33 protein-coding genes and 1 tRNA gene are annotated in these 40,431 nt (G+C 46.6%); 18 read left to right on the top strand and 16 right to left on the bottom strand.

What is annotated here, in order from left to right; all coding sequences use genetic code 11:
* Nucleotides 1-11 precede the first annotated feature (11 nt).
* Nucleotides 12-1,733 (top strand): single-stranded-DNA-specific exonuclease RecJ, encoded by a 1,722-nt coding sequence (recJ, locus tag Q0Z62_RS04830; RefSeq protein WP_298051507.1) that lies wholly within the window; start codon nucleotides 12-14, stop codon nucleotides 1,731-1,733.
* Here the strand turns inward: recJ and Q0Z62_RS04825 are convergent.
* Nucleotides 1,661-2,575 (bottom strand): DMT family transporter, encoded by a 915-nt coding sequence (locus Q0Z62_RS04825; RefSeq protein WP_298051498.1) that lies wholly within the window; start codon nucleotides 2,573-2,575, stop codon nucleotides 1,661-1,663. The genes recJ and Q0Z62_RS04825 overlap by 73 nt on opposite strands.
* A gap of 338 nt (nucleotides 2,576-2,913) precedes the next feature.
* Here Q0Z62_RS04825 and infA point away from each other — a divergent pair, with 338 nt between their 5' ends.
* The 5 genes from infA to lysS all read left to right on the top strand — a co-directional run bounded on the left by infA (nucleotide 2,914) and on the right by lysS (nucleotide 8,416).
* Nucleotides 2,914-3,186, top strand: coding sequence for a translation initiation factor IF-1 (gene infA, locus Q0Z62_RS04820; protein WP_269901831.1), 273 nt, complete (start codon nucleotides 2,914-2,916; stop codon nucleotides 3,184-3,186).
* 96 nt (nucleotides 3,187-3,282) lie between these two features.
* Nucleotides 3,283-4,911: a methyl-accepting chemotaxis protein gene (locus tag Q0Z62_RS04815; protein ID WP_298051495.1), complete on the top strand. Its 1,629-nt coding sequence runs from the start codon at nucleotides 3,283-3,285 to the stop codon at nucleotides 4,909-4,911.
* A gap of 118 nt (nucleotides 4,912-5,029) precedes the next feature.
* Nucleotides 5,030-6,134, top strand: a protein-coding gene (gene prfB / locus Q0Z62_RS04810; protein ID WP_269901829.1) for a peptide chain release factor 2 whose coding sequence is annotated in 2 segments (ribosomal slippage) — nucleotides 5,030-5,110 and nucleotides 5,112-6,134 — 1,104 coding nt in all. Because the reading frame shifts where the segments join, the coding sequence is not laid out codon by codon here.
* Nucleotides 6,135-6,137: 3 nt separating this feature from the next.
* A complete protein-coding gene (locus tag Q0Z62_RS04805) occupies nucleotides 6,138-6,887 on the top strand; it encodes an SDR family NAD(P)-dependent oxidoreductase (RefSeq protein WP_269901828.1) in 750 nt (249 codons plus the stop codon).
* A gap of 11 nt (nucleotides 6,888-6,898) precedes the next feature.
* Nucleotides 6,899-8,416: a lysine--tRNA ligase gene (lysS, locus tag Q0Z62_RS04800; RefSeq protein ID WP_269901827.1), complete on the top strand. Its 1,518-nt coding sequence runs from the start codon at nucleotides 6,899-6,901 to the stop codon at nucleotides 8,414-8,416.
* A gap of 74 nt (nucleotides 8,417-8,490) precedes the next feature.
* Here lysS and iscA read toward each other — a convergent pair whose 3' ends face one another.
* The 5 genes from iscA to uvrB all read right to left on the bottom strand — a co-directional run bounded on the left by iscA (nucleotide 8,491) and on the right by uvrB (nucleotide 13,167).
* A complete protein-coding gene (gene iscA / locus Q0Z62_RS04795) occupies nucleotides 8,491-8,814 on the bottom strand; it encodes an iron-sulfur cluster assembly protein IscA (RefSeq protein ID WP_269901826.1) in 324 nt (107 codons plus the stop codon).
* A gap of 9 nt (nucleotides 8,815-8,823) precedes the next feature.
* Nucleotides 8,824-9,216, bottom strand: a complete 393-nt coding sequence (locus tag Q0Z62_RS04790; RefSeq protein WP_269901825.1) for an iron-sulfur cluster assembly scaffold protein — start codon at nucleotides 9,214-9,216, stop codon at nucleotides 8,824-8,826.
* 10 nt (nucleotides 9,217-9,226) lie between these two features.
* Nucleotides 9,227-10,420, bottom strand: a complete 1,194-nt coding sequence (locus Q0Z62_RS04785; protein ID WP_298051487.1) for an IscS subfamily cysteine desulfurase — start codon at nucleotides 10,418-10,420, stop codon at nucleotides 9,227-9,229.
* Nucleotides 10,421-10,443: 23 nt separating this feature from the next.
* Nucleotides 10,444-10,947 carry a Fe-S cluster assembly transcription factor gene (locus Q0Z62_RS04780; RefSeq protein WP_269901823.1) on the bottom strand — a complete coding sequence of 168 codons (504 nt, stop codon included), beginning with the start codon at nucleotides 10,945-10,947 and terminating at the stop codon, nucleotides 10,444-10,446.
* 192 nt (nucleotides 10,948-11,139) lie between these two features.
* A complete protein-coding gene (gene uvrB, locus Q0Z62_RS04775; protein WP_298051484.1) occupies nucleotides 11,140-13,167 on the bottom strand; it encodes an excinuclease ABC subunit UvrB in 2,028 nt (675 codons plus the stop codon).
* Between the two features lie 73 nt (nucleotides 13,168-13,240).
* Here uvrB and Q0Z62_RS04770 point away from each other — a divergent pair, with 73 nt between their 5' ends.
* The gene (locus tag Q0Z62_RS04770; protein ID WP_269901821.1) at nucleotides 13,241-14,443 is read left to right on the top strand and encodes an amino acid aminotransferase; all 1,203 of its coding nucleotides are present in this window, start codon (nucleotides 13,241-13,243) and stop codon (nucleotides 14,441-14,443) included.
* Between the two features lie 120 nt (nucleotides 14,444-14,563).
* On the top strand, nucleotides 14,564-15,178 hold the full coding sequence (gene lexA / locus Q0Z62_RS04765; protein WP_298051479.1) for a transcriptional repressor LexA: 615 nt from the start codon (nucleotides 14,564-14,566) through the stop codon (nucleotides 15,176-15,178).
* 80 nt (nucleotides 15,179-15,258) lie between these two features.
* On the opposite strand, the gene lon is transcribed toward lexA, so the two are convergent.
* The 4 genes from lon to tig all read right to left on the bottom strand — a co-directional run bounded on the left by lon (nucleotide 15,259) and on the right by tig (nucleotide 21,196).
* On the bottom strand, nucleotides 15,259-17,694 hold the full coding sequence (gene lon, locus Q0Z62_RS04760) for an endopeptidase La (RefSeq protein ID WP_298051476.1): 2,436 nt from the start codon (nucleotides 17,692-17,694) through the stop codon (nucleotides 15,259-15,261).
* A gap of 152 nt (nucleotides 17,695-17,846) precedes the next feature.
* Entirely contained in the window at nucleotides 17,847-19,130 is a 1,284-nt protein-coding gene (clpX, locus tag Q0Z62_RS04755; RefSeq protein ID WP_298051473.1) for an ATP-dependent Clp protease ATP-binding subunit ClpX, read from the bottom strand.
* 99 nt (nucleotides 19,131-19,229) lie between these two features.
* Nucleotides 19,230-19,889 carry an ATP-dependent Clp endopeptidase proteolytic subunit ClpP gene (clpP, locus tag Q0Z62_RS04750; protein WP_269901816.1) on the bottom strand — a complete coding sequence of 220 codons (660 nt, stop codon included), beginning with the start codon at nucleotides 19,887-19,889 and terminating at the stop codon, nucleotides 19,230-19,232.
* The gene (tig, locus tag Q0Z62_RS04745; protein WP_298051468.1) at nucleotides 19,889-21,196 is read right to left on the bottom strand and encodes a trigger factor; all 1,308 of its coding nucleotides are present in this window, start codon (nucleotides 21,194-21,196) and stop codon (nucleotides 19,889-19,891) included. Before tig ends, clpP begins: the two co-directional genes overlap by 1 nt.
* 481 nt (nucleotides 21,197-21,677) lie before the next feature.
* On the opposite strand from tig, the gene Q0Z62_RS04740 reads away from it, so the two are divergent.
* The 3 genes from Q0Z62_RS04740 to Q0Z62_RS04730 all read left to right on the top strand — a co-directional run bounded on the left by Q0Z62_RS04740 (nucleotide 21,678) and on the right by Q0Z62_RS04730 (nucleotide 24,825).
* Nucleotides 21,678-21,762, top strand: a tRNA-Leu gene (locus Q0Z62_RS04740).
* 162 nt (nucleotides 21,763-21,924) lie between these two features.
* Nucleotides 21,925-22,842: a 50S ribosomal protein L3 N(5)-glutamine methyltransferase gene (prmB, locus tag Q0Z62_RS04735; RefSeq protein ID WP_298051465.1), complete on the top strand. Its 918-nt coding sequence runs from the start codon at nucleotides 21,925-21,927 to the stop codon at nucleotides 22,840-22,842.
* Nucleotides 22,843-22,884: 42 nt separating this feature from the next.
* Complete coding sequence (locus Q0Z62_RS04730; RefSeq protein WP_298051462.1) at nucleotides 22,885-24,825, top strand: ATP-binding cassette domain-containing protein; 1,941 nt, start codon at nucleotides 22,885-22,887, stop codon at nucleotides 24,823-24,825.
* 76 nt (nucleotides 24,826-24,901) lie between these two features.
* Here the strand turns inward: Q0Z62_RS04730 and Q0Z62_RS04725 are convergent, their stop codons facing one another.
* The 4 genes from Q0Z62_RS04725 to purN all read right to left on the bottom strand — a co-directional run bounded on the left by Q0Z62_RS04725 (nucleotide 24,902) and on the right by purN (nucleotide 30,513).
* The gene (locus Q0Z62_RS04725) at nucleotides 24,902-27,187 is read right to left on the bottom strand and encodes a UvrD-helicase domain-containing protein (protein WP_269901812.1); all 2,286 of its coding nucleotides are present in this window, start codon (nucleotides 27,185-27,187) and stop codon (nucleotides 24,902-24,904) included.
* Nucleotides 27,177-28,400: an acyl-CoA desaturase gene (locus Q0Z62_RS04720; RefSeq protein WP_298051457.1), complete on the bottom strand. Its 1,224-nt coding sequence runs from the start codon at nucleotides 28,398-28,400 to the stop codon at nucleotides 27,177-27,179. Before Q0Z62_RS04720 ends, Q0Z62_RS04725 begins: the two co-directional genes overlap by 11 nt.
* 99 nt (nucleotides 28,401-28,499) lie before the next feature.
* Nucleotides 28,500-29,840 carry an RsmB/NOP family class I SAM-dependent RNA methyltransferase gene (locus tag Q0Z62_RS04715; RefSeq protein ID WP_269901810.1) on the bottom strand — a complete coding sequence of 447 codons (1,341 nt, stop codon included), beginning with the start codon at nucleotides 29,838-29,840 and terminating at the stop codon, nucleotides 28,500-28,502.
* A 22-nt stretch (nucleotides 29,841-29,862) separates the two neighbouring features.
* Nucleotides 29,863-30,513, bottom strand: coding sequence for a phosphoribosylglycinamide formyltransferase (gene purN / locus Q0Z62_RS04710; protein WP_269901809.1), 651 nt, complete (start codon nucleotides 30,511-30,513; stop codon nucleotides 29,863-29,865).
* 44 nt (nucleotides 30,514-30,557) lie between these two features.
* On the opposite strand from purN, the gene Q0Z62_RS04705 reads away from it, so the two are divergent.
* From Q0Z62_RS04705 to dut, 5 genes are read left to right on the top strand one after another with little or no spacing between them, the layout of a single operon-like run.
* The gene (locus Q0Z62_RS04705) at nucleotides 30,558-31,523 is read left to right on the top strand and encodes a bifunctional riboflavin kinase/FAD synthetase (RefSeq protein WP_298051451.1); all 966 of its coding nucleotides are present in this window, start codon (nucleotides 30,558-30,560) and stop codon (nucleotides 31,521-31,523) included.
* Nucleotides 31,513-34,353, top strand: coding sequence for an isoleucine--tRNA ligase (gene ileS, locus Q0Z62_RS04700; protein WP_298051504.1), 2,841 nt, complete (start codon nucleotides 31,513-31,515; stop codon nucleotides 34,351-34,353). The genes Q0Z62_RS04705 and ileS overlap by 11 nt, the downstream gene beginning before the upstream one ends.
* Before the next feature lie 40 nt (nucleotides 34,354-34,393).
* Nucleotides 34,394-34,882: a signal peptidase II gene (gene lspA / locus Q0Z62_RS04695; protein ID WP_298051501.1), complete on the top strand. Its 489-nt coding sequence runs from the start codon at nucleotides 34,394-34,396 to the stop codon at nucleotides 34,880-34,882.
* A complete protein-coding gene (gene coaBC, locus Q0Z62_RS04690; RefSeq protein ID WP_298051448.1) occupies nucleotides 34,870-36,075 on the top strand; it encodes a bifunctional phosphopantothenoylcysteine decarboxylase/phosphopantothenate--cysteine ligase CoaBC in 1,206 nt (401 codons plus the stop codon). Before lspA ends, coaBC begins: the two co-directional genes overlap by 13 nt.
* Nucleotides 36,076-36,097: 22 nt before the next feature.
* Complete coding sequence (gene dut / locus Q0Z62_RS04685; protein ID WP_269901806.1) at nucleotides 36,098-36,547, top strand: dUTP diphosphatase; 450 nt, start codon at nucleotides 36,098-36,100, stop codon at nucleotides 36,545-36,547.
* A 66-nt stretch (nucleotides 36,548-36,613) separates the two neighbouring features.
* Here dut and clpA read toward each other — a convergent pair whose 3' ends face one another.
* Together clpA and clpS are read right to left on the bottom strand one after the other, a co-directional pair.
* Nucleotides 36,614-38,965: an ATP-dependent Clp protease ATP-binding subunit ClpA gene (clpA, locus tag Q0Z62_RS04680; RefSeq protein WP_298051445.1), complete on the bottom strand. Its 2,352-nt coding sequence runs from the start codon at nucleotides 38,963-38,965 to the stop codon at nucleotides 36,614-36,616.
* A 105-nt stretch (nucleotides 38,966-39,070) separates the two neighbouring features.
* The gene (gene clpS / locus Q0Z62_RS04675) at nucleotides 39,071-39,388 is read right to left on the bottom strand and encodes an ATP-dependent Clp protease adapter ClpS (RefSeq protein ID WP_269901804.1); all 318 of its coding nucleotides are present in this window, start codon (nucleotides 39,386-39,388) and stop codon (nucleotides 39,071-39,073) included.
* Between the two features lie 168 nt (nucleotides 39,389-39,556).
* Between clpS and Q0Z62_RS04670 the strand changes: the two genes are divergently transcribed.
* Nucleotides 39,557-39,796, top strand: coding sequence for a cold-shock protein (locus tag Q0Z62_RS04670; protein WP_269901803.1), 240 nt, complete (start codon nucleotides 39,557-39,559; stop codon nucleotides 39,794-39,796).
* A 31-nt stretch (nucleotides 39,797-39,827) separates the two neighbouring features.
* Nucleotides 39,828-40,292 carry a DUF192 domain-containing protein gene (locus tag Q0Z62_RS04665; RefSeq protein WP_269901802.1) on the top strand — a complete coding sequence of 155 codons (465 nt, stop codon included), beginning with the start codon at nucleotides 39,828-39,830 and terminating at the stop codon, nucleotides 40,290-40,292.
* Nucleotides 40,293-40,431: the final 139 nt, after the last annotated feature.

Here is a 40,431-nt window from a genome sequence, read left to right as displayed (position 1 = left end):
TGCAACCCACCATTGCCTCTGAGCTTGAACAAGCGGGCTTAAACCCGTTACTTGCTCAGCTTTATGCCGCTAGACACGTTAAAAGCATCCACGAGACGCACTCTCGCTGGGGCGCACTCTTAGCCCCTCATAGCTTGCATCACATTGAACAAGGTGCTCAGCTTCTGGCGGATGCCATAGAGGAGCAGTGGCGTATTTTAATTGTTGCGGACTACGACTGTGACGGGGCTACAGCCTGCACAATTGGCATGCGCGCATTAACAGAAATGGGAGCTGATGTTGATTTTCTAGTACCTAATCGATTTGAAACCGGTTATGGCCTCTCTGCTGAAGTCGTGCGCATTGCCCACCAACACCCAAATGGCAAACCCGATTTGATTGTGACGGTTGATAATGGAATTGCGAGTGTAGAAGGTGTTGCTCTTGCCAATGAGCTTGGTATTCAAGTGCTGGTTACAGATCACCACCTACCTGGAGATCAACTCCCAGACGCCGCTGCAATTATTAACCCTAGCCACCCAGACTGTGGATTTCCCTCAAAACACTTAGCAGGCGTAGGGGTCATTTTTTACTTGATGCTAGCGCTACGGGCCGAGCTACGAGAGCGTGGTGCATTTGATCTAGAGGACCAACCTCGATTAGATCAATTAGCTGACATACTGGCCTTAGGCACGGTCGCCGACGTTGTACAGCTAGATGCAAATAACCGTCTACTGGTCGCACAAGGTCTAAAACAAATACGATCTGGGCGAGCTCATGCTGGGATCAATGCCCTTTTTGCCATTGCTGGTCGTGATACCAACAATGCGAACGCCTTTGACCTTGGTTTTGCGGTGGGTCCACGTATTAATGCAGCGGGTCGCCTTACAGACATGAGTATTGGTATTCGCTGCCTATGCACCGATGACCCTTTTGAGGCTGCCGAGTTAGCTAAAGAGTTAGACCGCATCAATCAAGAGCGACGCCAAATCGAAAGCGGTATGCACCAAAGCGCGCTGAATTCCGTGGAGCAAATGATGCAACTCAGCCCCAGCGCCAGTGTATGCGTCTATGGCCCTGACTGGCATCAAGGCGTAGTTGGCTTGGTTGCCTCACGGTTAAAAGAAAAATACTGGCGTCCAACCATTGCTTTTGCTCCTGGCGATAATGGCGAGATCAAAGGGTCTGGTCGCTCTATTCCTGACGTACACATGAGAGATGTGCTCGATATTATTTCTAAAAAGCACCCATCAATGATTTTAAAGTTTGGTGGACACTCGATGGCAGCAGGGCTAAGTATCCATGAATCCAGCATAGACGCTTTTAAAATCGCCTTTGAGCAAGCGGTGATTCAGTTTTCAGGAAAAACACACTTTGAACCGATTATTGAACATGATGGTTCCCTAGCCATTTCCCATATTGATATTGAAACGGCCACCTTACTAAATCAACAGGTGTGGGGAGCCGGTTTTCCACCACCAGTCTTTGTGGATCAGTTCACCGTATTACATCAACGCATACTTAAAGACAAACATCTCAAGTTACGTGTGGAACGTGATGGTTTAGTCTTTGATGCCATTTGGTTTAATCATGCCGAATTAGTCAGTGACTCAATCGAAATGGCATATAGACTAGATGTGAATCACTGGAACGGTAAAAGTTCTGTGCAGTTTATGGTGGACTATGCCTTTGCCACTGAGCTACGTGATGAGTACACAATTCCACCCACAATCAGTGCAAACGCGACTCCATGATAAATTTCTGGGGCTTGATCTAAAAAGATAATAGATAAAATCGCAGCAAACAAAGGCATTAAATTAGCAAAAAAGCCCGCCATTGCTGGTCCCACACGCTGTACGCCTAAGCCCCAACATCTAAAGGCGATAATTGCGGGTCCAATGGAAACATAAAGCATTGCTGCGACCAAGCCCCAGCTCCACTCAATATGCCAATCTGTTAGCGCCCACTCACCCCCGGCAAAGACCCCTGACCACATCAAACCAAAGGTGACTTGGGCTAACAGCAGCGTAGACCAATTCTGTTTAATTTCGGGCTCATGCTTATCCTGACTTAAAAGCCAACTATAAAAAGCCCAAGCGATCGTTGCGATCACCATATAAATGTCACCGATCACAAAGCGAAAGTGAACCAGCTCAGTGATTTCGCCTCGAATCAAAATAATGGCGACCCCCATCAGAGAAAGCAATGCCCCCGCTAGCTGCTTGACACTCACCGCTGCCCCAAAAAATAGGCGCCCTACCAAGAGCATCCAAATAGGCATACTGGCATTAACCAAGGTCACGTTAATTGGGGTAGAACTATGTAGCGCCATATATTGCAAAGCGTTATACATGCCAATCCCCAACAAACCCAACATGGCATAGTGACGCCAATTACGCCATAAGGCGCTTCCTTTGCGCAAAATTTGCCCACCAAACGCCGCCAAAATAAAGAAAGCAATTGTCCAGCGAATAACGTTCAATGTAATAGGCGGCACCATTTCGCTAATTACGCGACCCACAATGGCATTACCTGCCCATAAAAACGTCGGTATAACCAACAACAATACCGCCGAGGGCGTTAATTTTTGACTCATACCGCATTCCTTTAGAGTGGCGTTAATGACAATTATTCATCTATATAAAAGTCAAAATTATATAGAAAAGGAAGTACTAAACCTAGCTATTAACTGATATAAATCACGTAAACCATTGACACAAAAAGATTTTTCCTGTAAGCTATAAAAATGCGATAAAAGTCAATCGCGCGCTCTACTAGGTTTACACCTACGCCTTTATCTTTTCCACGCACCTATGCGCTGGGATTTATATCCCTATTTCTCTATCGCGGCCTGTTTATCTGCGCGAACCCGCACTGTTTCATCGTTTGTGCACACAAACATCATGCGCTACTAATAACCAAAAGGACCTCTATATGTCAAAAGAAGAATTACTTGAAATGCAAGGCTCCGTTACCGAAGTTTTACCTGACTCCCGTTTTCGCGTTACGCTTGAAAATGGTCACCCTGTGATCGCTTACACAGGCGGCAAAATGCGCAAACACCATATTCGCATTCTAGCTGGCGATCAAGTAACCCTAGAAATGTCACCTTACGACCTAAGTAAAGGCCGTATCACATTCCGTCATTTACCTAAACGCAACAATCAGCCTACCGGCCAATCCTCTGCGCCACGTCGTCGTCGTTAATTTATTAATAAAGCCTGACACAAACCTGTCACAAAGAAGTGTCATTATGTAACTGTTCCGTCTATTTAGACCACGCTGCATACGCACAGGCACTTCATGAAAAAAAATCGCTTAACCTTAAAAACCGGCTTTATCGGTTATTTTGTACTGTTATTTGCTTTTGCCTTACTTATGTTTGGGGCCTTAAATAACCTAACACGTACAATCACCCAATTACAGCAAGCACAAGACTCACGATTTCAAGTCTCAAGCCTTGTGAACGAGTTTAATGCTATCACTCAAGCCATGGCGCGTAATGCCATGGCTTTTGTATCCAGTGAACAGCCCGAGTTCCAACAGCACTTTCAAAGCGAATACCAACAGCTAACCGCAGCGTCTGATTCAGACAGCAGCATCCGCTTACGCATAGAGCAAGCCCCACTCAATCCATTAGAAAAACAACACTTCACCGAGGCTCACTCTCTAGCTTTAGCCTTAGCGGATGTACAAAAAGAAGCCATGAGCACGGCTAGCGGCCAGTTTGATGACGGTCAAGGCGGCATTCGAGTCGCCCTACCCAACACCTTAATGGCTCAGGCCTTATTGTTTAACCAAGCTCACCAACAACAGAGCCAACAGCTCACGCAACTCATTCAAAGCATTGACCAGTCTCAATCTGAACGCATACTTATTGAGCTCAATGCAGCGACCCACGACAGTCAGCGCGCCTTTGCTTTTGCCTTACTCGCTTTAGCTACACTGATTTTAGGTAGTGGGATTGGGCTCTGGGGCTTATACAAATCCATCAAAACCCCTCTTAATCAAGGCGTAGCCCTTGCCACAGAGTTAGCGGCAGGCAATTTACAGGCGCGTATAGAAAACACGCGCGATGATGAGCTAGGTCTATTGCTACAAGCCCTAAATGGCATTGGATTTGGCCTACAACAAGCGATGGACGAAGTACAGCGTCGCAGCCATGACATTTACACCGCCTCTCAGCAGTTAGTCATTGGTAATCAAGAATTAAAAAACTTCAGCTCTGAACAAGCCACACACTTAGATCGCACTCGCCTAACGTGTGAGAGCTTAGCTCACACCATTCTCAATGAAACACAGAATGTAGAGTTAGCCACCGAGCTTAGCCAAGAGGCTGCTACACTCAGCTTAAACGGAGCCACTCTTAGTAATAATTTGATGCACACCATGCGCTCTATTCAAAATAGCGCCAAAGAAATGAGTGCCATCACAGAGCTCATCCAAAACATCGCCTTCCAAACCAACATTCTTGCCCTGAACGCCGCCGTAGAGGCTGCACGCGCAGGCACAGAGGGCCGAGGCTTTGCCGTCGTCGCAGCTGAGGTACGTCAATTAGCATTACGCTCTTCACAAGCCTCTCATGATATTGAAACCTTGATCAATAACAGTCTAAAACAAGTCCAACTTGGTAATGACTCGGTCAATCAAACCAGCGCCATGATTCAATCCATACAACAGTCAATCGACAAGGTAAGGCATATCATGCAAGACGTTTCTCACTCATTTAATGAGCAAAAAATCAAAGTGGAAGACGTGACGGTTGCCATGACCACCTTAGATCAAATCACAGCGCAAAACTTGCAAGTGGTGGACTCAGCCGTGCACAGTACACATAGCCAGCTAGAGCATGTTCACGGCCTCAATCAAGTCGTTGCGCTTTTCGAGGCAAAACACCATCGCCCCCTCAACTCCATCTCACATGCCGCATAAATAACGAATAATTGGGCGTTTTTTGTGAAAAAAGTAGGCATTTTCTGTACACAGGTTAAAATTGGCTAAAATCAGTCTAATAAGTCAATGAATCAAACCGCTAATACAGGAATTGCAGATGGAATCAGAACGCCTTAACCAGCTCGAAGCGCAGCTCGATGACTACCTTGAGCGCACAGTAGAACTACGGAGGTATCTTTGACTACGACGAAAAAGCGCATCGCTTATACGTTGTCAACGCCGAGTTTGAAAACCCAAATATTTGGGACGATCATGAACACGCCCAAGAATTAGGCCGTGAGAAAAAAAGCCTAGAAACCGTTGTTCATGGCTTAGATGAAATTGAGCAAAGTCTAAAAGACGCCAAAGAGCTGTTTGAACTTGCCGCAATGGACGATGACGACGACACCATCGCCGCCATTGAGGCCGACTGTGCCACTATTGGCAAACGCATCGAGGAATTTGAATTCCGCCGGATGTTCTCCAACCCAGCCGACAGCTTGAATTGCTTTATGGATATCCAAGCAGGTGCGGGTGGCACAGAGGCCCAAGACTGGGCATCCATGCTTTTGCGTCAATATATCCGCTATGCAGAACACAAAGACTTTAAAGTCGAAGTCCTAGAGCAGTCTGATGGCGAGGTGGCCGGCGTCAAATCCGCCACCATCAAAATCGAAGGCGAATATGCCTATGGTTTATTACGCACCGAAACAGGCGTACACCGCTTGGTTCGCAAAAGCCCCTTTGACTCATCCAATGGTCGTCACACCTCGTTTAGTAGTGTCTTTGTTTATCCAGAGATCGATGACTCTTTCGAGATTGAAGTCAACCCAGCGGATCTGCGTGTAGATACTTACCGAGCCAGCGGCGCAGGTGGACAGCACGTTAACAAAACAGACTCTGCTGTACGCTTAACTCACATGCCTACAGGGATTGTTGTACAGTGTCAGAATGACCGTTCACAACACCGTAACCGCGCTGAAGCCATGCAAATGCTAAAGTCTCGCCTCTATGAGCTCGAGATTCGCCAACGGATGGCAGAGCAACAAAAGCTTGAAGACTCAAAAAGTGATGTGGGCTGGGGCCATCAAATTCGCTCATATGTTTTAGATCAAAGCCGCATCAAGGATTTGCGCACGAACGTTGAGATTTCAAACACACAACGCGTATTAGACGGCGACTTAGATCCTTTCATCCAAGCTAGCCTTAAACAAGGGGTATAACGAATGGAACGACTCATTATTATTAGCGGCGCATCTCGCGGCTTGGGTTTTGCTTTAGCCAAACAGCTGATCAAACCAGATACGTTATTAGTTAGTATTGCACGCAGCAATAATTCTGAGCTAGCCGCCCTTTGCCACCAAGCTAATGCAACATACCACTACATTAACGCTGATTTAGCGCGCCCGCAGGGAACTGAGCTTGCCACCCAGCAACTTAGTGATCTATGCGCCCAACACCAAAACCTAGCGCACTATTATTTAATTAATAACGCTGGCACTGTGGCTCCTATGGCACAGGCCCATCAGCTAGACGACCCAAAAGCAATCGCTCAAGCGCTACAATTAAACATTGGTAGTTTAATGAGCCTAAGCGCTTGCTTTCTCGCTCACACCCCCCCTGAGGCGGATAGACGCATTTTAAACATTTCGTCTGGAGCAGGTCGCGGTGCAGTACCCGGCTGGGGGGTCTATGGTGCCACCAAGGCCGCCGTTGACTATTTCACCCAGACCCTAGCCCTTGAGCAGCCCAATGTACGTAGTGCTGCGCTAGCTCCTGGCGTGATAGATACAGACATGCAAGCCTCTATACGCCAAACAGATAGCGATTATTTTCCGAATCGCGAGCGCTTTATTAGCCTACACCAGAATCAACAACTTGCTTCAGCCACCTATACAGCTGAACAGATTGCCCGTTATCTTACGAACGACGCCTTTGGTCAAAAAACCATTGACGATATTCGCCATTATTTTTAATTGTTAGCCTCATGACTTCTATTACTGAGTCAACCCACGTTGACGAAAACCACCTCATCGCTGAACGCCGAGCAAAACTCACCGCTTTACGCGAACACGGTAACGCCTACCCTAATGACTTTCAGCCTGAGCATCAAGCCGACCAACTCCATACGCTGTACGATGCGATGGACAAAGAAAGCCTAGCCGCTGAGCCCAAACAAGCCCGTGTAGCAGGCCGCATGATGTTAAAACGCGTCATGGGGAAAGCCAGCTTCGCTACCCTACAAGACGGCAGTGGTCGCATTCAAATTTATTTGGATAAAAAAGCGCTTGGCGACGAACTCTACGAACAGTTTAAAACGTGGGATATCGGTGATATTTTAGCTGTTAGTGGCGAGGTATTTAAAACCAATAAGGGCGAGCTTTCCATTCGTGCTACGCAGCTACGTCTACTCACCAAATCACTGCGCCCGTTGCCGGATAAGTTTCATGGTTTATCTGACCAAGAGATTCGCTACCGTCAACGCTATGTTGATTTAATTATGAATGACGAAACTCGTGCTACTTTTTTGGCTCGCAGCAAAGCCATCAACAGCATCCGTCAGCACATGATTGAGGCAAACTTCCTAGAGGTTGAAACACCTATGCTGCACCCCATTCCAGGCGGCGCAGCAGCCAAGCCATTTATCACCCATCACAATGCGCTTGATATGGAAATGTACTTGCGCATCGCCCCAGAGCTGTATTTAAAACGCTTGATCGTAGGGGGTTTCGAGCGTGTGTTCGAGATTAACCGTAACTTCCGCAATGAAGGTGTGAGCCCACGTCACAACCCTGAATTCACCATGATGGAATTCTACGCGGCATACACGGACTACCATTGGTTAATGGACTTCACCGAAAACCTAATTCGCGCAGCCGCAATTGCCGCCAGTGGCTCAGCTCACGTTCAATACCAAGAGCAAGATTTACGTTTAGATCAACCTTTTGATCGCTTAACTATTGTTGAAGCAATCCAAAAATATTTCCCTAACTACACAACAGAACAGCTCAATGACATTGCGTTTCTACGTGAAGAACTAAAACGCAAAAAAGTGGACATTGATGCTCCCGCATTTATGCATGCTGGTGTAGGCGCATTACAATTAGCGTTGTTTGAGGAAACCGCAGAGTCCAAACTATGGCATCCTACATTTATTGTGGATTATCCTGTTGAGGTATCCCCGTTAGCTCGCGCTTCTGATCATGACACGGCTATTACGGAACGCTTTGAACTCTTCATCACAGGCAGAGAAATAGCAAACGGCTTTTCTGAGCTAAATGATCCCGAAGACCAAGCCGCTCGTTTCTTAGCCCAAGTTGAAGCCAAAGATGCAGGAGACGAAGAAGCCATGTACTACGATGCCGATTACATTCGCGCCTTAGAGTACGGCATGCCTCCTACGGGTGGTTGTGGTATAGGAATTGACCGCTTAGTTATGCTGCTTACGGATAGCGCTAGCATCCGTGATGTCATTCTATTCCCACACCTACGTCGCGCAGAATAGCAACAAAAACACACAAAGAAGCCCGCTCGTCACACGACAGCGGGCTTTTGCTTTATCAAACTAGCGGTTTTGTTTTACACAGTGAAGGATTCGCCACACCCACATGCCGCTTTCTCATTTGGATTTTTAAATTTAAATCCTGAGTTTAATCCTTCGCGCGTGTAATCTAGCTGCGTACCATCTACAAAAGGCAAACTGCGAGGATCTACAAAGACAGTAATCCCTTGGTCTTTGAAAACGTGATCCGTATCATTGCTTTCATCGACAAAATCCACCTGATACGCCATACCTGAACAACCTGTTAAACGCACACCCAAACGCAAACCAATACCAGATCCTCGTTTAGCCATGTGCTTAGTAATGTGTTCAGCCGCTTGAGCCGTCAATGTTATAGACATAAAAACCTCTCAATCAATAGGATTGGCGAGCTGCCAATCTGTAGTCATTTTTTCTAGGGCCTCTGCTGCCAACCAAGTGCAATGCATCTTTACCATTGGCAAATCCAGTTCAGCCCCTAAGTCCTGAGTATTAAATGATTGTACCTGCTTTAAGCTTAAACCAATTAACCGTTCGCACAGCAAGTCTGCCACAGCAATACATGCACCACAGCCGTAGACCTTAAACTGCGCCGCATCAATCTGCTGCGTAGCCAAATTCACAGCCACCAGCACGGATAACACCACCCCTTGTTGCTGAGCCCCTACCGTCGCCATATAACCTATATGGTCGGCATCAACCGAAATATCCCCCGCAAAGTGGGGCTGCATAAAACGTTGATTAATAGCAGTTGAATAAGCCATGATTCTTTTCCTACGCTATTAAGGTATTTGTTTGACTATCCCACACTGGGGAAAGTTCACGCAATCGTCGTACTTGGGTAATAATTTCGTCCAAAGCCACATCAATATCGGCTTCAGTTGTTTGTCGCCCCAAACTAATTCGCAAAGCACTATGTGCTAATTGAGGCTCTCTGCCTATTGCCGTCAACACATACGAAGGCTCCAGACTGGCCGATGAACACGCAGATCCACTAGATACTGCCAAGCGCTGCAAAGACATCATTAAAGCCTCACCCTCTATGCCGGCAAAACTGATATTTAAATTGTAGGGAACGCGGTGTTCTGCTGAACCATTTAAATAAAGAGCAGGCAACGCCTCTGTCAGCCCTGCCCAAAGGCGTTGCTGCAACTGCGTAACACGGGCTGTTTCTGTTAACTGTTCAGACTGAGCCAAAGCAAAAGCAGCACCCATTCCTACTATCTGATGTGTCGCTAATGTGCCTGACCGATATCCTCTTTCGTGTCCACCACCATGAATCTGCGCGGCCAAACGTACACGTGGCTTACGACGCACATAAAGCGCCCCTATCCCTTTAGGTGCGTATACCTTATGGCCGGAAAACGACATTAAGTCCACAGGAATGCGATCTATATGTAAATCGACTTTAGCCACCGCCTGTGCCGCATCCACATGAAACAACACATCATGTTCAACGCATAAGGCAGCAATCCCAGCCAAATCCTGCACCACACCGATTTCATTATTCACCGCCATAACTGAAACCAATGTGGTATCAGGGCGCAATGCCGCACGTAACTGCTCAATGGAGATCAAACCTTCGGCATTGACAGGCAAATAAGTCACCTCAAAACCTTGGGTTTGCAAATAAGCAAAGGTATCCAATACCGCCTTGTGTTCGGTATTGACCGTAATAAGATGCTTACCTTTGTCCGCATAGGCCAATGCAGCCCCTTTAATCGCTAAGTTATTGGACTCAGTCGCCCCCGACGTCCAAACGATTTCTTTGGGGTGAGCCCCAATAACGGCTGCAACCTGCGCTCTAGCCTTTTCTACGGCCTCTTCGGCATCCCAACCATACGCATGTGTATTTGATGCGGGATTCCCAAAATGAGTCGTCAGCCAGGGCATCATTTGTTCTAGCACACGCGGATCGATGGGGGTCGTCGCCGCGCAATCCAAATAAACTGGATAAGAAGTAGGCAAAATAAACTCCAAACCTATAAAATTTAGCAGGTAGCCTGCTGCGGTGTAATGCGATGCGTAGTACGTTTTGTACCTTGCTGTTGACGTACCGATTCCTCAAGCTGACGCATACGCTGCTGATCTACTAAATCCTGCAAAGACACAGAATCCAAATAGTCCACCATTTTACGACTTAATGTGGCCCAAAGTTCATGTGTCATGCATTGAATGCGATTACCGTCCCCATCGACCTCACAGTCCCCTTTACCACCACACTTGGTTGCATCTAAGGGCTCATCCACGGCAAAAATAATATCAGCGACAGTAATATGGCGTGCCAAGCGAGCTAGACTATAGCCCCCTCCCGGCCCCCGCGTACTATCAACCAGTTCATGACGACGCAAGCGACCAAACAACTGCTCTAAATATGACAAGGATATGCTTTGGCGTTCACTGATTTTAGCCAACGTTACTGGGCCACTATGCTGGCGCAGCGCCAAATCTATCATTGCCGTGACAGCAAAACGTCCTTTAGTGGTTAAACGCATAATTAAGTCCTTGAAATAATTGACTTGAAGCGGGAAATAAAAGCAATTCATACCCGACCAATTTGGTACAGTATAGCAAATACCCATTAAAAGAGTAAGGTATTCAACGATTTTTTGCGAGTTCTATTATATGTACCACGGTAAAAAGCCGGCATAAAGCCGGCTTACAAATCAATCATCCTCAGACGCGAATTAACTCAATAACGCTTGCTCTTTCAGGCGACGCAATTGATCTCTGGTGTGAGCAGCTGCCTCGAACTCAAGGTTTTTCGCTTGATCCAACATCTGTTTCTCTAAGCGCTTTAACTCTCGAGCTAATGTCTTCTCATCACGCAGCAGATCCAAAGGTAAGGTTTCTAGACTCGCTACAGGTGCCTGATGCGGCGCAATCACACCATCGATTAAGTCACGCACCGCCTTATTCACACCACGCGCTGTAATCCCATGATCCACATTAAATTGCAGTTGTTTTTCCCTACGGCGCTCTGTTTCATCCATCGCTTTACGCATCGAGTCCGTAATACGATCCGCATACAAAATAGCATGGCCATGCAGATTTCGAGCAGCCCGGCCTATGGTTTGAATCAAGCTACGTTCTGATCGCAGAAAACCCTCTTTATCGGCATCAAGAATTGCGACTAATGACACCTCAGGAATATCCAAGCCTTCGCGCAATAAGTTAATTCCCACCAGTACATCAAACACACCTAGCCGTAAGTCTCGAATTATTTCTACTCGTTCTACCGTATCAATATCTGAGTGCAAATAACGCACTTTCACCCCATGCTCGGCTAAAAACGCACTTAAATCCTCAGACATTTGCTTTGTTAATGTAGTGATGAGCACGCGCTCTTTCAATGCAACGCGTTTGGCGATTTCCCCGAGCACATCATCCACCTGCGTTGCAGCAGGACGAATTTCGACCTCGGGGTCCACCAACCCAGTGGGGCGTACCAACTGCTCTACAACCTGATCCGCATGCTCATTCTCATACGCAGCCGGGGTGGCTGATACAAAGACGGTTTGCGGCATACGTTGCTCAAACTCATCCATTTTTAACGGTCGATTATCTAAAGCTGAAGGTAGCCTAAAACCGAATTGCACTAGCGTCTCTTTACGCGACCGATCCCCTTTATACATCCCCCCTATCTGCCCTATCGTGACATGACTTTCATCAATGAACATAATGGCATTTTTAGGTAAATAATCAATTAATGTAGGAGGAGGATCCCCCTCTTGGGCCCCTGACAAGTGCCGAGAATAATTCTCAATCCCCTTGCAAAAACCTAATTCATACATCATTTCTAAGTCAAAACGCGTACGTTGCTCTAGACGCTGAGCCTCTACTAACATGCCCTGAGAGGTTAAATATGCCAAACGTTCTTTTAGCTCTGCTTTAATGCCATCAATCGCTCGTAACACCGTCTCTCTAGGCGTCACAAAATGAGAGCCCGGATACACCGTAAAACGAGGCAGCTCTTGCTGAACTTTGCCCGTCAAGGGATCAAATAACGCCAACCCCTCGATCTCATCATCAAACATCGTGATGCGTATAGCTAATTCCGCGTTTTCCGCAGGAAAGACATCTACAATCTCACCGCGGGCCCTAAACATACCCCGCTCAAAATCCGTATCATTACGCTCATACTGCATCGCCACCAATCGAGCTAATAGCTCTTGACGACCTATTTCATCTCCCACTCGCAACGTCAGCACCATCGCATGATAGTCCGCAGGGTTACCTATCCCATAGATACATGAAACTGAGCCCACTATGATCGTATCTGGACGCTCTAGGAGGCTTTTGGTTGCTGACAGCCTCATCTGCTCGATGTGCTCATTAATCGACGAGTCTTTTTCAATAAATAAATCACGCGATGGCACATAGGCTTCCGGCTGATAATAATCGTAATAAGAAACGAAATACTCCACCGCATTTTTTGGAAAGAATTCCCGCATTTCGGCATATAGCTGTGCCGCTAATGTTTTATTAGGTGCTAGTACTATCGCTGGGCGTCCGCTCTGTGCGATGAGGTTTGCCATCGTAAAGGTTTTACCGGAACCCGTTACGCCCAACAAGGTTTGGTACATTAATCCATCATCCAAACCCTCTTTCAGCTGCACAATCGCATTTGGCTGATCCCCTGCTGGCGGATAAGGCTGAAACAATTGAAAAGGACTATTCGGATATTGTACAAATTGCGGTGTAAAGGTTTGCATACTGGTCCCAAATTAGTAGATACTTCTATTATCACATTATTTTTTGGGCTTTTGCCCTACCAAGCTTCCCGTTATGACATCCCTCTTTCAAAGCGTGCCCCAAGCTCCACGCGATCCGATTCTTGGGCTCAATGAACAATTCAACACAGATAGCCGTGACCATAAGGTCAACTTAGGCGTAGGTGTCTACTACGATGAGCAAGGCCGCATGCCTTTGCTCAATAGCGTCAAACACGTAGAACAACGTCTAGCCGATCAAGCCAGCGCCCGTGGTTACTTACCCATAGATGGCATCGTCTCCTATAACAAAGGGGCCCAACAATTGCTCCTTGGCGCTGACTCTGCTGTCCTTGCCCAAGACCGCGCTGTGACCATTCAAAGTCTAGGCGGAACAGGTGCTCTTAAAATTGGGGCTGATTTTTTAAAAACTATTGTGCCCAATGCAACTGTTGCTATCAGCAACCCTAGCTGGGAAAACCATCGCGCTCTATTCGAAAAAGCAGGCTTTGAGGTCGTAGACTACCCTTACTACGACGCGCAAACCAAAGGCTTCGACCTACCGGGCATGCTGCAGTTTTTAGAACAATTACCCAATCAAAGTATTATTGTTTTACATGCTTGCTGCCATAACCCAACAGGGATTGATCCTACTTTCGAGCAATGGCTACAAATTGCGGATGTCATCACCGCCAAACAACACATTCCATTTATGGATATTGCCTATCAGGGCTTTGGCGCTGGCCTAGAGCCTGATGCGGCAGCAGTACGGATGTTTACCGAGCGTCAAATACCGATGCTAATCAGCTCGTCTTTTTCTAAGTCTTTTGCCTTATATGGTGAGCGCGTGGGTGCATTAACTGTCATCACCACTGACTCAGAGCAAAGCCCAAAAGTGCTTAGTCAACTAAAACGATTAGCTCGAACCAACTACTCAAACCCGCCAACCCACGGGGCAAAGATCATTAGCTGTATTTTTAATGATGCAGAGCTACTGCAGCAATGGAAAGACGAACTGGCCCAAATGCGCCAACGTATCAAAGCCATGCGAGAACAATTAGTCATAAAACTAAAAGAGCATGGCGTAGCACAAAACATGGATTTTGTTCTTACTCAAAATGGCATGTTTTCTTACTCGGGTCTCACTCAAGCCCAAGTTCAACAACTACGAGACGAAGACGCGATTTATATTTTAGACACGGGCCGGATCTGTGTAGCCGCCTTAAACCCACACAACATGGATACCGTAGCCGCAGCTATTGCACGCGTTTTGCGTTAAATTCTGCACTAACAGCACCCAAATCAAGGCAAATCACGCTTTAATGCTGGTTTGCCTTGATTTTTATAGTTTTTTAGTTGACAATAAAACTGTATATAACTCCAGTTAAATGGGTGCGCCGTGAAACTTACTACCCGTCAACAACAAATTTTTGACTTAATCCGTACGGAAATCCAACGTACCGGATTCCCTCCTACTCGCGCTGAGATCGCTACAACCTTTGGCTTCAAATCGGCCAATGCCGCAGAAGACCATCTCAAAGCCTTAGCCCGAAAAGGTGCCATTGAACTCATCGCTGGCACATCACGTGGCATACGTCTGTTAATTGACACGCCCACAACACCTCAGCCCACCTTACCTATCATTGGTCGGGTTGCGGCGGGTAGCCCCATTCTGGCCACTGAACACATTGAGCGAGAAATTGGTGTAGAGCCCACCTTATTTAGCCAATCACCCGATTACCTCTTACGAGTTCGGGGACTAAGTATGCGTGATATCGGTATCCTCGAAGGCGATCTATTAGCCGTCAAAAAAACAACAGAAGCCCATAACGGCCAAATTGTTGTAGCGCGTATTGGTGATGAAGTCACTGTAAAACGCCTCCAAAAAGACGGTAAAAAAATCTCTCTACTCCCTGAAAACCCAGACTTTGAGCCAATAGTGATTCAACCTGAAGATGACTTTAGCCTCGAAGGTATTGCCGTCGGTTTAATTCGCGATCAACGTTTTAACTAAAGACCTAACTCCCACGGTACAACCAAACAAAAAAGCCTCTTAGTTTGACTAGAACTAAGAGGCTTTTAAACAACTACGGATTAATGCTTAGTTAAACCACCTGTAGCATCTGCTACGGGTTTTGCTGCCACAGCCTCTGCAGTAATACGTGCTAATTCCTCATCGGACAAAGGGGTTGTAGGTCGCTCTAGCGCCACCTCTAATACACGATCAATCCAACGCACTGGAATAATCTCCAAAGTGTTTTTGACGTTATCAGGGATGTCAGCCAAATCCTTCACGTTTTGCTCGGGAATCATCACGGTTTTGATACCACCACGTTGAGCAGCTAATAGCTTTTCTTTGAGGCCACCAATTTCCAGCACCTCGCCACGTAGTGTGATCTCACCAGTCATTGCCACATCCGCACGAATAGGAATACCCGTCAAAGAAGACACAATGGCTGTAGTGATTGCAATACCCGCAGAAGGGCCATCTTTAGGCGTAGCACCATCAGGGAAATGAACGTGCAAATCACGTTTTTCAAAGATAGGCGTTGCAATACCCCATTGCTGAGCACGAGCCCGAACCACGGTACGAGCAGCTTCTACCGATTCCTTCATCACGTCACCGATAGACCCGGTGCGTTGAATCAGGCCTTTACCAGGCATGTCAGCAACCTCGATGGTCAATAAATCACCACCGACCTCTGTCCATGCCAAGCCAGTGACTTGACCCACTTTGTTTTCTGTCTCGGCAATACCGTAATCAAAACGTCGTACGCCTAAATAGTCATTTAGGTTTTCGCTGTTGACAACTAGCGTTTGCGCAGCTTGCCCTTTTTCTAGTGTCAAAAACTTATGCACAACCTTGCGGCAAATTTTGCTAATTTCACGCTCGAGAGAGCGTACACCGGCTTCCCGTGTGTAGTAACGCACAATATCACGAATCGCCTCTTCGGTAATATCTAGCTCTCCTGCTTTGACACCATTGTTTTTCATCAACTTAGGGACTAAGTGTTTAAAAGCAATATTGACCTTTTCGTCTTCGGTGTAACCGGATAAACGAATAACCTCCATTCGATCCAGCAAAGCAGGTGGGATGTTAAGCGTATTACTGGTCGCCACGAACATCACATCAGATAAGTCAAAATCAACCTCTAGGTAATGATCCTGAAAGGTGTGGTTTTGCTCTGGGTCCAATACCTCTAGTAAAGCAGAGGATGGATCGCCACGGAAATCCGCGCCCATCTTATCGATTTCATCTAACAAAAACAGGGGATTGCGAACCGCAACCTTGCCCATATTCTGTAAAATTTTACCAGGCATAGAGCCAATATAGGTCCGACGATGGCCTCGAATTTCAGCTTCATCGCGCACACCACCTAATGCCATCCGCACATACTTACGGTTTGTTGCCTTAGCAATAGACTGACCCAGAGAGGTCTTACCCACCCCGGGAGGCCCTACCAAACACAAAATCGGCGCCTTAAGTTTTGACACGCGTTGCTGCACTGCCAAATACTCAATAATGCGTTCTTTGACTTTCTCTAGGCCATGGTGATCTGCGTCCAGCACAGTCTGCGCATTCGTTAATGAGTTATTAATACGACTACGCTTACGCCAAGGCAAACCAATTAGCGTATCTAAATAGTTACGCACCACGGTTGCCTCTGCTGACATAGGAGACATCATTTTTAGCTTTTTCAGCTCGGCTTCGGCTTTTTTCTGCGCGTCCTTAGGCAATTTAGCCTCTTCGATGCGCTGTTCAAGCTCCTCGATCTCAGCACCATCTTCGCCCTCGCCTAATTCCTTTTGAATGGCCTTCACTTGCTCATTCAAGTAGTAATCACGCTGGCTTTTCTCCATCTGTTTTTTTACACGGCCACGAATACGTTTCTCGACCTGCAAAATATCAATTTCAGTCTCTAGCTGAGCTAATAACGATTCTAATCGCTCAATCACAGCGATAGACTCAAGCATTTGCTGTTTTTGCTCAAGCTTCAGTGGCAAATGAGCCGCCACCGTATCAGCCAAACGGCTGGCCTCATCAATGGCACTGAGAGATGTCAGAATTTCTTGAGGAATTTTTTTATTGAGTTTGACATACTGCTCGAATTGAGCGACCACAGCACGACGCAAGGCTTCGGCCTCAGAAGGGGTTTCTGTGGCTTCTTGTACAGCAATAGCCTGACCACTAAAATGCGTCTCGTTATCAATGACCCGATTAATTTTAGCTCTTTCAACGCCCTCTACCAGTACCTTAACCGTACCGTCAGGCAGTTTGAGCATTTGTAAAATCGTTGCCGCACAACCGATTTCATACATATCATCGACTGTGGGTTCATCTTTGCTAGCCGTTTTTTGCGCTACCAACAAAATGGTATTGCCCGACTCCATAGCCAATTCTAAGGCTTTGATGGAGCGTGGACGTCCAACAAATAAAGGAATCACCATATGCGGAAACACCACCACATCGCGTAAAGGCAATAACGGCAGTTCCGTGGGTTCCATGGATAAAATCTGGCTTGCAGACATAGTAATTTCCTTTTAATTACCTATAGACCACAAGGGGAAGCAAGATAGCTCCCCCTTGTGGTTCTAGCTTCTGATCTTACAGATTGAGGCGTTCTTGAGGATTTCAAGTATCTTCAATGCAAAACAGTGCTAATTGGTATGGCGATGATGAATTAAGCCACGGCATTATCAGGCGTCACAGGCGCTGACTGATCCGTCCCATAAACGAGTGTTGGATTTTCTGTCCCTAGCACCGCTTCTTTGGTCAAAACTACTTTAGAGACATTTTCCAACGAAGGAAGCTCATACATCGTTTCAAGCAGTGATTTTTCGACAATAGAACGTAAGCCACGCGCGCCTGTACGACGTTTAATTGCAGCCTGAGCTACCGCCTGAAGCGCTTCGTCTTCAACATCTAGCTCGACGCCTTCGATTTCAAACAGTTTTTGGAACTGTTTGATCAACGCATTGCGAGGTTCAGTCAAAATACGAATCAAAGCCGACTCATCTAGTTCTTGCAATGTCGTGACCACAGGCAAACGGCCCACGATCTCAGGAATCAAACCAAATTTAATCAAATCTTCGGGTTCTACATCAGCAAAAAGCTCACCAACCCCGCGCTCACTTTTTGAGCTAACTTTAGCACCAAAACCGATGCCTGATTTTTCAGTACGGTTTTGAATGACTTTTTCTAGACCATCAAAGGCCCCACCTACAATAAATAAAATATTGGTGGTGTCTACTTGAATAAAGTCTTGATTAGGGTGTTTACGTCCACCCTGCGGAGGCACGGAAGCAACCGTACCTTCGATGATTTTCAATAATGCCTGCTGAACACCCTCTCCGGATACATCACGCGTAATAGATGGGTTATCAGCTTTACGAGAGATCTTATCAATCTCATCAATATAAATAATGGCACGCTGTGCCTTTTCTACATCGTACTCACATGCTTGCAAGAGTTTTTGTACGATATTTTCCACGTCCTCGCCCACATAGCCCGCCTCGGTCAATGTGGTGGCATCTGCCATCACAAAAGGAACCTTCAGCATACGAGCCAATGTCTGAGCTAACAACGTCTTACCTGAGCCAGTAGGACCAATCAACAAAATATTACTTTTGGATAGCTCAACCTCATTATCCCCACCCGTATGTTGAATACGTTTGTAGTGGTTATAAACGGCAACGGCCAAGTTGCGTTTAGGCTGATCTTGCCCAATCACATACTCATCAAGAAACGCTTTGATTTCTTTAGGCGTAGGCAAGCTAGCACCCAGCAGATCTGCTGTAATGTCTTCCTGTCTATCCTCAAGGATCATTTCATTGCAAAGACTAATACACTCATTGCAAATATAAACCGCGCCAGGACCTGAAATGAGCTTGCCTACCTCGGCTTGTGTTTTGTTACAAAAGGAGCAGTGCAAGGCTTTATCATCAGCCGAATGTTTGTCGGACATAAATATATACAGTCAAGTAAAGGTGCGGCACGCCGCAAATGGCAAACGAGGTATGCAACAGAAAGGGAGTAATCCCCCCCTTTTTCTGTTGCAACACCTTTAAATATCGTCTGAGCGATGCATCAGGACTTTGTCAATGAGGCCATACACCACGGCCTCATCGGCGTCCATAAAGCGGTCACGCTCGGTATCCAAACCGATTTGATCAAACGTCTGGCCTGTGTTTTTAGCCAAAATACGATTGAGTCGTTCACGTAGGCTTAAGATTTCTTGAGCCTGAATCTGAATATCCGACGCCTGACCTTGGGCCCCACCCGAAGGCTGGTGGATCATAATACGCGAGTTAGGCAAAGCAAAGCGCTTATCTTTTTGGCCTGCGGCCAATAAAAACGCACCCATGCTAGCAGCCATACCGGTACATAACGTAGAGACTTCGGGCTTAACAAACTGCATCGTGTCATAGATAGCCATACCCGCATACACCGACCCGCCAGGCGAGTTGATGTAGAGCGAGATATCTTTATCTAGATTTTCCGACTCTAGGAATAATAACTGCGCCACAATTAAGTTAGCAGAGTGATCATTTACCGGCCCAACCAAAAAGATAATGCGCTCACGCAATAAGCGTGAATAAATATCATACGAGCGCTCTCCGCGGCCAGACTGCTCAACCACGATAGGAACATAGCCTAAACCCGTAGGGGTTACTGACTGGCCACCGTGCATAGAGGCATAGAAGTCGATAAAACGAGACGACATTAGTTATTTCCCATTAATTGCTCAAATTCGACGTCTTCATCAGAAACCTTAGCTTGGGAAACAATGTGATCAACCACATTGTCTTCTAGCACAATGGCTTCGATTTCAGCGCGACGCTGAGCATCAGATAAGTAGTAGCTGATTACTTGCTCAGGCTGTTCGTAGTTTTGAGCGAACTCTTCAATACGAGCACGAACCTGTTCAGGTGTGGCTTTCAATTCAGCTTTTTCGACCAATTCGGACAACAATAAGCCTAAGCGTACGCGACGCTCAGCTTCGTCTTGGAATACGTCTTCAGGAATAGGCATGTCATCTGCATTAGGCAGACCACGCTGTTTAAGTTCCTGACGAGCCATCGCGATACGATTTTTGATTTCGTTTTCAACTAAGGCTTTAGGGATATCGAACTCAGATGCCGCTAAAATAGCATCCATCACGTTCGCTTTAGTGCGAGCCTGTACGCGAGCTTTGGCTTCACGCTCAATGTTGGCACGTACATCAGCTAATAGTGCTTTGATATCACCTTCGGCTTGACCTAGCTCTTTAGCGAACTCATCGTTAAGCTCTGGCAATACAGGCTCAGCCACTTCGGTTACTTTAATTGCAAACTCAGCTGTTTTACCTGCAACTTCGGCTCCACCGTAATCAGCTGGAAAATCTAGCGGGAATGTTTTCTCTTCGCCAGCTTTCATGCCTGTTGTGGCTGCCTCGAACTCTGGCAACATGCGACCTTGGCCAAGCACAAAGCTAAAGCCTTCGGCTGAGCCGCCATCAAACGCGACACCATCAATTGTGCCTTTAAAGTCTAGTGTTACGCGATCATCGTCTTGAGCAGCACGGTCTTCGCGAGCTTCGTAGTTAGCACGTTGCTTACGTAAGATATCAATAGTGCGCTCAACCTCAGCGTCACCTACTGTCACATTGCTACGAGTAATCTCTAGCTCTGTTAAGTTAGGCAGTGTGATTTCGGGATACACCTCGAAAGTCGCAGTAAACACCATGGTTCCTTCGGGGGCATCTTCTTTGCCTTCGATAGAAGGAACACCAGCTACACGTAAGCCGCTTTGCTCTAGAGCACTGTCTAATGCTTTACCAAGCTCATTGTTAATGGCTTCGTAGCGGATACTTGGGCCATGGCTACGCTCTACCATAGATAGAGGGGCCTTTCCGGGGCGAAAACCCTGGATCTTGGCTGTACGCGCCACACGTGTAAGTTGTGCCTGGACTTCTTTTTCGATTTCGGCCGTGGATACGGCTACATCGATTCGGTGCTCCAAACCGGACAGAATTTCAACCTCGGGCTGCATTAGAGACCTATATAAATAAGTGGTTTAACAAAAAATACATATTTTACCGGAAAACAATGCAAATAATAACCAATTAAGCCTTTATTTACAGTGAAACCCGACAAATACGTGTAGAAATTTGACGTATAAGACGCTATTTATACCATTCATCACCGCATTATGGGGATTTTTCAGTTAGCCCACGGTCAACTTCTATAAAGTTCAACCACTCAGACCACAGCGTATATCTTATAAGAGTACATGGGATTACGAGCCGTCTCAATCAACTCATACTATCCTACGTGGGGCTAGAAGATTAAAAAACAAGCTTTTTAGCAAATAATTATTTTTTCTCAAAAAAAGACTAGACAAAATTATTCGCTCAGGCTAATATAGCTTTTTTGCAGCAAATCAGCTTAGCTCACAGAGCAGCAGACAGCAGCAAAAAAATGCAAAAGACTTTACAAATTAATTTTTTTGCATTAGAATTACATCTTTAAATGCGAATGTGGCGGAATTGGTAGACGCACCAGATTTAGGTTCTGGCGCCGAGAGGTGTGAGAGTTCGAGTCTCTCCGTTCGCACCAAATACTAAAAAAGCCGTTGAGTTTCTAGGATCAAAACCTAGCAAATTCAACGGCTTTTTCACGTCTACTCGATTCGCAGCCCCCCCTTATAGCGCACCTTACTTTAAAAGGCGTATACGAGTAAAATACAGCCGATTCTCTTTTATAATTAGGACTATACGCGTGCCTACCCTACCCTCTGCTTACACAGAAGCCGCCCAAGAACTACGCACATTACGTGACTTACTTCGCTGGGCTATCAGCCAATTTGAACGCCATCAATTACAGTTTGGTCACGGTAGTGACAATGCGTGGGATGAAGCCATTTATCTCTTGCTACATAGTCTAAACCTACCTCTGGATCGATTAGAGCCTTTTTTAGATGCTGGTACCACACAATCTGAACGCCTACATTTTGTGCAACTCATCCAACGTCGTTGCGAAGAGCGTCTACCCGCCGCCTATTTGACCGGTGAGGCTTGGCTACAAGGTCTACGCTTTACAGTTAGTCCTGATTGCATTGTGCCACGCTCTCCAATATCCGAATTACTCAGCACTCAACTCGCACCATGGATTGAAGACCCAAGTCGTATTGAGTCCGTCTTAGATGTTTGCACTGGCTCTGGTTGCCTAGCTATTTTAGCGGCCCTTACCTTTCCTAATGCAACGGTTGACGGGGTAGATATCTCAGCGGCTGCTTTAGCTATAGCCAAGCAAAATATTGAAGATTACGGTTTAGAAGATCGAGTATGCGCATTAAATAGCGATTTATACAGCGCGGTTTCTGATAAAAAGTACGACATCATTATCTCAAACCCTCCTTACGTCAACGAAGACTCTATGCAAGCCCTACCCGCTGAATATAAACATGAGCCTCGTTTAGCTTTAGCGGGCGGAGAGGATGGCATGGATTTAGTTCGCACAATCCTAGCTCAAGCCGCAGATCACCTTAATGACAATGGCATACTCATTCTTGAAATTGGCAATGAATATGATCATTTTTGTACCGCGTTTCCAGAGCTTGAACCTATTTGGCTCAGCACTGAAACCGCTGATGATCAAATTTTACTGCTACACAAAGAGCAGCTCCTCAATCGCTAAAAATCGATTTCATTTTTCGTTTACCATCTGAAGGGAATATCAGTGATTCGTGCAACCAACCTAGGTTTACGCCGTGGCGTTAAAGTTCTACTCCAAGACACTAACTTTGTGATTAACCCCAAAGAACGGGTTGGTATAGTAGGTCGAAATGGAGCCGGCAAAACCAGTTTATTTGCCCTTATCCAGCAATACATTGATGCCGATAGCGGCTCTCTAGATATTCCCAGCAGCTGGCGTTTAGCTAGCGTAGAACAAGAAATCACTGACCGCGATCGTCCCGCCCGAGAGTTCGTGATTGATGGTGACACTCAATTACGCCAATTACAGCACGAACGGACCCTAACAGACGATGAAAATGGCGAGCAGATTGCTGTACTAGAATCCGCCCTCATCGAAGCGGACGCTTGGACCGCCCCCTCTAGAGCAGAGCAACTTTTAGCTGGACTAGGCTTTAAACCTGATCAATGGATGCTACCTGTGGGACAATTCTCTGGGGGTTGGCAAATGCGCTTAGCCCTTGCTCGAGCCTTAATGGCTCCTTCCGATCTACTACTATTGGACGAGCCGACAAACCATTTGGATTTGGACGCGATGCTTTGGCTTGAGCGGTGGTTACAAACCTACCCAGGCACGGTCTTAATCATTTCACACGATACCGAGTTTCTGGATGCAACAGCCACTCATATTTTACATTTTGAGCAGCAGCAACTCTTTAAATATCGCGGTAACTACAGTGGATTTTTAGGTCAACGGGCTGAACGTCTGCGTCAAGATCAACTTGCATGGGAAAAACAACAACGCGAAGTAGCTCATCTACAAAGTTTTATTGATCGATTTAAAGCTAAAGCAACCAAAGCCAAACAAGCTCAAAGCCGCGTAAAAGCGCTTGCCAAGATGCAAGAGTTAGCTCCTGTACGCTTAGACGGCTCCATACAATTCACCCTGCCTACACCCGACCAAATGCCTGATCCACTGTTACGTCTTAACGAAACAGATCTGGGCTACCGTCAACCCGAAGCGCGCGTGATCCTAAAAAATGTCAATGTAGATGTACGCAGCGGCAGTCGCATTGGTATTTTAGGCATGAACGGCGCAGGTAAAAGTACCTTAATTAAAACACTGGCTAATGAAATTCAGCCATTATCGGGGCAGCTACTTCCTTCTGCTCGATTAGAAATAGGCTACTTTGCTCAGCACCAGCTTGACATGATTGAGGCTACCCTAAGCCCGATTCAGCACCTACAACGTATAGCGCCAGAGATTCGTGAACAAGAACTACGTAATTACTTAGGACGCTTCGGTTTCAGTGGCGACATGGCCACTAACACCACTACCGGATTTTCTGGAGGCGAAAAGGCACGTCTAGCCTTAGCGCTGATTGTTTGGCACAAACCAAATTTACTTTTACTTGATGAGCCAACTAACCACTTAGACGTAGAGACCCGAGAAGCCTTAGCCGCAGCCTTAGCCGAATACGAAGGCAGCGTCCTAGTCGTCTCCCATGACCGTCAACTACTGCGTTCCACCGTAGATAATTTTTGGATTGTGGCGGATGGCGTCGTCTCTGAGTTTGATGGTGACTTAGAAGACTATCGCGACTGGCTGCTTGCTAGAGCCTCAGCGCAGCGCAGTAGCCAACGCGCCGAAAATGCCACGATCAACTCCAATGAACCCATCGTAGATAGACGCACACAACGTCGCCTAGAAGCCGAAGCTCGTCAAAAAACCGCTTTGCTACGCAAACCATTAGAAAAAAAGATTGATCAGCTAGAAAAGCAAATAGATCAACAACGCCTACGCCTGAGCGAACTTGATGCGCTTATCGCAGATCCCGACTTTTATAGTGATACATACAAAGATCAGCGCCCCGGCCTATTAGCCGAACACGGCGAACTAAGTAAAAGCATCGAGGACAAGGAAGAAAACTGGCTACTACTTCAAAGCGAAATCGAAGAAATCGAAGCTACTCATAAGGTAGATTAAATCATACTCAAAAAAAAGACTGAATCCGTCATAGCTCTGAATTCAGTCTTTTTCTATCTGCAAAATAGGTAGCTAATTAACCACCCACAATAATGTCTAACTTTGCGATTCCCAAAGCTAAGGTTTTTGTCCCCGCCTCTCGGAAATGAATTTGCGCCTGAGCCTCATTACCACTTCCGCTTAACGTCAAGACGGTGCCATCACCAAACTTAGCATGCCGCACCCCCTGACCCACTCGAAAATGCTGATCACCCACAATTAACCCACTCTTGGCCACTGTAGAGGCCATACCCCCTGGGCCACCATACGTTTCGCGCGCCTTATCCCACGAAGAAGAACCGCCACGCCCAAAGCCACCGCTCCATGAGCTCGCTACCACTGGAGCCGCATTACGAGGTGTAAGCCACTTAAGGTTTTCGTCTGGAAGCTCATCAAGAAAACGAGAGCGTGTCGCATAACGAGTTTTACCATGCAACATACGGCTTTGCGCCAACGTCACATACACGCGTTTACGACCACGGGTTAATGCCACATACATCAATCGACGCTCTTCTTCTAAGCCGTTTAGCTCTGCCAGACTGTTTTCATGAGGAAACAGGCCCTCTTCGAGCCCAGTAATAAATACCGCATCAAACTCAAGTCCTTTCGCCGCATGAATAGTCATCAGCTGCACAGCGGCCTGACCCGCCTGCGCCTGATTATCTCCCGCCTCTAATGAGGCATGCGTCAAAAAGGCGCCTAGCGGGGACATGGCAGCCAAAACCGCATTACCATTATCATCAATAGCTTGTGGCTCTGTCGTGACCGGAATACGTCCTGCAACCTCATCAAGCAAGCCCTCTTCTGTTACAAAAACCATCGCCGCATTCACGAGTTCCTGTAAGTTTTCCAAGCGCTCGGCACCTTCACGGTCAGATTTATAATGCTCAAGGATGCCACTGTCATGCACAACCTGCTCAATCAGCTCTGGCAGTGATAACATCTGTGCCTGCGCCGCAAGTTGATTTATTAAGGCGACAAACTTAGCTAAATTCGTTCCGGCCCGGCCCGTCATATAAGGCACAGCCCTATATAAGCTGCAGTTATACTGCTTAGAAAAATCACCTAATTGCTCTAGAGAACGCGCCCCAATCCCTCGGGTAGGGAAATTCACCACCCGCAACCACGAGGTATCATCATTAGGATTATCAATTAGCCGCAAGTAAGCCAATACATGCTTAATTTCTTGGCGCTCAAAGAATCGCTGTCCACCGTACACCTTGTACGGCACACCTGAGCTAAACAAATGATGCTCTAGCACCCTAGACTGTGCATTACTGCGATACAACACGGCAATTTCATCATGAGGAAAGCCATCATTAATTAGTGCTTTTATTTCCTCTACAACCCATTGCCCTTCTAAGGCATCGGAAGCCTTCTCAACGATCCGGATACTTTCACCCTGCCCCGCATCCGTCCATAATTTTTTACCTAAGCGATCTGAGTTATTGGAAATTAAGGCATTAGCCGCATCCAAGATATGCCCACATGATCTATAGTTTTGCTCAAGTCGAACGACATTACCCTTAGCGTAATCTCGCTCAAAACTTTTCATGTTGCTAATGTCGGCCCCACGAAAAGCATAAATAGATTGATCATCATCCCCTACTGCAAACAACTGCGCTTGCTGCCCGCCTAACAGGGTCAACCACGCATATTGCAAAGGATTTGTATCTTGAAACTCATCTATTAAAATATGAGCAAAACGCTGCTGATAATGTTGGCGTATAGGAATATTATTTTGCAAAAGCTCATAGGCTCGCAAAAGGAGCTCGGCAAAGTCAACCACCCCTTCACGTTCGCACTGCACCTGATATAGTTCGTATATTTCAGCTAAGCGACGTGTATGGGGATCATATGCCTCTACTAGGGCCGGACGTATGCCCTTTTCTTTTTGAGCATTGATAAAACGCTGTACATCACGAGGAGGGTACTTTTCGTCATCAATCCCATTGCCTTTAATCAATCGACGTACAGAAGCTAATTGATCCGCACTGTCCAAAATCTGAAAGCTTTGAACTAAGCCCGCATCTTGATGATGTAGGCGCAATAGCCGATTACATAACCCGTGGAATGTACCTACCCACATCCCACGCGTATCAATGGGCAATAACGCATTAAGCCGCGTCAGCATTTCGCGCGCGGCTTTATTAGTAAAGGTGACTGCCATTAACGAGTAGGGGCTAACACCATGCTGCATGAGCCAAGCCATCCGAGTCGTTAAGACTCGGGTCTTGCCACTTCCCGCCCCCGCTAAAATAAGCGTATGTTGGGCGGGTTGGGTAACGGCTTGTTGTTGCTGAGGGTTTAAACTATGAATCATGCGGCGTAGCGGCGTAGCGACGTAGACGCAGAGCAAATTGCTCTAGGCTATCGATGCCACTTTGTTGGGCACGTTGCACCCAAGCACGCAAATCAGCTAATAATTGTTCGCTGCTGGCACTGGAGCTTTCCCATAGACGAGCAAGTTCTATTTGCATCTGCACTACGGTAGAGAGTTTACCCTCGTCATTTAAGACTGTTTGCAACTGGGCACGCTCTTGATCGTCTAAGACCTCATCACCACGACCAATCCAATCACCACAGCGCTGTAGCAAGGTTAATTTGCTGTGATCGTCTTTATTAGTCAAACGAGAGATTTCCTCTGAGGCCGTTTGACGAATCACATCTGCGTAACGCGCTAAGATTTCATAGCGATGCGTGATGATACCCTGCAACGTATCTAAGCTAATATCAGCATTAGCCACTTTGCTTTCGGGCGCTAAGCGCAATTTAGGGGCCGTTTTCTTTACATGGGCTAATTTGAAAAAACGCAGCACACTAATGTATAGCCAACCCAAATCAAACTCGTACCATTTGCTAGAAAACTTAGCCGATGTACCGTAAGCATGGTGATTGTTATGTAGCTCTTCGCCACCAATCACAATACCCCATGGGAATACGTTAGTGCTGGTATCAGGGCTAGCAAAGTTACGATAACCAATCGCATGCCCCACACCATTGACCACACCTGCAGCCCAGAAGGGAATCCATGCCATTTGTACGGCCCAAACAGCCAAACCAACCAAACCAAACATCGCCACATCAATACCAAGCATAATCATAATGCCAAGGAAGTTGTGACGGGAGTACACATTGCGTTCCATCCAGTCATCTGGCGTACCGTGACCGAAACGTTTGAGGGTTTCCTCGTTTTGGGCTTCTTCTCGGTAGAGTTCAGCCCCGCGGAAAAACACCATACCCAAACCAAAAACCACAGGAGAGTGTGGATCGCCTTCGCGTTCACAACGAGCGTGATGTTTGCGATGAATCGCAACCCACTCTTTGGTAATCATTCCAGTTGTTAACCACAGCCAGAAACGGAAAAAGTGCATAACCGCTGGGTGTAGATCTAAGCCACGATGGGCTTGGCTGCGGTGTAAAAACAACGTAACCGAAATAATAGTAACGTGAGTAACAGCAAGGGTGAACAGTAAAACCTGCCACCATGACCATTGCATGAGCCCGTCGGCTAGAAAAGTAAGTATATTTTGCATAGACCTTTATTACGAGTGATCCATGTGAGTCAATTACAACAAGAACCAGGATAACTATAGAGTGTAGACAGCCTGTGCCACAGACTGCCTTGAGCTAAATCAAGCTGCTTCGGTTTTTCGTTGTAATACGGCCGCGAAGAAACCATCGGTATGATGATAGTCTGGGCGGAGTTCCAAGAAAGGCCCCGGCATAGAAAGATTGGGGCTACGTATGGCTATTATAGGATTAACGTCCATAAGCTCAAAGTGGGGATGTTGTTCTAAAAACCAAGTAATTTGATTTTGATTTTCAGCAGGCAACATACTACAAGTAGCATAAACCAAACGGCCGCCTGGGGCGACACATTTTGCAGCCCGTTGCAGAATATCACGCTGTATACCTACATAATACTCTACGGTTTCAGGGTGTTGACGCCATTTAAGATCCGGATTTCGGCGTAATGTACCTGTTCCACTACATGGAGCATCCACCAATACACGTTGTGCTTTGCCTTGCAAACGTTTTACACGCGTGTCGTTTTCCTCGTTGATCACCACAGGCACCACATTAGACAAACCACTGCGTGCAAACCGAGGCTTCGCTCTAGCCAATCGTGCTGACGAAGTATCAAAGGCATACAAACGCCCAGTGGAACGCATTAGCGCACCAATCAACAAGGTTTTACCACCTGCACCAGCACAAAAATCAATAATCATCTCGCCGCGCTTAGGCGCAACCAAGGCTGCCAGCAACTGACTGCCCTCGTCTTGAACCTCGATCTCGCCTTTTTCAAACTGAGGCCAGCTCGCAATGTACGGGCGACCACGTAAACGAATACCCCATGGGGAGTTTTCCGTTGCAACCGGTTTAAAGCGAGCTGTTTCACCCTCTTTTAGTTGGGCCAATACCACATCTCGTTCTGCTTTGAAGGGATTTACACGTAAATCTAATGGAGCCTCAGTATTCAAAACCTGTGCCAGTTGCTCTGCATCAGGCAGCGTTTGAATATAGTCTGCCAACCAATCTGGCAAGCTGTAGCGCTGTGCAAAAGGCATCTCTAGGGCATCGATAGTAATCACATGCTCTAGCCAGCTTTTTTCACCCACATCTAAAGCAGGGCGTACATCTTTATCCCACGTATTTAGCAATCCCAAAATAGCTAAACGACGAGTCCCTGAGCCCACGCCGCTTTCCGCCAAATAGCGATAGCGTCGTAAATGACGCAAAATATCAAACACAGCATTCGTGACCTCGGCTCGATCACGACCTCCCATGTTTTTTTGCTTACGCATCCATTGGGACAAAACAGCATCAGCAGGATGCTGCCACTGCAAAATTTGCCCTAAGACCTCGGCCACCTGATTAATACGACGGGCAAACAATGAGATAGGCGTAGCAGTAGTAGCAGTATTTTTACGCGCAGGACGATTGTTCTTGCGCTGAGGACGTTGAGTAGACATAAACAAATAAAAAAAGAGGTTTTTAAGCCACAAAAGCTCGGTGGGATGTATCAAGAACCTGTACTCGACCTGTCTCTAATAACTGAACACGGTCTTGGGCCAACCATTCAACCACCTGGTTAAAAACACGGTGTTCTATGGTCAATAAGCGATGCGCTAAGGTATCGGCATCATCATCATGGTGTACAGGCACTATGCCTTGAGCGATAATAGGGCCGTGATCTAAGACTGGAGTCACAAAATGCACCGTACAACCATGCCATTGTAGTTCGGCGTCGATGGCTTGTTGGTGTGTATTGAGCCCTGGAAACAAAGGTAACAACGAAGGGTGTATATTGATTAAACGCCCTGTGAATTGCTGAACAAACTCAGGCGTTAAAATACGCATAAAGCCAGCTAACAACACATAGTCGGGTTGGTATTGTTGCACAATTTGGGCTAAGCGCGCATCAAAACTCGAGCGATCTGCAAATTGTTTGTGTTCTAGCACCTGAGTTGCAATGCCCTGTTCTTGTGCCCATTGTATACCCTTAGCCTCTGCTTTATTCGCAATCACAGCAACGACTTCGGCGTGCAGCTGTTTATTTTTTATTGTTTCTACTATAGATTGCATATTTGAGCCGCGTCCCGAAATAAGGACTACTAAGCGGCATTTTTTATTTGGTTCTGTCAATTTTCTGCTCCAACGTTTTCAAAGACAATTTTGTAAGCTTGCCCGTGAAACCTATATTTACTATCTATCGCAACCTGCCGCGCTTTGATTCATCCGCAGCAAGTGCCGTCACCATTGGCAATTTTGATGGGGTACATCGTGGTCATCAAGCCATTTTGCATCGCCTACGCGACGAGGCCCAACAACGCCAACTGATTCCATCGGTGGTGACGTTTAGTCCACACCCGCGCGCCTTTTTTGCCAATAAAGCACAGCGTCCTGAATTGTACCCTGCACAGATCAATCCCCTAAGAGATAAATTACAGGCACTGGTTGCCCATGGTGCTCAGCAGATTGTTCTACAGCGCTTTCACAACGACTTTGCGTCCTTGCAAGCTGAAAAATTCATCTACAATTTACTGGTCCAAGGCCTAAACACCAAATGGTTATTAGTGGGTAAAGACTTTAGGTTTGGACATCAACGTCAAGGTGATATTGCCCTACTACGTAAAGCTGGGGCCTTATACGGATTTCAAGTTGACACGATCGAAGACATCTCCGCCCCCTTAGGGCAACGCATTTCCAGCTCTGAAATTCGCTCTGCCTTAGCCCAGGGCCAGCTACAGCTAGCCGCAGAGTTATTAGGGCAGCCCTATAGCATTACAGGCCATGTAATTCATGGCCAAAAACTAGGACGCACGATTGGCTACCCTACCGTAAATATAGCGGTTCCCTCTCGTTGTGCTGCCCGTTCTGGTGTATATATAGTAAAGTTACACGGCCTAGGTGACCAACCTTTACCCGGTATTGCTAGCTTAGGTGTCAGGCCCACCGTTATTGATGAAGGCCGCCTATTACTAGAGGTACATATATTAGACCGCAGCCTAGATGCTTACGGTAAACTAATAAACGTAGAGTTTCTGCAATTTGTGCGAAACGAAGAAAAATTCCCTGATCTTCCGACAATGATGGCTGCCATCGATAATGATGCACGCAGCGCTCGTGAGTATTTTGCCTCCCATGGACTATAAAAACACTTTAAACCTACCCGAATCCCCTTTCCCAATGCGTGGAAACCTTGCCAAACGCGAACCTGCGTGGGTACAAGACTGGCAAGAAAAAGACATTTACGCTGCCATACGTGCCGTAAGCAAAGGGCGTCCTAAATTTGTGTTACACGATGGGCCTCCCTATGCGAATGGCTCCATTCATATTGGTCATGCCGTTAACAAGGTACTCAAAGATATTATTGTCAAAAGCCGTAATATGTCGGGCTTTGACGCTCAGTACGTTCCAGGCTGGGACTGTCATGGCATGCCGATTGAGGTCCAGATTGAAAAACTCTACGGTAAAAACTTACCTGTTCAAGAGGTTCAATCCAAAGCTCGTGCCTACGCTACCGAACAGATCAACAATCAACGCGAAGACTTTATTCGTTTAGGTGTTTTAGGCGAGTGGAATCGTCCTTACTTAACCATGAACTACAGCAACGAAGCTGATGAGCTTCGTGTGTTAGGCCGTATTATGGAAAAGGGCTTTGTCTTTCGCGGCTTAAAACCAGTGAACTGGTGTTTTGACTGTAGGTCCGCACTGGCTGAGGCCGAGGTCGAATACGCTGATCGTACTGATCCATCCATTCACGTCGCCTTTCCGTTTGCCAACAAAGAGAAAATCGCTCAAGCCTTTGGTGTGGACAGTGTTGACGATGGTGCTATTGTGATCTGGACCACAACCCCGTGGACTATCCCATCCAATCAGGCGCTAAACATTCACCCAGAGTTCGACTATGCCTTAGTACGCCTACATCAAGCTCGTGCCACTGGCTCCATGCTCATCATTGCCAAAGACCTTGTCGAAAAATGCTTAGATGAATGGAGCCTAACGGGTGAGATTATTGCCACTACTGTGGGCGAAAAACTAGAGCATATCCCATTCCACCACCCTCTAGCACAGGCGGACGCAGGCTATGATCGCGTTGCCCCTGTCTATTTGGCTGAATACGTCACCCTAGACTCAGGTACTGGTGTAGTGCATTCTGCTCCCGCTTATGGGGTGGAAGACTTTGTGTCTTGTAAAACCCACGGTTTATCTGACGACGATATGCTAACGCCAGTCATGGCAAATGGCGTGTACGCAGATAGTCTCCCGTTATTTGGTGGCCAGTTTATCTTCAAAGCAAACCCACTTATTGTGAAAGCCCTCGAAGACGCAGGGACCTTGCTTAAAGTCGAAAACCATCAACACAGCTACATGCATTGCTGGCGCCACAAAACACCCATTATTTATCGTGCAACCAGCCAATGGTTTGCAGGAATGGATGTAGACAACTCCACTGGCCGCTCTTTACGTGAAATGGCCCTAGAAGCCGTTGAAAACACCGAATTCTATCCCTCATGGGGTCGTGCTCGCCTGCACTCCATGATTGCAAATCGCCCTGACTGGACGTTATCTCGTCAACGTCAATGGGGCGTTCCCATGGCCTTCTTTGTTCATAAAGAAACCGGTGAACTACACCCACGTACCCCTGAGCTCATCGAGCAAATTGCTTTGCGCATCGAAAAAGAGGGGCTAGAAGCCTGGCAAAACATTAAGCCCGCAGACCTTTTAGGCCCTGAGGCAGATCAATACGAAAAAAACACAGACACCTTAGACGTTTGGTTTGACTCAGGCTCAACACATGCAACGGTGTTAGGTGGTCACAATGACCCACAAATCAAAGGCTCTCATTCTGACGAATTAACTTGGCCCGCCGACCTTTATCTAGAGGGTTCTGACCAACACCGTGGATGGTTCCATTCGTCATTACTCACAGGTTGCATGATGTATGGCCGTGCCCCCTACAAAGCCTTGTTAACGCATGGTTTCGTGGTCGATGGCAAAGGTCGAAAAATGAGTAAGTCTGTAGGTAACGTGATGTTGCCTCAAGAAATTGCTGACACCTTAGGGGCTGAGATCCTACGCCTCTGGACCGCAGCCACCGATTACTCAGGCGAGTTATCTATTTCTGACGAAATTTTAAAACGCGTGGTTGAAGCCTACCGCCGTATCCGTAATACCTTAAAATTCCTCTTAGGTAATATTGCTGACTTTGATTACGAAAAAGACGCAATAGCACCGAATCGCTTATTGGATATTGACCGTTACGCACTGGGTATGACGGCCAAAATGCAAGAGCAAGCCTTAGCTAATTATCAGGTATACGAGTTTCACCCCATTGTGTCTCGTTTACAAACGTTCTGCTCCGAGGATTTAGGTGCTTTCTACCTAGACATTCTAAAAGACCGTCTCTATACAACTCAACCTAATAGCCATGCGCGTCGCTCTGCTCAAACAGCGCTTTATCATATTACCAACGCTTTGGTTAAATTGATGGCCCCTATTCTTTCCTTTACGGCAGAAGAAGCCTGGAAAGATATGCATCTAGGGAAAACGCCACCACTCACTATCTTTACAGAGCAGTTCCACGAGATACCTCTAGCCCCTGATAATGCCTCATTGGTTGCACAGTGGGAGCGTATCCGTTTGATTCGTGCGGATGTAATGCGTCATATTGAAGAGGTGCGCAGCACAGGAAAAATCGGTTCCTCACTGGCAGCCGAGGTCGATATTTATGCAGCAGGCGAAGACTATGCTCTATTAGCACAATTAGCGGATGATCTACGCTTTGTGTTCTTAGTTTCACGCGCTACCTTACATAACGGCAATGAGCTGCGCATTGAGGTCACAGCCACAGAAGCTGAAAAATGTGATCGTTGTTGGCATCACAGCCCTGACATCGGACAAAACGAAGCTCACCCCACTCTATGTGGTCGTTGTGTGACTAACTTAGACGGCATCGGCGAATCCCGTGCACACGCCTAACGTCACTAAGCCCACCCATACAGCCTCCAAGAGAGGCTTTATGGGCTGGTTGCTCATCGCCCTGATTATTGTGCTGGCGGATCAAGCCACAAAGCAATACATGGATAGCACCTTGCTGTATGCACAACGGCGCTCCATTTTGCCTTTTTTTGATTTCACCTTGCTATATAACCCCGGTGCAGCATTTAGCTTTCTCGCAGATGGAGCAGGCTGGCAACGCTGGTTCTTTACCGGCATCGCCCTGATTGCTACAACATTGATTGTCTACATGCTGCGTAAAAATCCACAGCAAAAGCTATTTTGCGCTTCTTTAGCGTTGATTTTAGGTGGAGCCATCGGTAATGTGATCGATCGTGTAGCTCATGCTCATGTGATTGATTTTCTGCTGTTTTTTTGGCGAGACTGGTATTTTCCAGCGTTTAATATTGCAGACATCGCTATTACCTGTGGGGCTATTTTGTTAATTTTAGACGAACTCATCCGCCTACGAAAAAACAAAAAACCAAAGGACTCATCATGCAAGCTTTAGCTAATAAGCGCATTATTCTGGGTTTAACAGGGGGTATTGCCTGCTATAAAAGTGCAGAGTTTCTACGCCGCGCCCAAGACATGGGTGCCGAGTTTGACGTAGTGATGACCCAAGGTGCACAGCAATTCATTACACCCATCACATTTGGTGCCTTATCTGGCCGCCAGGTACATACCGACCTATGGGATAACAGCAGCTCAGACAATATGGCGCATATCCATCTAAGTCGAGAGGCGGATGCCATTGTGATTGCTCCAGCAAGCACCCATTTTATTGCCCGTCTTGCTAATGGTTTAGCCGATGATTTGCTGTCAACCTTATGTGTAGCCCGAGGCCACTGCCCCTTAATTATTGCCCCCGCCATGAATAAGGAAATGTGGGCTAACCCTGCAACTCAACGCAATATTGCACAGCTACGAGCCGATGGCGTACACATTATAGGTCCAGGGGCAGGCGATCAAGCCTGTGGAGAAATTGGCGATGGTCGTATGCTTGAGCCATTACAGCTGTTAGCTGAGCTTATTGCCTTTTTTCAACCTAAATCTCTAACGGGCAAACGTGTACTGATTACAGCAGGCCCAACCTCTGAGCCCATTGACCCTATTCGCACCATTACCAACCGATCCTCCGGGAAAATGGGCTATGCAATTGCTCAAGCCGCTTTTAATGCAGGAGCAGAGGTACAACTGGTATCAGGCCCCGTCAAATTAGACGCACCTTATGGGGTTACACGTCAGTCTGTAGAAAGCGCTCGTGACATGCATCGTGCTGTCATGGACCTAGCCCCTACTGCTGATGTATTTATTAGCGTAGCGGCTGTTGCTGACTGGTACGTGGTGAATGCCAGTAATCAAAAGCTCAAAAAAGATCAGAGCCAACAAGCTCCAAAACTAGAGTTTGCTCCAAACCCTGATATTTTAGCTTCCGTAGCCTCCATGCCCATAGCGCAACGTCCTTACTGTGTAGGCTTCGCAGCAGAGACAGAAAAGCTCATAGAACATGCCCACGCGAAACGACTGCGTAAAGGGGTTCCGCTACTGGTAGGCAACTTAGCCCAAGACGCCATGAATGCTGACAACACGCAATTGATGATCTTTGATGAGGCGGGCCATAACCAATGGCCGGCCCAAAGTAAAACAGAGGCTGCTCAGCAACTCATAATGCATATTGCCCAACAGCTAGACCCAAAATAAATTAAGTAGACTGAATTCACTCATGAAAAGTATTGCTGTCAAAATTTTAGACCCACGTGTAAAACAACTGCCCGAATACGCCACACCCGGCTCTGCTGGTTTAGATCTACGGGCTTGTATTGATACGGCCATCACCTTACAGCCCGGCGAAACACAATTTATTCCTACTGGCATAGCGATGCATATTGCCGACCCTAGCTATGCCGCGATGGTCCTACCTCGCTCAGGCTTAGGTCATAAGCACGGTATTGTTTTAGGTAACTTAGTGGGGCTGATTGACTCAGACTACCAAGGTCCCCTGATGGTTTCCATGTGGAATCGCGGCGATACGGCCTTTGTGATTGAACCAATGGAGCGTATTGCTCAAATGGTCATTGTGCCCGTCATGCAGCCCACCTTTCACTTGGTTGATGATTTTGATGCTGAATCAACGCGTGGCACAGGTGGTTTTGGCAGCACAGGCAAAAACTAAGGCCCACCATAAAAAAATTCCCGATATGGTATCGGGAATTTTTTTATTCAAGATAAAAGCAGCAATCTAGTCAATGAGCTCAGCCTCTGGGTGGTTCGGTACCGGTTGTTTAGCCCCTCCACCACCTGAATCATTGTCATCAAATAGCAATACCACCTTATTCTCAGCATCCATATCCACTGTCACACTACCACCATTCGTTAGGCGGCCAAATAACAGTTCGTCAGCTAAGGCACGACGAATCGTATCCTGAATAAGACGATGCATTGGTCTAGCACCCATTGCAGGATCAAAACCATTTTCAGCCAAGTAATCACGTAAGGCATCACTAAAGCTAATATCAACGCGTTTTTCTTGCAACTGATGCTCTAGCTGTAGCAAGAATTTATCCACGACCCGTAAAATAATATCCCGAGACAAGGGAGCAAATGGAATGATAGCATCCAAACGATTACGGAATTCGGGGGTAAACAAGCGTTTTATGGCCTGCATCTCATCGCCAGCCTCTCGCTTATTAGAGAAACCAATAACGTTTTTACTGAGTGACTCAGCCCCTGCATTTGTGGTCATAATAATAATCACATTACGGAAATCGGCTTTACGACCGTTATTATCCGTTAAGGTGCCATGGTCCATGACCTGCAAAAGAATATTAAAAATATCAGGATGGGCTTTTTCAATTTCATCCAGTAACAGCACACAATGGGGTTGCTTGGTGACGGCCTCTGTGAGCAGCCCACCTTGATCAAAGCCTACATAGCCAGGAGGCGCCCCAATAAGGCGCGACACGGCATGGCGCTCCATGTACTCCGACATATCAAAGCGAAGTAAATCTACGCCAAGGACAAAAGCCAACTGACGTGCGACCTCGGTTTTACCCACACCGGTAGGCCCAGAGAAAAGAAATGATCCAATTGGCTTATCGGGACGACCTAAGCCTGAACGAGACATTTTAATTGCTGAAGCTAAAGCATCGATAGCAGTAGACTGACCAAAGACCACTGTATTCAAGTCTCGATCTAATGTCGCCAACTTATTACGATCATCTGTGGATACGTTTTGTGGCGGAATACGTGCTATCTGTGCAACAACGGCTTGAATATCCGTTTTACTGATTGTTTTCTTTTGTCTAGAGGCTGGTAGTAAGCGCTGTGCGGCCCCTGCCTCATCAATCACATCAATGGCTTTATCTGGTAGGAAGCGATCCCCAATATGACGAGCAGACAGCTCTGCCGCCGCAGTCAATGCAGACTGCGTATAGCGAACGCCGTGGTGCTCCTCGAAGTAAGGTTTTAACCCACGTAGAATCTGAATAGTTTCAGCGACTGTAGGCTCTACCACATCCACTTTTTGGAAACGTCTGGACAAGGCATGATCTTTTTCAAAAATGCCTCGATATTCAGTGTAGGTCGTGGCCCCCATGCATTTAAGTTGCCCTGACGATAAAGCGGGCTTTAATAAATTTGAAGCATCCAACGCCCCACCCGAGGCCGATCCTGCACCGATCAATGTATGGATCTCATCGATAAACAGCACGGAGTTCGCATTTTTATCTAAGTCTTTTAGTACGGCCTTTAGGCGTTGCTCGAAATCTCCGCGATATTTTGTGCCTGCTAATAACGCCCCCATATCCAGCGCATAAACAACTGCATTTTGCAAAATATCTGGTACTTGTTTATTCACAATACGCAGTGCTAGACCCTCAGCAATAGCCGTTTTACCTACACCGGCCTCGCCAACCAACAGGGGGTTGTTTTTACGACGACGACACAATACCTGAATTACACGCTCAATTTCTTTATCACGTCCAATAAGTGGATCGATACGACCTTTTTGCGCTTGCTCATTTAAATTATTTGTATACAAGTCCAAGGGTGATTTTTGCTCTATGGCTTGCTGGCCCTGCGCCTGTGCCTGATTTGCATTTTGAGATGGTTCAGTCGAATCCTCGGGTTTTTGAGAGGTAGGCTGATGGTTCGCGTCCTTGGCAACCCCGTGAGATAGGTAATTCACCACATCTAAGCGGGTTACACCCTGTTGATGCAAATAATAAATCGCATGGGAGTCTTTCTCGCCATACATAGCAACTAGAACATGGGCCCCTGTCACCTCTGTTTTTGTCGTTGAGCTAGAGGAAACATGCATAATTGCGCGCTGTATCACACGCTGAAAGCCTAAGGTGGGTTGAGTATCAACCTCTTGAGTGCCTTCGACCACCGGAGTGTTGTCTGCCACGAACTTACGTAGATGTTGACGTAGTTCGGGTAAATTCGCTGCGCAGGCACGAAGCACATCAACCGCTGCCGCATTATCTAGCAAAGACAACAGCAAGTGCTCTACCGTGATAAATTCATGGCGCGCAGTACGGGCTTCGACAAAAGCCATGTGCAGACTGACTTCTAATTCTTCGGAGATCATATATCCTCCTTCACGGCAAAAGTAATTTCATTACTCTATCATAGAGCGAAATGAAAAAAATTAAAGGGACTGAGCGTAAAAAAATCATATCAAAACGCTATTTTTTTATGGCGCAGGCTCCATGACACATTTCAGAGGATGCTGTTCTAGCTCGGCCAACTGGTGCACCTGCTGGATACGAGTAGCAGCAATATCTTTGGGATAAACCCCACAAATGCCACGCCCTTGATAGTGGATTGTCAGCATAATGCGTTCAGCTTCTGGCGCTGTTTTTCTAAACACAGTGGTCAATACCTGCACCACAAACTCCATGGTCGTAAAGTCATCGTTCAGCATGATGACCTGATAAAGAGGAGGTGGCTGGGATTTTGTCGCCAACTCCGCTTTCATTTTTTCTTTATCTATCGTTGTATTTGTACTCATAATCAAACTAGGTAATTTCCATAGTTGACGGGATTAAGGATTCTTTAGCATTATTAAAACAATCCAGATACATAAATGTTAACATTTATGTATCACTTGAGGATTATGATAGGAAGCTGACACCTTCCTAGTATTAGTTTCTATTTATATCGTCGAGAGGCAGTTAGCATGTCAGATACAATTATCGCTAGTGGTGAAAACGAAAAATCTTCCGGGACCGTTAAATGGTTTAATGATGCCAAAGGCTTTGGTTTTATTACTCCTGACAATGGTGGCGAAGACCTATTTGCGCACTTTTCGTCTATCCACATGAATGGCTTTAAAACCCTCAAAGAAGGTCAAAAAGTCCTATTTGAAATCGCACAAGGTCCAAAAGGCCAACAAGCGCTAAATATCACAGCAGCTTAATACCGCTCGCGCTTTAATTACTTTTAATAATATGCGTTTACTATTTTCAGGGCTTATTCGCCCTGTTTTTTATTTTAGTGGTCTATTCATTCTTTTGTTTGCCAATATAGTGGCTCAGGCCCAACAGCCTCAGCAATTAAAAAAAATACCATTACTGATCAATCAGACCTCTCTACACGCCGAACTGGCCCAAACAGAAAATCAACGTGCTCAAGGGTTAATGCACAGACAGCACTTAGAAAAAAACAGCGGTATGTTGTTCGTTTTTGATTCTGCCTTACCGGCGTGTTTTTGGATGAAAAACACCCCGCTACCTCTTAGTATTGCCTTTATTACAGAGCAAGGCGTGATCAGCAATATCGAGCACATGCAACCCTTTAGTACCGAGTCCCACTGCCCTATTGTACCAATCAAATACGCTCTTGAAATGGAGCAAGGCTGGTTTGCGCAACAACAAATTCAGGCAGGCGATCGCGTAGAGCTATTACCACAGTAACCACGCCCATAAAAAAGGCCCCCTTAACTAGAGTCAATAACCCCGCCCTAAAGGGCGAGGCTTGCCAGCTTGGTTCTGTGCTTGCCTAGATTGACCAGACTCAGCGCTGTTAGGGCGCTACGTTGTAACGAAGTCCAAG

The sequence above is a fragment of the uncultured Paenalcaligenes sp. genome (assembly GCF_947630565.1).
GTDB lineage: Bacteria > Pseudomonadota > Gammaproteobacteria > Burkholderiales > Burkholderiaceae_B > Paenalcaligenes > Paenalcaligenes faecalis.
Note: the sequence above shows the minus strand (reverse complement) of the source record. Positions and strands in the feature narration are given on the sequence as shown.

Excerpts from the sequence above, each read along its gene's own strand:
- Q0Z62_RS04825 (WP_298051498.1), bottom strand. The coding sequence starts at position 2,575 with ATGAGTCAAAAATTAACGCCCTCGGCGGTATTGTTGTTGGTTATACCG.
- infA (WP_269901831.1), top strand. The coding sequence starts at position 2,914 with ATGTCAAAAGAAGAATTACTTGAAATGCAAGGCTCCGTTACCGAAGTT.
- Q0Z62_RS04815 (WP_298051495.1), top strand. The coding sequence starts at position 3,283 with ATGAAAAAAAATCGCTTAACCTTAAAAACCGGCTTTATCGGTTATTTT.
- Q0Z62_RS04805 (WP_269901828.1), top strand. The coding sequence starts at position 6,138 with ATGGAACGACTCATTATTATTAGCGGCGCATCTCGCGGCTTGGGTTTT.
- lysS (WP_269901827.1), top strand. The coding sequence starts at position 6,899 with ATGACTTCTATTACTGAGTCAACCCACGTTGACGAAAACCACCTCATC.
- iscA (WP_269901826.1), bottom strand. The coding sequence starts at position 8,814 with ATGTCTATAACATTGACGGCTCAAGCGGCTGAACACATTACTAAGCAC.
- Q0Z62_RS04790 (WP_269901825.1), bottom strand. The coding sequence starts at position 9,216 with ATGGCTTATTCAACTGCTATTAATCAACGTTTTATGCAGCCCCACTTT.
- Q0Z62_RS04780 (WP_269901823.1), bottom strand. The coding sequence starts at position 10,947 with ATGCGTTTAACCACTAAAGGACGTTTTGCTGTCACGGCAATGATAGAT.
- uvrB (WP_298051484.1), bottom strand. The coding sequence starts at position 13,167 with ATGCAAACCTTTACACCGCAATTTGTACAATATCCGAATAGTCCTTTT.
- Q0Z62_RS04770 (WP_269901821.1), top strand. The coding sequence starts at position 13,241 with ATGACATCCCTCTTTCAAAGCGTGCCCCAAGCTCCACGCGATCCGATT.
- lon (WP_298051476.1), bottom strand. The coding sequence starts at position 17,694 with ATGTCTGCAAGCCAGATTTTATCCATGGAACCCACGGAACTGCCGTTA.
- clpX (WP_298051473.1), bottom strand. The coding sequence starts at position 19,130 with ATGTCCGACAAACATTCGGCTGATGATAAAGCCTTGCACTGCTCCTTT.
- clpP (WP_269901816.1), bottom strand. The coding sequence starts at position 19,889 with ATGTCGTCTCGTTTTATCGACTTCTATGCCTCTATGCACGGTGGCCAG.
- tig (WP_298051468.1), bottom strand. The coding sequence starts at position 21,196 with ATGCAGCCCGAGGTTGAAATTCTGTCCGGTTTGGAGCACCGAATCGAT.
- Q0Z62_RS04725 (WP_269901812.1), bottom strand. The coding sequence starts at position 27,187 with ATGATTCATAGTTTAAACCCTCAGCAACAACAAGCCGTTACCCAACCC.
- Q0Z62_RS04720 (WP_298051457.1), bottom strand. The coding sequence starts at position 28,400 with ATGCAAAATATACTTACTTTTCTAGCCGACGGGCTCATGCAATGGTCA.
- Q0Z62_RS04715 (WP_269901810.1), bottom strand. The coding sequence starts at position 29,840 with ATGTCTACTCAACGTCCTCAGCGCAAGAACAATCGTCCTGCGCGTAAA.
- ileS (WP_298051504.1), top strand. The coding sequence starts at position 31,513 with ATGGACTATAAAAACACTTTAAACCTACCCGAATCCCCTTTCCCAATG.
- lspA (WP_298051501.1), top strand. The coding sequence starts at position 34,394 with ATGGGCTGGTTGCTCATCGCCCTGATTATTGTGCTGGCGGATCAAGCC.
- coaBC (WP_298051448.1), top strand. The coding sequence starts at position 34,870 with ATGCAAGCTTTAGCTAATAAGCGCATTATTCTGGGTTTAACAGGGGGT.
- dut (WP_269901806.1), top strand. The coding sequence starts at position 36,098 with ATGAAAAGTATTGCTGTCAAAATTTTAGACCCACGTGTAAAACAACTG.
- clpA (WP_298051445.1), bottom strand. The coding sequence starts at position 38,965 with ATGATCTCCGAAGAATTAGAAGTCAGTCTGCACATGGCTTTTGTCGAA.
- clpS (WP_269901804.1), bottom strand. The coding sequence starts at position 39,388 with ATGAGTACAAATACAACGATAGATAAAGAAAAAATGAAAGCGGAGTTG.
- Q0Z62_RS04670 (WP_269901803.1), top strand. The coding sequence starts at position 39,557 with ATGTCAGATACAATTATCGCTAGTGGTGAAAACGAAAAATCTTCCGGG.
- Q0Z62_RS04665 (WP_269901802.1), top strand. The coding sequence starts at position 39,828 with ATGCGTTTACTATTTTCAGGGCTTATTCGCCCTGTTTTTTATTTTAGT.